Annotated in this window: 49 protein-coding genes and 1 pseudogene (2 of these 50 running past the window's edge); 24 read left to right on the top strand and 26 right to left on the bottom strand. The window is 59.2% G+C overall.

All coding sequences use genetic code 11. The features are described 5' to 3' along the window. On the bottom strand, positions 1-2,091 hold the 5' portion of the coding sequence (locus AC58NV_RS05780) for a GcvT family protein (RefSeq protein WP_497226264.1). The gene continues 345 nt to the left of window position 1, outside the view; 2,091 of the gene's 2,436 nt are visible here — the first part of the coding sequence; it begins with the start codon at positions 2,089-2,091; its stop codon lies beyond the left edge, outside the window. 191 nt (positions 2,092-2,282) lie between these two features. Between AC58NV_RS05780 and AC58NV_RS05775 the strand changes: the two genes are divergently transcribed. After that, on the top strand, positions 2,283-3,806 hold the full coding sequence (locus AC58NV_RS05775) for a trimethylamine methyltransferase family protein (protein ID WP_497226263.1): 1,524 nt from the start codon (positions 2,283-2,285) through the stop codon (positions 3,804-3,806). Positions 3,807-3,814: 8 nt separating this feature from the next. Here AC58NV_RS05775 and AC58NV_RS05770 read toward each other — a convergent pair whose 3' ends face one another. After that, positions 3,815-4,789: a LysR family transcriptional regulator gene (locus AC58NV_RS05770; RefSeq protein WP_497226262.1), complete on the bottom strand. Its 975-nt coding sequence runs from the start codon at positions 4,787-4,789 to the stop codon at positions 3,815-3,817. Positions 4,790-4,963: 174 nt separating this feature from the next. Between AC58NV_RS05770 and AC58NV_RS05765 the strand changes: the two genes are divergently transcribed. The 4 genes from AC58NV_RS05765 to AC58NV_RS05750 all read left to right on the top strand — a co-directional run bounded on the left by AC58NV_RS05765 (position 4,964) and on the right by AC58NV_RS05750 (position 10,291). Further along, complete coding sequence (locus AC58NV_RS05765; protein WP_497226261.1) at positions 4,964-5,926, top strand: ABC transporter substrate-binding protein; 963 nt, start codon at positions 4,964-4,966, stop codon at positions 5,924-5,926. Between the two features lie 78 nt (positions 5,927-6,004). Further along, positions 6,005-7,036 (top strand): ABC transporter permease, encoded by a 1,032-nt coding sequence (locus AC58NV_RS05760; protein WP_497226260.1) that lies wholly within the window; start codon positions 6,005-6,007, stop codon positions 7,034-7,036. 5 nt (positions 7,037-7,041) lie between these two features. Further along, entirely contained in the window at positions 7,042-8,121 is a 1,080-nt protein-coding gene (locus AC58NV_RS05755) for a quaternary amine ABC transporter ATP-binding protein (RefSeq protein ID WP_497226259.1), read from the top strand. A 532-nt stretch (positions 8,122-8,653) separates the two neighbouring features. Then, positions 8,654-10,291 (top strand): N,N-dimethylformamidase beta subunit family domain-containing protein, encoded by a 1,638-nt coding sequence (locus tag AC58NV_RS05750; protein WP_497226258.1) that lies wholly within the window; start codon positions 8,654-8,656, stop codon positions 10,289-10,291. Positions 10,292-10,557: 266 nt separating this feature from the next. Here the strand turns inward: AC58NV_RS05750 and AC58NV_RS05745 are convergent, their stop codons facing one another. After that, complete coding sequence (locus AC58NV_RS05745; RefSeq protein WP_497226257.1) at positions 10,558-12,162, bottom strand: ATP-binding protein; 1,605 nt, start codon at positions 12,160-12,162, stop codon at positions 10,558-10,560. Positions 12,163-13,108: 946 nt separating this feature from the next. Then, entirely contained in the window at positions 13,109-13,495 is a 387-nt protein-coding gene (locus tag AC58NV_RS05740) for a RidA family protein (protein WP_497226256.1), read from the bottom strand. A gap of 128 nt (positions 13,496-13,623) precedes the next feature. Between AC58NV_RS05740 and AC58NV_RS05735 the strand changes: the two genes are divergently transcribed. From AC58NV_RS05735 to AC58NV_RS05705, 7 genes are all read left to right on the top strand, one after another. Then, positions 13,624-14,319, top strand: a complete 696-nt coding sequence (locus AC58NV_RS05735; protein ID WP_497226255.1) for a glutamine amidotransferase-related protein — start codon at positions 13,624-13,626, stop codon at positions 14,317-14,319. Continuing rightward, complete coding sequence (locus AC58NV_RS05730) at positions 14,316-15,107, top strand: creatininase family protein (protein WP_497226254.1); 792 nt, start codon at positions 14,316-14,318, stop codon at positions 15,105-15,107. The genes AC58NV_RS05735 and AC58NV_RS05730 overlap by 4 nt, the downstream gene beginning before the upstream one ends. Continuing rightward, entirely contained in the window at positions 15,104-16,345 is a 1,242-nt protein-coding gene (locus AC58NV_RS05725; RefSeq protein WP_497226253.1) for an amidohydrolase family protein, read from the top strand. Before AC58NV_RS05730 ends, AC58NV_RS05725 begins: the two co-directional genes overlap by 4 nt. Next, entirely contained in the window at positions 16,342-17,751 is a 1,410-nt protein-coding gene (locus tag AC58NV_RS05720) for an FAD-binding oxidoreductase (RefSeq protein WP_497226252.1), read from the top strand. The genes AC58NV_RS05725 and AC58NV_RS05720 overlap by 4 nt, the downstream gene beginning before the upstream one ends. A gap of 11 nt (positions 17,752-17,762) precedes the next feature. Then, the gene (locus tag AC58NV_RS05715; RefSeq protein WP_497226251.1) at positions 17,763-18,647 is read left to right on the top strand and encodes a TauD/TfdA dioxygenase family protein; all 885 of its coding nucleotides are present in this window, start codon (positions 17,763-17,765) and stop codon (positions 18,645-18,647) included. Between the two features lie 92 nt (positions 18,648-18,739). Further along, a complete protein-coding gene (locus AC58NV_RS05710; protein WP_497226250.1) occupies positions 18,740-20,404 on the top strand; it encodes an ABC transporter substrate-binding protein in 1,665 nt (554 codons plus the stop codon). Between the two features lie 61 nt (positions 20,405-20,465). Continuing rightward, positions 20,466-20,972 (top strand): DUF2165 domain-containing protein, encoded by a 507-nt coding sequence (locus AC58NV_RS05705; RefSeq protein ID WP_497226249.1) that lies wholly within the window; start codon positions 20,466-20,468, stop codon positions 20,970-20,972. Here the strand turns inward: AC58NV_RS05705 and AC58NV_RS05700 are convergent. Then, a complete protein-coding gene (locus AC58NV_RS05700) occupies positions 20,965-21,876 on the bottom strand; it encodes a LysR substrate-binding domain-containing protein (RefSeq protein WP_497226248.1) in 912 nt (303 codons plus the stop codon). The two genes, AC58NV_RS05705 and AC58NV_RS05700, sit on opposite strands and share 8 nt — an antisense overlap. Positions 21,877-22,027: 151 nt before the next feature. Here AC58NV_RS05700 and proX point away from each other — a divergent pair, with 151 nt between their 5' ends. The 4 genes from proX to betC all read left to right on the top strand — a co-directional run bounded on the left by proX (position 22,028) and on the right by betC (position 26,495). Beyond that, complete coding sequence (proX, locus tag AC58NV_RS05695) at positions 22,028-22,984, top strand: glycine betaine/L-proline ABC transporter substrate-binding protein ProX (RefSeq protein ID WP_497226247.1); 957 nt, start codon at positions 22,028-22,030, stop codon at positions 22,982-22,984. Positions 22,985-23,048: 64 nt separating this feature from the next. Then, positions 23,049-24,068, top strand: coding sequence for a quaternary amine ABC transporter ATP-binding protein (locus AC58NV_RS05690; RefSeq protein ID WP_497226246.1), 1,020 nt, complete (start codon positions 23,049-23,051; stop codon positions 24,066-24,068). 12 nt (positions 24,069-24,080) lie between these two features. Further along, a complete protein-coding gene (locus AC58NV_RS05685) occupies positions 24,081-24,998 on the top strand; it encodes an ABC transporter permease (RefSeq protein ID WP_497226245.1) in 918 nt (305 codons plus the stop codon). Between the two features lie 3 nt (positions 24,999-25,001). Beyond that, the gene (gene betC / locus AC58NV_RS05680; protein WP_497226244.1) at positions 25,002-26,495 is read left to right on the top strand and encodes a choline-sulfatase; all 1,494 of its coding nucleotides are present in this window, start codon (positions 25,002-25,004) and stop codon (positions 26,493-26,495) included. Between the two features lie 605 nt (positions 26,496-27,100). Here betC and AC58NV_RS05675 read toward each other — a convergent pair. The 14 genes from AC58NV_RS05675 to AC58NV_RS05610 all read right to left on the bottom strand — a co-directional run bounded on the left by AC58NV_RS05675 (position 27,101) and on the right by AC58NV_RS05610 (position 41,132). Beyond that, positions 27,101-27,796 (bottom strand): RraA family protein, encoded by a 696-nt coding sequence (locus AC58NV_RS05675; RefSeq protein WP_497226243.1) that lies wholly within the window; start codon positions 27,794-27,796, stop codon positions 27,101-27,103. Beyond that, complete coding sequence (locus AC58NV_RS05670) at positions 27,796-28,488, bottom strand: alpha/beta fold hydrolase (protein WP_497226242.1); 693 nt, start codon at positions 28,486-28,488, stop codon at positions 27,796-27,798. Before AC58NV_RS05670 ends, AC58NV_RS05675 begins: the two co-directional genes overlap by 1 nt. Beyond that, on the bottom strand, positions 28,485-29,603 hold the full coding sequence (locus tag AC58NV_RS05665) for a cobalamin-independent methionine synthase II family protein (RefSeq protein ID WP_497226399.1): 1,119 nt from the start codon (positions 29,601-29,603) through the stop codon (positions 28,485-28,487). The genes AC58NV_RS05670 and AC58NV_RS05665 overlap by 4 nt, the downstream gene beginning before the upstream one ends. A 92-nt stretch (positions 29,604-29,695) precedes the next feature. Continuing rightward, positions 29,696-30,655: a cupin domain-containing protein gene (locus tag AC58NV_RS05660; RefSeq protein ID WP_497226241.1), complete on the bottom strand. Its 960-nt coding sequence runs from the start codon at positions 30,653-30,655 to the stop codon at positions 29,696-29,698. 163 nt (positions 30,656-30,818) lie between these two features. After that, complete coding sequence (locus AC58NV_RS05655; RefSeq protein ID WP_497226240.1) at positions 30,819-31,808, bottom strand: nuclear transport factor 2 family protein; 990 nt, start codon at positions 31,806-31,808, stop codon at positions 30,819-30,821. Further along, entirely contained in the window at positions 31,805-32,833 is a 1,029-nt protein-coding gene (locus AC58NV_RS05650; RefSeq protein ID WP_497226239.1) for a LacI family DNA-binding transcriptional regulator, read from the bottom strand. The genes AC58NV_RS05655 and AC58NV_RS05650 overlap by 4 nt, the downstream gene beginning before the upstream one ends. Further along, positions 32,833-33,597, bottom strand: a complete 765-nt coding sequence (locus AC58NV_RS05645; RefSeq protein ID WP_497226238.1) for an SDR family NAD(P)-dependent oxidoreductase — start codon at positions 33,595-33,597, stop codon at positions 32,833-32,835. Before AC58NV_RS05645 ends, AC58NV_RS05650 begins: the two co-directional genes overlap by 1 nt. Further along, positions 33,597-34,652 carry an ester cyclase gene (locus tag AC58NV_RS05640; RefSeq protein WP_497226237.1) on the bottom strand — a complete coding sequence of 352 codons (1,056 nt, stop codon included), beginning with the start codon at positions 34,650-34,652 and terminating at the stop codon, positions 33,597-33,599. Before AC58NV_RS05640 ends, AC58NV_RS05645 begins: the two co-directional genes overlap by 1 nt. Positions 34,653-34,739: 87 nt before the next feature. Beyond that, entirely contained in the window at positions 34,740-36,071 is a 1,332-nt protein-coding gene (gene hisD / locus AC58NV_RS05635) for a histidinol dehydrogenase (RefSeq protein WP_497226236.1), read from the bottom strand. A 55-nt stretch (positions 36,072-36,126) separates the two neighbouring features. Then, positions 36,127-36,654: an ester cyclase gene (locus tag AC58NV_RS05630; protein ID WP_497226235.1), complete on the bottom strand. Its 528-nt coding sequence runs from the start codon at positions 36,652-36,654 to the stop codon at positions 36,127-36,129. Between the two features lie 132 nt (positions 36,655-36,786). Next, positions 36,787-37,668: a carbohydrate ABC transporter permease gene (locus tag AC58NV_RS05625; RefSeq protein WP_497226234.1), complete on the bottom strand. Its 882-nt coding sequence runs from the start codon at positions 37,666-37,668 to the stop codon at positions 36,787-36,789. Continuing rightward, positions 37,668-38,696, bottom strand: a complete 1,029-nt coding sequence (locus tag AC58NV_RS05620) for a carbohydrate ABC transporter permease (protein WP_497226233.1) — start codon at positions 38,694-38,696, stop codon at positions 37,668-37,670. Before AC58NV_RS05620 ends, AC58NV_RS05625 begins: the two co-directional genes overlap by 1 nt. A gap of 69 nt (positions 38,697-38,765) precedes the next feature. Then, complete coding sequence (locus AC58NV_RS05615) at positions 38,766-40,001, bottom strand: ABC transporter substrate-binding protein (protein ID WP_497226232.1); 1,236 nt, start codon at positions 39,999-40,001, stop codon at positions 38,766-38,768. 78 nt (positions 40,002-40,079) lie between these two features. Beyond that, the gene (locus AC58NV_RS05610) at positions 40,080-41,132 is read right to left on the bottom strand and encodes an ABC transporter ATP-binding protein (protein ID WP_497226231.1); all 1,053 of its coding nucleotides are present in this window, start codon (positions 41,130-41,132) and stop codon (positions 40,080-40,082) included. Positions 41,133-41,306: 174 nt separating this feature from the next. Between AC58NV_RS05610 and AC58NV_RS05605 the strand changes: the two genes are divergently transcribed. The 6 genes from AC58NV_RS05605 (at position 41,307) to AC58NV_RS05580 (ending at position 47,210) form a co-directional block, all read left to right on the top strand. Beyond that, on the top strand, positions 41,307-42,308 hold the full coding sequence (locus AC58NV_RS05605) for an ester cyclase (RefSeq protein WP_497226230.1): 1,002 nt from the start codon (positions 41,307-41,309) through the stop codon (positions 42,306-42,308). Continuing rightward, positions 42,308-43,195: an amidohydrolase family protein gene (locus AC58NV_RS05600; protein ID WP_497226398.1), complete on the top strand. Its 888-nt coding sequence runs from the start codon at positions 42,308-42,310 to the stop codon at positions 43,193-43,195. Before AC58NV_RS05605 ends, AC58NV_RS05600 begins: the two co-directional genes overlap by 1 nt. Positions 43,196-43,197: 2 nt before the next feature. Beyond that, entirely contained in the window at positions 43,198-43,653 is a 456-nt protein-coding gene (locus AC58NV_RS05595) for a thioesterase family protein (protein WP_497226229.1), read from the top strand. A 402-nt stretch (positions 43,654-44,055) separates the two neighbouring features. After that, the gene (locus AC58NV_RS05590; RefSeq protein ID WP_497226228.1) at positions 44,056-44,364 is read left to right on the top strand and encodes a hypothetical protein; all 309 of its coding nucleotides are present in this window, start codon (positions 44,056-44,058) and stop codon (positions 44,362-44,364) included. Between the two features lie 242 nt (positions 44,365-44,606). Further along, positions 44,607-46,331, top strand: a complete 1,725-nt coding sequence (locus tag AC58NV_RS05585; protein ID WP_497226227.1) for a GmrSD restriction endonuclease domain-containing protein — start codon at positions 44,607-44,609, stop codon at positions 46,329-46,331. 492 nt (positions 46,332-46,823) lie between these two features. Further along, positions 46,824-47,210 (top strand): metallopeptidase family protein, encoded by a 387-nt coding sequence (locus AC58NV_RS05580; protein WP_497226226.1) that lies wholly within the window; start codon positions 46,824-46,826, stop codon positions 47,208-47,210. Between the two features lie 203 nt (positions 47,211-47,413). On the opposite strand, the pseudogene AC58NV_RS05575 reads toward AC58NV_RS05580, so the two are convergent. Together AC58NV_RS05575 and AC58NV_RS05570 are read right to left on the bottom strand one after the other, a co-directional pair. Next, a pseudogene (locus AC58NV_RS05575) lies at positions 47,414-47,712 on the bottom strand (transposase domain-containing protein); the annotation flags it as partial. A 67-nt stretch (positions 47,713-47,779) separates the two neighbouring features. Next, a complete protein-coding gene (locus AC58NV_RS05570) occupies positions 47,780-48,283 on the bottom strand; it encodes a DUF995 domain-containing protein (protein WP_497226225.1) in 504 nt (167 codons plus the stop codon). 597 nt (positions 48,284-48,880) lie between these two features. Here AC58NV_RS05570 and AC58NV_RS05565 point away from each other — a divergent pair. Continuing rightward, entirely contained in the window at positions 48,881-52,303 is a 3,423-nt protein-coding gene (locus tag AC58NV_RS05565; RefSeq protein ID WP_497226224.1) for a trifunctional glycoside hydrolase family 18/polysaccharide deacetylase/glycosyltransferase family 2 protein, read from the top strand. Between the two features lie 104 nt (positions 52,304-52,407). After that, a complete protein-coding gene (locus tag AC58NV_RS05560) occupies positions 52,408-54,849 on the top strand; it encodes a DUF3131 domain-containing protein (RefSeq protein ID WP_497226223.1) in 2,442 nt (813 codons plus the stop codon). 55 nt (positions 54,850-54,904) lie between these two features. Here AC58NV_RS05560 and AC58NV_RS05555 read toward each other — a convergent pair whose 3' ends face one another. The 5 genes from AC58NV_RS05555 to AC58NV_RS05535 form a co-directional block, all read right to left on the bottom strand. Then, on the bottom strand, positions 54,905-55,534 hold the full coding sequence (locus AC58NV_RS05555) for a hypothetical protein (RefSeq protein ID WP_497226222.1): 630 nt from the start codon (positions 55,532-55,534) through the stop codon (positions 54,905-54,907). A 239-nt stretch (positions 55,535-55,773) separates the two neighbouring features. Beyond that, entirely contained in the window at positions 55,774-56,214 is a 441-nt protein-coding gene (locus tag AC58NV_RS05550; protein WP_497226221.1) for a transposase, read from the bottom strand. Between the two features lie 718 nt (positions 56,215-56,932). Next, positions 56,933-57,154 (bottom strand): EF-hand domain-containing protein, encoded by a 222-nt coding sequence (locus tag AC58NV_RS05545; protein ID WP_497226220.1) that lies wholly within the window; start codon positions 57,152-57,154, stop codon positions 56,933-56,935. Further along, positions 57,148-57,465, bottom strand: a complete 318-nt coding sequence (locus AC58NV_RS05540; RefSeq protein WP_497226219.1) for a hypothetical protein — start codon at positions 57,463-57,465, stop codon at positions 57,148-57,150. Before AC58NV_RS05540 ends, AC58NV_RS05545 begins: the two co-directional genes overlap by 7 nt. Positions 57,466-57,487: 22 nt before the next feature. Beyond that, a protein-coding gene (locus tag AC58NV_RS05535; protein ID WP_497226218.1) for a cysteine hydrolase family protein crosses the window boundary here: on the bottom strand, positions 57,488-57,671 show its 3' end. It continues 446 nt past the right edge of the window; only the last 184 of its 630 coding nucleotides appear in the window; the start codon falls outside the window, past its right edge; it ends in the stop codon at positions 57,488-57,490.

Raw genomic sequence — 57,671 nt, 5'->3', positions numbered from 1 at the left:
CAGCGAGGTCTCATAGGGGTCGAATTCGGTGAGAATGTCGGCCTTCCAGTGCAGGAAACCTTTTTCCATGCGCATCGATTCCACCGCCCTTGCACCGAACAGTTTGAGGCCATGGGCTTCTCCTGCCTCGCGCAATGCGAGATAGGCAGCATAGAGCGAGGCATTGGGGATGTGGATTTCGTAGGCCAGTTCGCCCGAAAAGCTGACGCCCATCACCGTGGCGGGCGCAAACCCGATGAAACATTCGCGGACGGACAGCCAGGGAAAGGCCTCTTTGGACCAGTCTCCGCGGGCGCAGCCCGAAAGCACATCGCGTGCCTTGGGGCCTGCCAGAACCAGGATGGTCTGTTCATTGGTCAGCGAGCGGATCTGGACATCCTCGTCTTCACCGATGTGCTGGGTCAGCCAGTCCATGTCGTGGTATTCGCTGGCGGCAGCAGAGCCGTACCAAACCCGCGCAGGACCACGGTCCGAGGCAGGCAGGTTGGCCACCGTGGCCTCGCCTTTGACCATACTGTGGTGGTTCAACAAATAACCCAGGCCAACGCGGCCGTCGCGCTTGGTGACAGTGCCGCAGAACATGCGGTCAAGGAAGCTGTGGCGGTCTGCGCCGGTGATCTCGAACCGGTTGAAGCCGTTGACTTCGCTCAGGCCGACATTTTCCTGCACGTTCTTCACGTCATCTGCAACGATGCCAAAGGCTTCGTCGAAGTTGAAGCTAAGCGTGGGATGGAACTCAGGAGACGGCTTGATGTAGTCCATCCGCTCCCAGCCGTTCACAACGGTGAACTCGGCCCCCTCGGCGGCAAGGATCGGCGTCAGAGGGGTTGTCTTGGCCGGGCGCCCGGCGGGGCGGTGCTCATGCGGGAAGTGGAACCGGAATTCGTTCTGGTAGTCTTCAATCGCCTTGAGCGAGGTCAGTTCGACATTGGTGTGGCCGGTGAACCGGCGCGGGTCGATGCACCAGGTGTCATAGCAGGCTTCGCCATGCACGATCTGCTGCGCCAGCAGCCAGCCGTGACCGCCGCCTTCACCCAGACCTGCCCGCAACCCGATAATGCAGAAGGCGTTGCGCTTGCCCGGGATCGGCCCCACGAGCGGCGCGCCGTCGATGGTATAAGTGATCGGGCCGTTGACGATGGAGCGGATGCCGGTCTCTTCCAGTGCAGGCATTCTTTCGAAGGCGCCGGCCAGCACGTCCATCACGCGGTCCAGGTCGTCCGGGCACAAAGCATTCACAAAATTCGGGTCGATGCCGTCCATGCCCCAGGTTTTGCAGTCCTGTTCATAGAAACCGACCAGCAGCCCGCCTTTTTCCTGCCGGCTGTAGTAGTCGCTGATCGGGCAGCGCAGCAGCGGCATCCGGTGACCGGCTTCAGCAATGCCCGGGATATCCTCGGTAAGGAAGTACTGGTGCTCCATTGAAGCCACGGGGTGGTGAACACCCATCATCGCGCCCACTTCGTTCACGCGGTAGCCGCAGGCGTTGACAACGATGTCGCAATCGATGTCCCCATGTTCGGTGTGCACGGTCCAGGTGTCATCCTTGTGCTGGGTCAGTGCGGTGACAGGCGTGTTGCGGTATACCTCGGCACCCGCCTTGCGCGCGTGATAGGCCAGCGCTTGGCAGAGCTGCGCCGGATCGATGTCGCCATCCAGCGGGTCCCAAAGCCCGCCCAGCAGGTTTGTAGTCGAAATCAGCGGGTGGCGGCGGGCGCATTCTTCGGCATCGATCACTTCGAAATCGACCCCCATCCCCCGCGCCATCGAGGCGAAGTGGCGGTAGCCCTGCATCTGCGCTTCGGTATTCGCCAGGCGAATTCCTCCGTCGGCATGATGATAGTTGATCGGATATTCAGGGTTCTCGGAGAGTTCTTTATACAAATTGATCGAATGAGTCTTGAGACCCACCATGGTCTGGTTCATGCCGAAGTTCGTCACCTGTGCCGCCGAATGCCAGGTGGTGCCGCTGGTCAGTTCGTTGCGTTCGACCAGGACGACATCGCTCCAGCCTTCCTGAGTAAGGTGGTAGAGAGTGGAGCAGCCGGCGATGCCGCCGCCGATAACCACAACTTTGGTGCGGGATTTCATTGAAGAGCGCCTCCGAAACAGTTTGAGACAGATACGGCTCCAGATTGCCGTTCCGGGCAATCACACGGCCCTGTTTTCATAGGATATCGAATTCAAAGTACGATTTTTTAAAATAATAGCGGTGAGGATTGCACCAAACGCCATCAAAGCCCCTGGATCACAGCTGTGACACCTGCTTCAAAGGATTTGGTATGGCTGGACAGCGTGGAAAAAGAGGTGGACGCCGTGAGCGTCTGGCACAGCGAGCGGCAAAGCCTGCAGTGGACCCGTGCCCCCCTGGCCAGATTGGCGGAGCATACAAACCACTCAGCGATTCTGATTTGCAGCGCATATTCGATACTGCGCTCAACTTGCTCGAAAAACTCGGCATCGGCGAAGTGCCAGACAGACTGCACGCTGATTTGCTGGCCATCGGAGCCATTGACAATGGCAAAGGACGGGTCCAGTTCCCGCCAGCATTGGTCGAAGAGGCAATCGATCAGGCTGCCAAGACCTTTACCCTGCATGGCCGCGACCCGGAGCGCTCGATCGAGGTCGGTGGCAACAAAGTATACTTCGGCACCGGTGGCGCGGCTGTACAGACGCTGGATATGGACAGCGGGATCTACCGCCCGTCTACGCTGGAAGACCTTCATGATTTCACACGGCTCCAGGACACGCTGGCCAATGTCAGCTGGTTCACGCGTTGCTGTGTGGCGACTGACGTGCCCGACAACTACGACTTGGACGTCAACACTGTTTTCGCGCTGCTGAATAACACAACCAAGCCGACCGCAACATCCTTCACCCTGGCTGAATATGTTGCCCCGATCGTCGAAATGCTGGATATCGCGGCAGGCGGACCGGGAGAGTTTTCCAAGCGCCCCTTCATGAAGGCCCATATCAGCCCCATGATCTCGCCGATGCGCTATGGCGAGGATGCGGTCGACGTTGTCTATGAATGCATCAAGCACAACATTCCGATTTCCTGCATCACCGCCGCGCAGGCGGGGGCGACCGCACCTGCCACATTGGCCGGCTTTCTGGCGCAGTCGCTTGCCGAAACTCTTGGCAGCCTGCTAATGGTACACGCTATCCAGCCCGGCTATCCCATGGTGTTCTCCAACTGGCCGCTGGTGATTGACCTGCGCACCGGCGCGTTTTCCGGGGGCAGCGGCGAGACGGCAGTGCTGAACGCGGCTTCGGCGCAACTGTCGAACTGGCTGGGCTTGCCGTCAGGGGTGGCCTGTTCGATGACTGACGCCAAGGCCATTGATGCTCAGTACGGCATGGAGAAAGGCATTACATCGATGGCGGCGGCGCTGGCGGGCGGGAACCTGATCTATGAAAGCTCCGGCATGACCGCATCGCTGTTGGGGGCAAGTTTCGAGGGCTTCGTGCTGGATGACGAAATGCACTCGAACACTTACCGCGCGCTGCGCGGGATTGAGGTGACGGATGAGAATCTGGGGTTCGAGGCCATTTGCAACGCCGTTCTGGGAGAGGGCCATTTTCTAGGCGGTCAGCACACATATGCCGCGATGGAGCGCGACTACTTCTATCCAACGCTTGCAGACCGCAATGAACCGCGCACATGGGTGGAAAACGGAGCTCAGGATGCCTGGGGGCGTGCTAAAATCAAAGCCCGTGAGATATTGAGCAGCCACAACCCTGCCTATCTTACACCAGAGCAGGAGCAGGAGATCCGGTCCCGGTTCAATATCCTAGTGTCCTGACACCCGCATCAGTCTACCAGTTTGAAGCTGTCGGAAAGCCATGGCATTTGCTGAATCTGCGCTGAAATAACCTGCTCGCGAAGTAAGCTCCGCATTTTGCTGTCAATCAGTTCCAGAACTGATCTGGAGCAATCGGGTGTCGCGACAACGGCCAATGTGCGTGAAAAACTCTTGCCTGGGAAGCGGTGCATCGTCAGTTTTTGCTGGAACCGTTTTGCCCGTGAAAACAGCAGGGGGGTAGTGATGGTCCATCCGGCCCCTGCTGCGACCATGGCCATCAGTGTCTGGTTGTTGCTGCATTCGAAATTGGAAGGAGCCGTCAATCCCAGACGTCGCATCTGCGATTCAATCTGCCGTGCTATGATGAGGTTGCTTGAAAACCGCAAGAACGGCAGGTTGGTGCGGCCCTCGACAATTTCCGCCAGAGAATGCTCACTGAAGCGCGGAAGGACGACAACAAACGGATCTCGCAGTAAAGGACGGTCCTGCAAGTCACGCAGCTTTTCATCCGGCGTGGTTGTAATCCCCAAATCGAGATGCCGGTTACGCAGCATCTCGATAATCGCGTGACTGGAATCCGTTTGGTACATGAAGTCGCAGGACGACATGTTTCTCGACAGGAAGACTGCCAGTTCCGGTATGATATCGCTGTCGAAATCCTCAATCGTGCCGACCCTCAGATAACTTGCGTCTGCAATACTTCCAGCCGAGGCTTCGGCCTTGGCTTTGCGAATAGCGTACAACGCGTCATCAATGTTGCGTAGAAAAGCCTGTCCCTTGGGGGTTAACACCATCGGCCTGCGGGAGTGGTTAAACAACTCGACACCAAGGTGATCCTCCAGATTTCGCAGATGATGAGACACGGTACTGATGGTCAGGCCGGTTTCCTCGGATGCCGCCTGAAGCGAACCTTTCTGTGCGCATATCTGAAAGAGCTCCAGCCACTTGAGGCTGAGATCTTTAGGGGCTGATTGACGGGGCATGTAATCTCTCTTTCTTAAGATCTGCATTACGCAGATCTTATATTTTGATAGTAATGATCATAAATGATCGTATCAATCGAATAGTTGTCCTCCATGTCTGGAAGCTGTGGGAGCGTTGCAAATCACGGCAGATTGGGCTTCTGGCGGCGCCAGGCCAAAACTTGGGAGGAAAAAATGAAGAGAATGCTTTTGACATCCGCGTTTGCCATGGGCCTTGCTGCGCCTGCTTGGGCCGAAGGCTGTGGGGACGTGACAATCACGCAAATGGATTGGGCGTCTGCAAACGTGGTGACTTCGGTTGCGAAATTCCTGATGGAACAGGGGTACGGCTGCACTGTCACAACTGTTCCCTCGTCGACACCGACAGCTTTGACATCGGTTGCCGAAACCGGCACGCCCGATATCCTGACCGAGCTGTGGGTCAATACCGCCCCGGCTTATGCTGAACTGGTCGCAGACGGCAAGCTGGTTGAACTGGCTGACGTCCTGTCGGATGGCGGTGTCGAAGGCTGGTGGGTGCCGCAGTATGTGGTTGATGCGCACCCCGAAGCGGCAACCCTGGATGGCATTCTGGCCAACCCCGATCTCGTCGGCCGCCGGTTTGACAATTGCCCTGATGGCTGGGGCTGCCGAACCGTCAATGACAACATGAACCGTGTCATCGACATGGAAGGCAAGGGGATCGAAGTCTTCGACCACGGTTCCGGCGAAACTCTTGCTACGGCCATTGCCTCGGCCTATGCGGACGAGAAACCCTGGTTCGGCTTCTATTGGGCCCCAACAGCGGTTCTGGGCAAATATCCGATGGTCCTGGTTGATACCGGAGCCCATGACGCCGAAACGCATGTTTGCAACAGTTCCAAGGACTGTGCAGAACCGGGCATTTCTGCCTACCCAAGCGCGGCTGTGAAAACAGCAATTACAACCGGTTTCCAGCAGCGTGAACCCGAGATCGCTGAGTTGATGTCGAATATCTCCTTTACCAATGACCAGATGAACGGAGTTCTGGCCTGGATGGAAGACAACAATGCCTCTGCCGAAGAGGGCGCTGTCTACTTCCTGACCAACAACAAGGAACAGTGGGGAAGCTGGTTGAGCGATGCTGCCCGCGAGAAGCTGTCGGCAATTCTGAAGTAACGACATAAAAGTCAGCCTGGTCCGTTAACGCAGAGGGATCGGGCCGGGCTGGCAGAGAAGTAAGAGAAGGGCCAAAGCGTGGCAGGTTACGAAGAGTTGTTTGACAGTTTGGGTTTGCGCGAATGGTGCGACGCCGAGTCGGCAGATGCGCCCATGAGCATGGCCCAATTGCTGGCACAGGCCAACGGCGGCGATGCTGCAAGCAAAGAGGCCCTCCCATTCCCTTCGCTGGATGCTTTGCATGAGGCCTGCGATGCAATCCCGCAAACCCGCGATATGACAGCCGGGGTTGAGCAGGGATTTCTAGCCATCAAGGACAGTCTCAAGTTCGTATTGGATCCGCTCACGCAACCCCTGTCCTGGCTACTGGAAGGCGCCCTTTTTGTCTTCACCGCCACGCCTTGGTGGGTGCTGGTTCCGCTGCTGGTTTGGGCGACTTGGCAGGCCACCCGCAGGACGGCCATCACAGTCTTTGTTGCCTCCGTCTTCCTGTTTTTCGGATTGATTGACCACCTTGAAGTCGCACTGCAAACCCTATCCATCATTTTTGTCTGTACCGGCCTGAGCGTTTTGTTTGGCGTGCCGATAGGCATCATGATGTCCCGGTCTGACCGGATGCAGAAGTTTATGCTCCCAGTCCTCGACATGCTTCAGACATTGCCGAGCTTCGTCTACCTGATCCCGCTGATCTTCCTGTTTTCCGTGACCGAGCCAAAGCTCTACGGCATCGCCATCATCCTTTACGCGATTGTTCCCGTGATCCGGCTGACCGATCTGGGCATCCGGCTGGTCGACAGAGATGTGATTGAAGCCGCCGACGCGTTCGGGATGACGGATGGGCAAAAGCTCTACGGCGTGCAGCTCCCACTTGCCCTGCCCAATATCATGGCCGGGGTGAACCAGACGATCATGATGAGCCTTGCAATGGTGGTGATTGCTTCCCTTGTATCCGCTCCCGGTCTCGGTGTGCTCGTGCTGCGAGGCATTCGCAACCTGGAACTGGGCGTTGGACTGGTCGCTGGCTTCGGTATTGTCTTGCTGGCCGTGCTGCTGGACCGCTGTTCCAAAGCAGCACTGCAACGCATTGACCCAACGCACAAGACGGATTGACACAAATGACGACACCTAAAATTCAGATCCGGAACTTGTACAAGATATTCGGCGCAAACCCGAAAGCCGTTCTGCCCTTGGTCCGGGATCAGGGTCTAGGCAAACCGCAGCTCCTGGAGCGGCACCAGCATGTGCTGGGGCTGCGGGACATCAGCATCGACATGCAGGCCGGAGAAATCTCCGTCATCATGGGGCTGTCAGGGTCGGGGAAATCAACCCTCATTCGGCACTTGAACCGCTTGATCGAGCCAACTGCTGGAGAAATCCTGTTGGATGGGCAGGATGTCATGGCTCTGGACCCGGTTAGCCTCCGCGGAAAGCGGCGCACGTCCATGTCCATGGTGTTTCAAAAATTCGCCCTACTGCCACACAAGACTGTACTGGAAAATGCGGCTACTGCTTTGCGTATTCAGGGGGTCGAGCGGGAAAGACGGGAGGCAGAAGCGCGCAAATGGCTTGATCGAGTCGGCTTGTCCGGGTTCGAAAACCGCTATCCCAATCAGCTTTCAGGCGGGATGCAGCAGCGTGTGGGCATCGCTCGGGCGCTGACCGCAGATACCGATATCATGCTGTTGGACGAAGCATTCTCGGCACTTGATCCGTTGATCCGAACAGATATGCAGGATCTGCTTCTTGAACTTCAAACTGAACTGCACAAAACGATCATCTTCATTACACATGACCTGGATGAAGCGCTGAAGCTTGCCGACCATCTGGTGATCCTCAAGGACGGTGCTGTAGTACAGCAAGGCTCTCCGCAAGAGATTGTGATGAATCCGGGAGATCCTTATATCGAAGCATTTGTTGGTGACATCAACCGCGCGCGTGTTCTGCGGGCCGGAACAATTGCCGTTGCGGGGGCTCCGGTGGGAGTTGTTGTCGGAGAAGTCGACTGGCAGGACACTCTTGAAACTGTCATCAAAACAGCCGGCGGGCGCGCGGATGTCTCGGTAAGTGTCCGCCGAGAGGGGCAGGTCGCAGGTAAGATCGAAATGCGTGATTTGATGCTAGCTTTGGTTCCCTATGACCGCAGCAGAAACAGTCCGGAGGTCGAAGGTATGGCAAGCGCATCAAGCGTAGCGTAGCCGGAACGTTCAGTTTTGAGTTGGCCCAAACAGTTGCATGATACCCTTGCAACTACTGCTTCTTCCCGCGCCACGGCCAATCCAAGCCCGCCCAGGAGAACCGCCTCTGCTTTAGCAACCAGTCATTCACACCTAGCGCAGCGAAGGTTCCAGGAGGGCTCGTTGCTGCCCTTTCATCCATCGCAGGATCTACCGGGTCGAGAGCTCTTGAGAACGAAGAGAGCGGCTTGATTTTCCCGATGTTCAACAAATTCCTGGAAGGCGTTCGTGATGAAGTGCAGGGATGGGAGGCCGAAGGCCAGTGGGAGGTCCTGAGCGGCCTCGCACCCCACAAATGCTGGCTTGCCTGATATCCGGCACGCCTGAATAAACATCTTAGGTTCCGGCTGATCTTGCCGGGGCCTTTTCCCAAACCGCATAATGTGCTCGCACGCAGAGTGCAAAAAAAACAGCGCGCCAGGCGCAAACGGCCTCCGGGCTTTGTCAGCGCTGGTGCGGCTGAGCAAGGACCAGAACAACAAGGACGGCAATTGTGATCCAACCGGAACAGGAAGGGGCAGGCCCCGCTATCACTCCGCGCACCCGAGCGCGGGCACGTCACATTCTGGATCACTATTACATCGGTCCTGCCCGCGATGAACGGGTGCTGGAGATCTGGGGTTACACCGGCCGCTACAGCTTCCGGCCCGGCGAAACCGTGGGTTTGCGCGTGTCGACTACTGCCGAAACCTGGTCTTTGGAGGTGGGACGGGACGGGGCAGATTATGTCCCCGTGCTGCGGGCGGAAAACCTGCCGGGTCGGCATCAGGACACGCCCCAGGACTGCTCGGTCAATGGCTGCGGCTGGGACATCAGCCATTCCTTTGTTATTCCGGATGACTGGGCGGCTGGCGCCTATCTGCTCACCCTGCGAGCGGACCGCGCGGATGACGCAGTCGAAGAACACCACGTGATCTTTGTCCGGCGGGATGCAAATGCTGAACCGGCCCCAATGGTGCTGATCTGCGCGACCGGAACCTGGCTTGCCTATAACTGCTGGGGTGGATCCAGCGCCTATGAAGGGATTACAGGGCCGGAACGCAATGCCTTTTCCCCTGTACTGTCGAATCAGAGGCCCTGGACCCGCGGGTTCTGCAAACTGCCCCAAGGTGCTCCTCGCGCCTTGACAGAGACGCCGACCGATCCTGGCGGCATGGTGCGGTACCCTTATATGGAATGGGCTTATGCCTATGGGTATTCGAAAAAATACGCCTCGGCCGGCTGGGCTAGCTATGAACGCCACTTCGCCCGCTGGGCAGAGGCTGAAGGTTACGGCTTCGAAATCGTCACGCAGCATGATCTGGAACTGGAGCCGGACCTTCTGGCAGGCCACCGGTGTGCGGTTGTTGTTGGCCATGACGAATATTGGACAGCGGTTATGCGCGAACGGGTCGAGCGTTTTACCGAAAATGGGGGCCGGATTGCGCGCTTCGCCGGTAACTTCTTGTGGCAGACGCGGCTTGAAGACAACGCGCAAACGCAAGTCTGCTACAAATACACGGCCAAGGAGGCCGACCCCCTTATGGGAAGCGATCAGGAACACCTGCTGACTGGCGCCTGGGATGCCCCGCCAGTCAACCGCCCTGGCGCGCAGACATTTGGCGTGAATGGGCTGAAAGGTGTTTATGCGAGTCTCGGAAATTGCGTCGGCCAGGGCAGCGGCGGGTTCACGGTCTACCGCCCGGAGCATTGGTCGCTGAACGGCGCGCGGCTTGGCTACGGCGACCAGCTGGGCGCGGCATCGCGGATCTTCGGCTACGAAGTGGATGGGGTGGACTTCACTTTTGACGACGGGCTGCCTTACCCGACTGGCCGGGACGGCACCGCCGGATCGGTCGAGATCATTGCTTTGGGCATGGCGACGAATGTTGAGGCGGATTTCACCCGCTGGGGCGAGACTCTCTACATCGGAACCGCCGATGCCGAATTCAAAGCGCTGGCGGTGCATGGCGCACTGACGGCGGAAACGCTGGACAAGTCCAGCCGCGGCAACGGGGCAATCATCTCCTGGAAAAAGGGCAAAGGCGAAGTGTTCTGCGCCGGAACCTGCGAATGGGTCGCCGGGCTGGCACGGCGTGACAATCAGGTTGAGGTCATAACCCGCAATGTCCTGGACCGGTTCTGCCGATAAAGGGACGGTGAACCGAAGAAGTCTTTCGAAGCCTTGACCCGCGGCCGACTCCGTTGCCACTCTTCGCCGGTGCGCCTCCGGCGGCAACACTGCAGACCCGTATTCTCATTTCGTAGTTTCTAGGGTTAGCTCTCGCGGACGCGGTGAATTCAAAATTGCCGCCCTTCCCAGCGGAGCAAAGAAGGTCGAATGGAAGCAACGGTCGTGTCCGCGTCGGGCTCAAAGCACCGCTGATAATACAGGCCTGGCGCTTACCGTTGCACTGCTCATGTTGAGAGCGAGGCCTGAGGCACGGTTTGCCCGCTCAGAAGTGCATTGTTGGACCGCTCCGAATGAAAGGCTGGCCGCGCCTCCAGGAGCGGAAGCTGCATCGCGAAAACCGATCCCTTCCCGGGCTGCGAGGTCAGCGAGATAGTTCCACCCATCAACGTTACGAGGCGCTGCGTGATCGATAGTCCGAGCCCGGTGCCATCAAAGGTTCGGGTATAGCTGTTTTCCACCTGTTCAAAGGCCGCAAATACTGCCTCCTTCTTATCCTCGGGGATCCCAACGCCTGTGTCCTGCACTTCAATTACGAGCTGCGAACCAAGAGCTGGACGGACAAGAATACGGACGTGGCCTTCCTCTGTGAATTTCAAAGCGTTGCCGGCCAGGTTGATCAAGCACTGACGAAGACGGCCAGCATCTCCGATTGCCCGCACCGGTGCGGGCAACTCGAAATCGGTATAGATCTCCAGCCCTTTCTCTTGAGCCAGCGGCGACAATAGCGCTGCAACATCTTCAACGACCCCGCTCAATTCAAACGGTGCAGCCTCGATCCGGAGCTGGCCGGCTTCGATCTTTGAAAAATCTAGAATGTCGTTGATGACCAAGAGGAGAGCGTTGGACGAGCTGAAAATAGTGCCGGTGAGTTCGCGCTGCTCTTCGTCGAGATCGGTCTCGTTCAGCACTTCGGTCATGCCCAGAATGCCGTTCATTGGGGTCCGAAGCTCGTGGCTCATGTTTGCAAGGAATTCGCCCTTGGCGTTGGACGCTGCTTCGGCTTCTGATCTGGCCTCGGCCAAAGCATCGGTATGATCCCGCAGTTTCTCAGCCATAGAGTTCAGCGCAGAAGCCAATCTTCCGAGTTCATTCCGGCTGCTGGCATCGATCCGCGTATCCAGCTGTCCGTCACCGATTTTCTGAGCTGCATGTATCAAACCCGATATCTGGTCAGAAATTCCCCTGACGATTTGATGTGCGATGAACATGGCGATGACAGTGAGGAGAGCGGAAACAGCTATTACTAGGTTCCTGGCAAGAGCTGCGTCACGGCTTGCGCTGGCTGCTACCTGGTTCGCTTCTGAGTGCCAGCTTTCTGTCAGCTCTTTATTCAGCGGTAAGTACCGCTCATCAAACAATTCCTCTAGGACATCTTCCTGGTGTTCGATTGCTTCTTCTATACGGCCTTCTTCAGCGAGCGCGAGCGTTGCCCTCACCTCTTGGCTGATTTCAGAATACAACGCCTGCAATTCAGAGAGGCGAGCTCTATTGCGTTCGGCCGCTTCTTTGCCGAGGACATGATTTAGCCGGACCTCATCTTCGGCCAACTGCTCCAAGTTCGCGAATAGCACTACAGCTTGTTCTTCAAAGGAATGGTGCTCTAGTACATCTTCCCCGTCTTCAGACAGGAGAAAGTCGACAACCTCCTTCATCTGCCGGACCGTAATTCCTGAAAGCTCAAGCAGGGAATCCAGGCTCTCATGTGCCAGCCTGGTTTTCTGAATTGAGTTTTCGTCAGTTTTGTTCTGAAAAAACGCCCCTCCTGCAATCACCGCCATCTGAAGAAGGAAGAGGCACAGAATCAGGCAGAGTTTGTTTCGGATGCTCATTGAAGTCCTCACCATTGCTTCAGAACATCTTCCGAAGACGAAGGAACCTTCGGGATCGGAGAAAGCTCTCAGCCGTACCGCCAATCAAGCGGCCCAGCCTGTACTCAACGCCAAAACAGTTAAGCTTTGTGAAACGCTTGAGCAGATTAGATTTTTTTTACGATAGCTTTCCGCTTTAGCGAGCATTCGAAGCTTGCCACCATGATGCTTGGCCAAGGTCAGCTATGAGACAATTCGATCCATGCAGCATGATCAACGTGGATGGGCCAATGGAGCGTCCACAAAGGGCTTCGAACGACATGCTGCGCTAGCGAGGTGGGCTGACCTGGCTAGCGGCGGCAATGGGCTCATGCCGCAGGTTCACCGCGCCCAGCGTGAATGGCGGATCTCCGTGACAGAGGCCGTTCGCTTGGTCGGGCTTGGACTAGCAGTGAGGGCGGACAGAGCCGCCTTTTGCAGACGCAGCCAATGCTCACGCTGAAAATCTTTGCTCATGCGGCACGCTTTCCGTTGCGGTGCAGCAAGTGTCACCGAAGCAGTCGTTCGACTGAGGCCGCCTATGCGTGCCAGCATCCATTTCCGTTTTCATGGCGGCCATCAGGTCTTCGATGTATTCACGTGGCCTCCCGCTTCACCTCCGACGCGTTTAGCGACCGGGTGAGGTCCTGGATAAGCTCAAGGTGCCGGTAAACGCGGTGTTGGACAGGGAACGGGCCTTTGAGGCTGAAACGCCGCACGACTAGGTAGCCCGCGCGGGCAGTATTTAAAAGGCCGCCGATGCGACCGGAATCAGCGTTTCCTCGATCAAGCGGAAGCTTGCCTGGAGCAAGGCCTCGGAGGCCGTCGGGACTAACTCGTAAAAATGACCCTGCCTGGCACCGGGCATGTCCCTTCAGCACAGCGGGCTTCGATCCACAGCAAACTCCAGAGCTGCGGGCAAACCTGCCTACTTCGCGGCCATGACCTCCACTTCGACCTTGAACTCTTCGCGTGTGAATCCGGAAACGATCAGCAGGGTCGAGCTTGGAACCCGCCCGGTGCCGGTGAGGAATTCGTCCCGCGCGCGCATGTAGCCTGCCATGTGATCGCGGCTGGTGACATAGGCAGAGATATGGGCGATGTCGGAGGGCGCCATGTCCCCTTCACGCAGGATTTCCCGGATGTTTTCGAAGCAGATCAAGGCCTGATCATAGCTGCTTTCGGGGATCGAATCATCCGGCCGGATGCCAAGCTGACCGGAGGTCACAACGACCCGTTTCCCAGCCGGAATTTCAGTGCCATGCGCGTAGGCAGCGAAAGGAGGCCGAATAGTGGCTGGGTTTAAGGCTTTCATTTTATGTCCTTTTTTCTGAACTCTCAAAAGGCTTGCAAGAGGGCAAAGAGTTTGCAAGCCTAAAGACACTCTCTGGCACAGATCAACATCAGGGCCACGCAAAACCAATTCTCTGAAGGAGGGGGAATATGGCACCGCGTGTCCTTTTAGTGCGCCATGGCGATGAGCCTGCCGATGACCGTGTGGTCACCTGGCTGGCGGCGAACGGCTATGAGGCCGTGACCCGGAAACCTTTTGCGGGCGACCGCCTCGATGATGTGGGCGAGGTCACGGCATCGGTGATCTACGGCGGTCTGTTCGACGTCTTTGAGACGGCCAAATACCCGTTCCTGCTGGAGGAAGACCGCTGGATCGCGCAGTGCCTGGAGAAAGGCATCCCGCTGCTCGGTATCTGCCAGGGGTGCCAGCAGATCGCCTATCATCTTGGCGCTTGGGCGGGGGCGCCGGAGCGGGAATTCTTCGAGTTCGGCTATTACCCGGTTGAACCCGCTGAGGAGGCCGGACAGTTCCTGGAGGCACCGCTGGTTGTTACCCAGGCGCACTACCACACATTCGACCTGCCCGCGGGGGCGGTCCGGCTTGCCGGAAATTCTGAATACCCGAACCAGGCCTTCCGCTATGGAGAAAACGTCTTTGGCTTTCAGTTCCACGCAGAAGTGACACCGGCCGGCTTCCGCCGCTGGCAGGACAGCAAGGCGCATGTTTACGGGCGGCCCGGGGTTCAGGACGTGCAATCCCAGAACCGGCTTATGGCGGCTCATGATGCGGAGCAGGCGCGCTGGTTCAACGGGTTTCTTGACAGTTTTCTGGGGCAGGCGGCATGAGCGTTCAGGGACATTGGGCTGAGCTGAAGGCGCCTGATTTCCAGGCTTTGCCGGCGGATTGCGTGGCGGTGTTGCCGCTGGGGGCGACCGAGCAGCATGGACCGCATCTGCCGCTGTCGGTCGATACGGACCTGACGCAGGCGGCAGTTAGGCTGATGCTGGCGGATCTCAGCCCTGAGCAATCGGTTCTGGTGCTGCCCGCGCTGACTATCACCAAGAGCAATGAGCACGACCTCTTTGCCGGGTCTCTGAGCCTGTCGCCGGAGACGCTGCTGGCGGTGCTGCGTGACATCGGTTCCTCGGTGGCTCGTGCAGGGGTTGCCAGGCTGGTGCTGTTCAACGGGCATGGCGGCAATACCGCGCTGCTGCAGGTGGCAGCGCGTGAATTGCGCATCAGCCACGATCTGATCGTGGCCGTTTGCTCATGGTCGGGCTTTGCTGAAACGGAGGGGCTGTTCGAGCCCGGCGCCTATGCAGTGGACCTGCACGCAGGCGACAGTGAGACCTCAGCCATGCTGGCTGCCCGGCCTGATCTGGTGGACATGGGCAAGGCAAAGAATTTCCGCACCGCAATGGAGGACTGGGCCGGGAATTTCCGCTTTATCGGGCTGACTGGTGAACCCGCTGCACCGGGCTGGATTGCCGGCGATCTGAACCCCGAGGGGGTGTGCGGCGATGCCTCCGCGGCCACCGCGGCAAAGGGGGAGGCGATGCTGGCCTCAGCCGGACGCAACTTCGCGCTGTTTCTTGCGGAAATTGCCCGCTTTGATCACAGGAACGGCTCATGAGGGATACCCTTCCTGCAGATGCGCGCCTGCCCGGTGTGCTTGTCCCGGCTGCACTGATCGCTGCGGCAAACCGGTTCGGCGGGCAGTTGTACAGCGATTGCCTGGCGGGCGACCTTGTGCTGCGGGAGGGGCGGGCAGTGGCGCTTGAGCCGGCCACTGCACAGCCCTCTCGGCTGGTGCTGCCCAAATTCACCGAGCCGCATGTGCATCTCGACAAATGCCACACCATTGACCGGATGCAGGGGATCGGCGGCGGGCTGGGTGATGCAATCCCCGCACAGGCGCAGGACCGCAGGATATGGACAGCCGAAGACATCCGCCGACGGGCGGGTCGCGGGCTGCAGGAGCTGCTGTCGGCAGGCTGTGCCACAGTGCGCACGCACGTCGATTGGGCTACCAGCCCGGACCCGGCGGCAGCACCATTAGCCTGGGACATCCTGCGGGAGCTGGCAGAAGAGGCACCCGCAGGGCTGATCCTTCAGCGCGCTGCGCTGACCGGTGCCGACATGATGGCCGACATAAGCTATGCCCGTGCCTGTGCCCGCCGGGTGGCACAGGGCGGTGGCGTGCTTGGAACTTTCGTGCTGGGCCAGCCTGAGCGGCAGGCTGGAATTCTCAACACCTTCCGTGCCGCGGAGGAAGCCGGCCTTGCGCTGGATTTTCACGTCGACGAGGGTCTTGCGCCCGGTCTCGACGGATTGGAAATGATCGCCGATGCGGCGCTGGAAACCGGTTTCCTGGGCCCGGTTCTGTGCGGTCATGCCTGCAGCCTGATGAATCACACCGATGAAGACGTGCAGCGTATCGCGGAGAAGCTGGCCCGTGCGGGGATTTCGGTGGCAGCACTGCCCGCCACCAACCTGTACCTGCAAGGGCGCAGCGCAGGCACCCCGGACCGCCGCGGGTTGACCCGCATCCATGAATTGCAGGCCGCCGGGGTCAATGTGGTGCTGGGCACCGACAACGTGCGTGACGCATTTTGCCCGTTGGGCAGCCACAATCCGCTGGCGACCCTTTCGCTGGCGGCACTGGCCGCGCATCTGGACCCGCCTTTTGGCAGCCATCTTCCGATGATCACCACCGGCGCCCGCAAGGCGCTTGGCCTTGCGCCCGTAACCGTCGACGGGGCTGCAATCGGGGATCTGCAGCTGTTCGACGCTCTCTCGGTCACGGACATTCTGGGCAGCCGTGCTGCCCCGCAACCTCTGGCCGAGGCCTTGCAAGGAGAACAACAATGACAGAGATGCCGTTGGAACACCCCCGCACCGATTGGGCCGCATTTGCCGACAGCCTGTCGCCGGTGGAGGTGATTGACGAGCCGGTGCTTGTGAAGAAACGCTCGCGCGACTTTTTCTGGTACAGCCCGGTTCTGAATGCACAGCTGAAGAAGTGCTTTGGCGATCTGGTTGCGGTGCCCAAGACCCCGGATGAAATGCGCCACTGCCTGCAGCGCGCCTTTGAGGCGGATGTTCCGGTCACCCTGCGCGGCGGCGGCACCGGCAATTATGGTCAGGCGGTGCCGCTGAAGGGCGGGCTGATCATCGAGACCACGAAGATGAACCGCATCCTCGAGATCGGCGAGGGCTATGTGCGGGCCGAAGCCGGGGCGCTGATGGCCGATGTGAACGCTGCTCTGATTGAGCAGGGCTGGGAAATGGCGATGTTCCCTTCGACCCAGGACATTGCCACTATCGGCGGCTTTGTGGCCGGCGGATCGGCCGGGATCGGGTCGATCGCCAACGGCGCCCTGCGGGAAAAGGGCAATATCATCCAGCTCAAGGCGCTGTCGCTGGAAGCAGAGCCGCAGGAGCATGCTTTTGACGCCGAAGCGGCGCTGCAGATCCACCACGCCTGGGGGCTGAACGGCGTAATCACCGAAGTCACCCTGCGCACGGTGCCCCACCGCAACTGGGTCGGCTGCATGGCCACCTTCGACAGCTACCGAGACTGCTATGCCGCGGGCTATGCGCTGGCGGCTGCGCCGGACATCGGCTGCAAGCTGGCCAGCACAGTCGAGGCGCGGATCGTTGACTACTTCCCGCGCCTCAAAGGGCACCTGCGGGAGGGCAGGCACCTGCTGGTCTCGCTGGTTCCGGCGGAGGACATGGAGGCTTGCCGCGCGCTGATCACGGCGCAGGGCGGCCATCTGGATCTGGCGATGAGTGATGCCGAGCGGCAGGCTGCAAAGCTGCCGCATGTTTTTGAGTTCGCGTATAACCATACGACCCTGCAGGTGCTGAAGGCGGACCGCTCGGCCACGTATCAGCAGATCGGGGTGCCGGATCCGTCGGACGCGGATGCGGTTGCCGCCGCGGGCGCGGCTTTGGGTGATGACGTCTGGCAGCACCATGAGTTTGCCCGGCTGGACGGCAGGATCGCCGCCTTTGATCTGCCAATCATCTGGTTCTCGGACGAGGTGCGGTTGCGCGAGATCAACAGCATCTACGAGCAGCACGGACACAGCGTGGCGGACGCGCATACCTATTTCGTCGAGGGCGGCGGGCTGAAGAACGCCGACTACCGGCACCTCGCGTGGAAAAAACGCATGGACCCCAAGGGACTGCTGAACCCTGGCAAGTCACGGGCCTGGGAGGATGTAAAACACCTCTCCGCTGAGGAAATCGAAGCAAAGGCAAAGGGCTAAGGAGACCCCAAATGACTACCATTCAGACAAAACCGCTGACGCCGAACTTTGGTGTCGAAGTAAGCGGTATGAACCTCTCCGACGTCAGCGCCGGGCAGAATTTCGCTGAACTGCGCGCGCTGTTCGAAGAACATTCAGCGCTGCTGTTCCGGTCACAGCACATAAACAACGCAGAGCATATGGCGCTGGCGCAGCTCTTTGGCCCGATCGAGGACCGCAAGGCGGATGAACGGAAACCAGGCGAGAAATTCGAGGTGCCCGAGGTCTCCAACGTGCAGAAAGACGGTTCCACGTCGGGCGAAATGGATCTGCACACGCTGAACCTCAAGTCCAACTTTTTGTGGCATTCGGACAGCACTTTCCTGCCCACGCCCGCGCTGACCAACATCCTGATCGGCCGGGTTGTCACCAGCGAAGGCGGCGCCACGGAACTGGCCAGCACCCGCGCCGCCTGGGCGGCGATGCCGGAGGCGCTGAAGGCAAAGATCCGCGGCCGCGGTATCTGGCACCGCTACAGCCATTCCCGGCGAAAGATCTCTCCTGAGCTGGCTGAATTGCCGATGTTCAACAAATGGCCCGACCAGCATTGGAACGCAGTCTGGCCGAACCCGGTCAATGGGCGAGAGGCGCTTTATATCGCCAGCCATGCCTTCAAGGTCGACGGCTATAACGAGGAAGAAAGCCAAGCGCTTCTGGATGAACTGATGGCGTTCTGCACGCAGCCGGAATTTACCTATTCTCATCAGTGGGCTGTAGGCGATGTGCTGATTTGGGATCAGCGCGCGGTGCTGCACCGCGGCACGCCCTGGCCCTACGAACAGCCACGCACCCTGTCCAGCATCTGCGCGTCGGTGACAGAGAACGACGGCATCGGCAGCATCCGCATGCCTGCCTAAGCCTCGCGCTGGACGGGCGAGTTCCCGGCCAGCGCAAAACTGCGCCACAGAGCACTATCGGCCAGCCTCACGGCACTACAGAGAGGGAACCAATGACCTATTTTACCAGCACAGGAAAACCGCTGCCGGATCCACTTACACAGCAGGCCCGCCGCCTCGGAGCTGATCCTGTCAGCCGCCGGGAATTCCTGGCAACGGCGTGCTCCTTTGGTGCAACCGCCGCAACCGCCTATGCGATGATGGGCATGACTGCGCCCGCACAGGCCGCAGCCAACGCGAAGATAGGGGGCACCGTCCGCATCCAGCAGCAACTCGTGGCGATGCGCGACCCGCGCAAGTTCGACTTCAACTCCCTTGCAACCTTCACCCGCGGCTGGCTGGAATACCTCGTCCAGTACAATTCGGACGGCACTTTTACCCCGGTCCTGCTGGAAAGCTGGGAGATCAGCGATGATGCCACCGAATACGTGCTCCATGTGCGCGAGGGTGTGACCTGGAACAACGGCGATCCCTTTACTGCCGAGGATGTCGCTGCCAACATCGCACGCTTTTGTGACGGCACCGTCGAGGGAAATGCCATGGCGGGCAAGCTGCAGGTGATCATCGACCCGGAAACAAAACAACTGATGCTTGGCACAGTTGAAGTGACAGGCAGCCACACGGTGCGGCTGAAACTGCCAAAGCCGGATATCTCGCTGATCGCGAGCTTTGCGGACTACCCTGCCGCCATTGTGCATCCTTCATTTGACGAGGCCACGATGCTGGACAGCCCGATCGGAACCGGCCCTTATCTGCCGGAATTCTACAGTGTCGGAGACAGCGCCGCGCTGGTGCGCAACCCGGACCACACATGGTGGAACGCCGGCAACGGCGCCTACATGGACCGGGTCGAGTTCATCGACTTTGGCGCTGACCCGGCGGCGTTCTTCGCCGGTGCTGACGCCGATGAATACGACGTTAACTACGACACCGAAGGCGACTATATGGCGTCCTACGACTCGCTGGACGGCTGGACCAAGCATGAAGTCACCACTGCGGCCACGGTTCTGGCCCGCTGCAACCAGACCACCGAGGTGGATGGCACGGCCATTTATGCCGATGCGCGGGTGCGCCGGGCGCTGGCAATGGCGGTGGACAACGCGGTGGTGCTGGAAATCGCCTATGGCGGCCAAGGCCGTGCGGCGGAGAACCACCATGTGTCGCCGGTGCATCCCGACTATGCAGATATCGGCGCGCCGGTGCGTGACCCCGAAGGTGCCATGAAACTGCTGGAAGAGGCTGGCATGGCGGACTTCGAGCATGAACTGGTCTCGCTCGATTCCGCGTTCTGGAAAGCTACTGGTGATGCAATTGCCGCGCAGCTGCGCGATGCGGGCATCAAGGTCAAGCGTACGGTGTATCCGACGTCCACCTTCTGGAACAATTGGGCGAAATACCCGTTTTCGGTCACCAACTGGAACCACCGCCCGCTGGGCATCCAGACCCTGGCGCTGGCCTACCGGAGCGGACAGGGCTGGAACGAGACCGGTTTTGCCAATGCCGAGTTCGACGCGCTGGTCGAACAGGCGCTGGCGACACCAGACCCGGCGGCCCGCAGCGCGATCATGGCCAAGCTCGAACAGATCATGGTGGATGAAGGTGTCATCATTCAGCCCTACTGGCGGTCGCTTTACAACCACTCCAAGAACAACTTGAAGGGGGCTGCTATCCACATCTCCAACGAGCTGTACCCCCAGTACATGTACTGGGAAACCTGACCTTTGAACACTCTGCCCGCCGGCCGGATCCGGCGGGCAATCAGCAGCGGAGAGCAGAGCATTGCTGGAAACCACTGTACTGGCCGCGCAGGCCGTCAGCGTCGCCTTCATGGCTGCCTGGCTGACAATCGGCGCGCTGGAAAACCTCCTGCACCCCTTTCTGAATGAAACCTACACCGCCGAGGTCATGGACATGACCCGCATGCGGGAGGAATACCCGGAAGCCTACCGCTTTGTCGCTTATCGCCGGGTCACCAGCAGCAGGCTGCGCCGGGGCCTGTTCCGGTGCATTGTCGTTTGGGAAATCGCGGCCACTGCAGCGCTTTGGGCCGGATCAGCCGCGCTTGCCATGTCCGCCGCCGGACGGCTGGCACAGGACACGGCCATTTCCCTGGGGCTGGCTGGAACCTTGATGTTTACCGCGACCTGGTGCGGGTTTCTGATCGTCGGGAACTGGTTTTGCTACTGGTTCGGGCACGAAGGTGGGCAGAACACGCATTTCCAGATGACGCTGTGGGGCATGCTCAATGCCGTGCTGCTGGTCGGCGGCGCCGTAGTCGTTATGTAATTTCAGAACTTGGCTGCTCTGCTGGCGCTGATCCGGAAACGTGAAGCGCTTGCTCCCGTATCCAATCGCAGAACAACTGTGCGTTCTCTTGTTCTACGGTGGTGTCGATCAGGTAGAAATGGTCGCGCTCGATTTCCAGGAACCCGTCCAGCTTGTGCAGCGAACCGTCCTGCAGGTAGGGATCGACCAGCGGGTTGCCCGCCAGCGCGACGCCGTGCCCGGCGATGGCAGCCTGCAGCATGTTGATATAGGTGTTCATCACCACGCCGCTGGATTCCGGCGGCGGCGTGACGTTGTTATGCCTGAACCAGTTCGGCCAGCGCGCGCCGGGGCGGTAGATCCCCGAAAGGTGCAGCAGGTTTTCTTTCAGCAGGTCTTCGGGCCGGGCAAGCGCTGTCCGCGCCTGGTATTGCGGGCTGACAACGGGAAAAACACGCTCCTGCAGCAGGGCGGTGACCTTTTCCCAGGGCGGCGGCGTTTTCGAGTAGCGGATGGCAACATCCACGTCTTCCGCCTCAAGATCAAGCTTGCGGTCGGTGACAACCAGGTTCAGCTCGATTTCCGGGTGCAGGTTGCTGAACCCGACCAGCCGCGGCATCAGCCAGTAGGTGGCAAAGGCGGATGTGGTGGTGACCGTCAGCCGGGATTCGCTCGTCCGTGCCGAGACGTTCTGCAGCGCGGATGCGATCTGATGCAGCGCCGGGGACACTTCGGCCTCCAGCGCCCGCCCGGCCTGGGTCAGCGTCACCTTGCGGTGATGCCGGTAGAACAGAGTCACCCCAAGCCTTTCTTCCAGTTCGGCAATCTGACGGCTGACCGAGACCCGGGTGACACCCAGTTCTTCGGCTGCTCTCGTAAAGTTAGCATTTCGGCAGGCGGCCTCGAAGGTGATCAGATGAGGCATTTTGCTAAGGGTTTTGCGAAGGTTTGCCATAACGCTGTGGTTAACATTTTGCACAGAACTTTGGAACTTCACAGAATGCGGTTTCTGCCAAAACATAGAGCAGGATCAGATTACGCAGCCCTGGAAACAGCTGTGTGCAAGGGAGGAAACAATGAAGCATCTGGCTCAACTCGCACTGACGACGGCTTTGGCCGCAACACTTGCACTGCCCGCCATGGCGGAAGACCAGCCCGGCAAAGGGGTGCCGGTGTCTCCGATCAAGGGCTCACCGGCAAATGCCTGGTTCCAGCATATGGTGGTTCAGCTTGGGCTGGAGGCCTTGGGGTACGAGGTCGGGGAAACGCTGGAGGCGGACTTTCCCGCCGTTCACCTGGCGGTCGCTTCCGGCGATGCGGACTACACCTTCAATCACTGGAAACCGCTGCATAACGATTTCTTTGACAAATCCGGCGGCGAGGCTGTTATGACCCGGGTCAATGCGGCCATCACCGGGGCCGGGCAGGGGTATTTCATCGACAAGAAAACTGCCGAGGCCCACGGCATTACTGATATCGGCCAGCTGGCCGCCCCGGAACTGGCCGCCCTGTTCGACAGCGACGGTGACGGGCGGGCCAACATGTCCGGCTGCAACCCGGGCTGGGGCTGCGAGCTGACGATCGAAGACCACCTGGACGAATACAAGCTGCGCGATGCGGTGCAGCATGACCAGGGCAGCTATTTCGCGATCATGGCTGACACCATCACCCGCTACAACGAAGGCGGCGCAATCCTGTATTACACTTGGACGCCCAACTGGATCAGCGATGTGCTGGTGCCGGGCGAGGATGTGGTGCAGATCGGCGTGCCGTCAGCGGGAGAGTTCGACGCGGGATTTGCGGTGAACGATGTCTATATCGTCGCCAACAACGCGTTCCTCGAAGAAAACCCGGCAGCGGCCAGGTTCTTCGAACTTGTCGATATCCCGATCTCGGCGGTCAATGCCGCCCAAGTGAAGCTGCGCGACGGGGAAAACACGCTGGAAGATTTCCGGCGCCATGCCCAGGACTGGGTGTCTGCCAATCAGGCCGAGTTCGATGGATGGATCGCCGAGGCCGTCAAAGCCAACTGACCTCTTCCCTGAAGTTGGCGGGCGCAGCCCCGGCTGCGCCCATTTTTCCTGAAAGGACTGCGCCATGAGCGAAGCGCAAATCGAATGCCGCGACCTGTGGAAGATCTACGGGCGCAGATCGGACGAGGCCATGAAGGCTGTTCTGTCCGAGGGATTGAGCAAAGAGGAAGTGCGCGACAGGTTCGACTGCGTTCTTGGCGTGCGCAACGCCAGTTTCTCCGTCAAGAAGGGGGAGATCTTCTGCATCATGGGCCTGTCCGGCTCTGGCAAATCCACACTGGTGCGCCACGTGAACCGGCTGATCGAGCCGACCGCAGGCGAGATCCATGTGGCTGGGCAGCGCGTTGACACCATGGGCGAAACAGAGCTGCGGCAGCTGCGAGCCGAAACAATCGGCATGGTGTTTCAGCATATGGCGCTGTGGCCGCACCGCACCCTGGGCGAGAATGTGGGCTTTGGCCTGGAAGTGCGGGACATCAGCGCCGCGGAGCGGCGCGCGGCGGCCGAAAAAGCCCTAGCGGCGATGGATCTGACCGGGTGGATCGACCATTACCCCGACCAGCTGTCGGGCGGCATGCAGCAGCGTGTCGGCTTGGCGCGCGCGCTGGCGGCCGATCCGCAAATCCTGCTGATGGATGAGCCCTTCTCTGCGCTGGACCCGCTGATCCGGCGCCAGTTGCAGGACCAGTTCCTGAACCTGTCCGCGCATATGAAAAAGACCACCCTGTTCATTACCCATGACCTCGATGAGGCGATCCGGATGGGGGACCATATCGCCATCATGAATGACGGAGAGATCGTCCAGATCGGCACCCCGGAAGAGATCGTGACCAATCCAAAGGACGACTATGTGGCGGAATTCGTCAAGGGCATCAGCCGCATCAGCCTGGTGCGGGCGGAAACCATCATGGAGCCGCTGAACGGCAGCCAGGCGACGCCGAAGCAGGTGCGCCCGGAGGCCGAACTGGGGGAGATCATGGACCATTTCATGGACGATCAGTCGCCGGTCACCGTGGTCAGCCCGGACCATGCGGCGGTTGGCCGGATCACCATCAAGGCTGCTTTGACAGCGATGCGCGGCTGAGGGGAGGCGAGCATGGATCTCTGGAATATTTTCGATACCGAATGGGTGCCCATCGGCGGCTGGGTGGAAGCTGCCCTGCAGTGGGTCGTGGACAACTTCCGCTTTGTTTTCCAAGCGGTAAAGGTGCCGTTCGACATCGTGCTGACCGGCCTTGAGGATGCGCTGACCGGGGCGCCGGACCTGCTGATGCTGGCCATCATCGCGCTGGTCGCCTGGCAGGCCGGCGGACGCAGGCTGGGCCTGATTGCCCTGGCCTGCATGGCGGCCATCGGCCTTATGGGCGCCTGGGAGGAAAGCATGACGACGCTGTCGATTGTGCTGACCTGCGTGGTGTTCTGTTCGCTGATCGGGATTCCGCTGGGCGTGGTCGCGGCCAAGAACAACCGCTTTTGGATGGTGCTGCAGCCAATTCTGGACCTGATGCAGACGATCCCCTCCTTCGTCTATCTGGTGCCGATCGTGATGCTGTTTTCGATCGGCAACGTCTCGGGCGTGATCGTGACCTTTATCTATGCGCTGCCGCCGGTGGTGCGCCTGACCAACCTGGGCATCCGCCAGGTCCGGCCTGACATGGTTGAGGCGGCGCGGGCCTTTGGTGCGTCCAACCGCCAGACGCTCTACAAGATCGAACTGCCGCTGGCGATGCCGACCATTATGGCCGGCGTCAACCAGACCATCATGATGGCGCTGTCGATGGTGGTTGTCTCCTCAATGATCTCGGTCACCGGGCTGGGCCAGATGGTGCTGCGCGGCATTGGCCGCCTGGACATGGGGCTGGCGACCGTCGGAGGTTTAGGCATCGTGTTCCTAGCCATCGTCATCGACCGGACCTCGCAGAGCTTCGGCATCTCCGCCCGCGAGCGCAATCACAAGAAATGGTATGAAACCGGCCCCGTCGGGGCGGTGCGTACACTGCTTCAAAAGGGCTAAGTCATGAGCAAGCAACCCAATATCCTGTTCATTCAGGTCGACCAGCTGACCGCCTCGGCACTGCGGGCCTACGGTGACCAAATCTGCCATTCCCCGACGCTGGACGCGTTGGCCGACGGCGGTGTGGTGTTTGAAACCGCCTATTGCAACTTCCCGCTCTGTGCGCCGTCGCGGTTTTCCATGGCGACCGGGCAGCTGTGCTCGGCGGTTGGGGCCTATGACAACGCGGCAGAATTTTCGGCCGAGATCCCGACCTATGCCCACTACCTGCGCGCGGCCGGCTATCAGACGGCGCTGTCGGGCAAAATGCACTTTATCGGTCCGGACCAGTTCCATGGCTTCGAAAAACGCCTGACCGCCGATCTCTACCCGGCGGATTTCGCCTGGGTGCCGAACTGGGGCAACGAGGGCAAGCGCGACACCAATGACCCGCGTGCGGTGCGGATCGCCGGCATCTGCGAACGGTCGGTGCAGATCGACTATGACGAAGAGGTCACCTTCAAGGCGGTCCAGCATATTTTCGACATGGCGCGCTCAGATGATGAGCGCCCGTTCTTCCTGCAGATTTCCTACACCCACCCGCATGAACCCTATCTGTGCCGCAAGGAGTTCTGGGATCTTTACGAAGGCAAGGAGATTCCGATGCCGCGCGTGGGTGCCTTGCCCGAACAGCAGCATGACCCGCATTCCGTGCGGCTGCTCAAGGATTTCGGGATGCTGGGGATCGAATTCAGCGACGAAGACGTGCAGCGCGCCATCCGCGCCTATTATGGGTCGATCAGCTATATCGACAGCATGGTTGCGCGGGTGCTGGATGCCTTGCGGGCTACCGGTGCCGACAAGAATTCGGCGATCATCTTCACCTCGGACCACGGTGAAATGCTGGGCGAGCGCGGCATGTGGTTCAAGAAGCACTTCTTTGAGAAGGCCCTGCGCGTTCCACTGATCCTGTCCGCCCCGTGGATTACGCCCCAGCGGGTTAGCGAGCTGACGTCCTTGGTGGATCTTGTGCCGACGTTCAATGCGATTTCCGGTGTCGAAAATGAAGTGGAGCCGCTGGAAGGCGTGGCGCTGACGTCCTTGCTTGATCGGGGCAACCCGGCGCCTGAACGCACCGTTTATGCGGAATACCTGGCCGAGGCGACACCGGTGCCAATCTTCATGATCCGGCGTGGCAATTTCAAATTCCTCTCGTCCTCTCACGACGGCGAAATGCTGTTCGACTTGGAGGCTGATCCCGACGAGCGCATCAACCTTGCCCTTGCCCCACAGCATCAGGAAACCGTCGCGGCTTTCCGGGCCGAGGTGGCGGCGAAATGGGATGAGACTGCCCTGACCCGAGACATCGTTCAAAGCCAGCGGCGCAGGGCCTTGGTTCGCGAGGCCATGGGGCAAGGGCAGAAGCAGCGCTGGAACCATCACGAAAGCGAGACGGATCAGGTTCTGTGGTACCGCGGCGAGCAAGGCTACAACGAGTGGGCGTTCAAATACATCTGAACAGGAACTGGCGGAGCGGCAGCATGAACCGCTTCGCCAGCTAACAGCCACCGTCCAGGTTGACCATTCGCTGCCCCTCGCAAGCTGCGCGTTCGGCACCGGTCAGTTAAACCCCGGACTGCTGCCCGCTTATTTCGGCAAATGCCGCAGGCTGCCGGAATGGCCGCATTTCCTTCTGCCATGCAGCGGGAGAATTCGGCGGTACCGCGCACCGGCGCGCTGCGTGCGCTCGCAGCAAAATTCGGACACTTCTGCTGTGGGCTCATGCCGCAAGTTCGCCGCGCCCGGCCTGAATGGCTGATCTCCGAGACAGAGGCTGTTCGCCTGGTCGGGCTTTGACTAGCAGTGAGGCGGGACCTTGCTGCCGTTCGCTGCACCTGCTTGGTTTCCGCTGCGGCTGCGCGGGTTCCTGGGGGACGGGCGGTTTCCGGAAGTTCGCCGCGGGTGCGAACGCGCCCCAGACTCACTGTAGAAGCGGACGCTCAGAGAGCGCCTTCCTCAACATTCCGCTAGAAGACAAGCTGCCTTGCACAAGAGCACTACTGCTTGACCAAAATAGACAGCTCATTCGTCAGCCGCGCCACGGCGCACTTGCTGCCCCAATCTTAAGTTCGCGCCTTTTCGAAAGCGGCCCAAGCTTCTTCGAAACTGGCAAAGCCGAAACCTTCGCGGCGCGCCGGTTCCAGGATCAGTTTCTCCGTCTCCAGGAGCTTCCGGATAGCACCTCCCAATAGCGGCACGACGTCCGCCGGAATGACGAGCGCGCCATGGCGGTCGGCGTGGATCAGATTCCCGTCCTGCACTTCCATCCCGAAGACAGTGACTGGAGTGCCTATTTCACGCACATGAACGAAACCGTGGCTGGGGCCGATCGAACCGGCAACGACGGGGAACCCATCCGGCAGGTCTCCCAGATCGCGCATGACGCCGTTGGTCAGCGCACCGGAAAGACCGAACCCTTTGTGGACCGTGGTGTTGATCTCTCCCCAGTAGGCGCCGATGCAGTCCGGGTAGTCGAGGTCTTCCACCACCGCCACGCCCGGGCGCGGCCCCTCAGACATGTGCTTGTAGTAGGCCATGCGCCGTTCCCGGATTATCTCTGGCGGTTCAGCGGGCGGATTGACGGCTGCAATTTTGGCGGTGCGGGCGTAGCCCACGATTGCGCCTTCTTCCGGCGCAGAGCATAGCATGGTGCCGCGGGTGAAATTGGCAAACCCGCGCTTGCCCTGGGCAACTTCGATCGCGTTGCAGACGGTGGGGGTGTCGACCGATTTCAGCAGGTCCAGAAGAGAGTTGTCCATTAGGCCTCCAGCCAGCGGGCCAGCGCCGCTGTGGTTTCTTCAGGTTGTTCCAAAGTGGGCAGATGCCCTGCGTTTTCAATCACTTCGAGCCGAGCGTCTGGAATGAGACCGGCCATCATCTCATGCCGTTCCAGCGGGCACAGCACATCCTGGCGGCCGCAGAGCACCAGCGCAGGCAGGCGGGCTTGGGCCAAGGTTCCGGTCTGCTCCGGCCTGTCCATCAGGGCGCGGGACTGGGACAGAAACACATGCGGCCCCAGCCCCAGTGCCATCGCCATGCAGAGATCCAACACGTCCTGCCGCTGGGGGCCAGGGGCTAGGTAGTTCGGTTTCATTTCGTCACGCATGACCTCTGCCAGGCGGCCATTGCGCACTGCCTGCATTTGCGGCAGGCGGCGCTGCTTGACCTCTTCCCGCTCGGCCAGCGGATTGGTGTCCAGTAACGCGATCCGCTCGACCCTCTGGGGTGCCTGACGCAGGATTTCCATTGCCACGATGCCGCCCATTGACAGACCGGCCAGGGCAAAGCGCGGCGGCGCGGTCTCCAGCATGGCCTGCGCCATGGCTTCAATGCTGCTGTGGCGGGCCAGCGAGACCAGATGCAGGTTGCGCTGGCCGGACAAGGCGGCGATTTGCGGGGTGAACAACCGCGCGTCGCACATCATGCCGGGGATCAGGACAAGCGGTGTCATTTGGCCATCCGTGCCCCTTCGGAAAGGGCCGCGAGCTTGGCATAGGCGATATCCGGATCCACCGCGCCAAAGCCTGCAAAGGTGCCAAAGCCGCAGTCCGAGCTCGCGATCACCCTTTCAGAGCCGACGATTTCTGTAAATCTTTCAATGCGCTGCGCGACCAGTTCCGGGTGCTCGACGAAGTTGGTGGTGGTATCCACCACGCCGGGAACCAGCACCTTGTCCTCCGGGATTTCCGCCTTGCGGTCGCGGAACACTGTCCATTCATGGGCATGGCGCGGGTTGGAGGTTTCAAACAGCACATAGCGCGACTTGGTGTTCATCAAGGTGGTGAAGACCTTATCCATCGGGATGTCGCAGCAATGGGGCCCCTCATAGTTGCCCCAGCAGATATGCACCCGGACCCGCTCCTGCGGCACGTTTTGCAGCGCGTGGTTCAACGCCTCCACATGCATGTCTGCGATCTTGATGAACTCCGCGTCGGACAAGTCATTGAACAGCATGTGCCGCGACAGCGCCAGGTCGGGGCAGTCGAGCTGCAAATCCAGCCCCGCTGCAACGATGGTTTCATATTCTGCCTTCATTGCATCGGCCAGCGCGGCCAGGTACGCCTCGCGCGTGGGGTAGTAATCATTCTGCAAAAACAGAGAGATAACACCAGGCGACGCGGCATTCATGAAGCCGCGTTCAGCGCCGTGTTCCGCCATTGCAGCCTTGAGGCTGGCAATGTCCTTTTCCAGCTCGTCCTGGCCTTTGGCGCGGACTTCTCCAGTACACTTGGGGCGGGCATATTGCGGCGTGCCGCCGTCGTCTGCCAGCCGTTGCAGGAAGCCTGGAAACATCTTTAGATCGGCAGGCGCATTGCGCGGGCTGTCGCCGGAATAGCCGGTGTAGCGGTCCTTGACGTAGGTGGCATAGGAGATCTTGGAGGTCTCGCCGTCGCTGACGATATCCACCCCCGTGGCAACCTGTTTGCGGACAGTTTCAGAAACGGCAGCCGACATGCAGGCGTCGAATTCCGCCTGGTCAAAAGGCTCCTTCCGCTCGCGGGCGAAGATGAAACCCACCACCTCCCGGGTCCGGGGCAGCGAGCCTACATGGGTTGTCTTGACCATCATCCAATCTCCCTGATTTCAGGGGGTGCCATGCGTACACCCCCTGTACACCCCCTGTGCAGCGGACGGCGCCGCACAGGAGGAAACTGCGGTCAGCCTTGCCACGTGGCGCCGGCGGGATCGTCGGTTGCGGTAATGCGGTAGAGGCCCGCGTTTCCGGTCATCGACGGTTCGGCGCTGTAGCTTTCGCCGGGCAGGACCAGCGCGGTGTCGCCGTTGGAGAGGGTGGTCTCAACCTCATCGATGGTGATCCGCCAATGGCCGCTGGCGGGCATCAGAACCACCGGCTTTTCCGCCTTGACCTGATCCGCCACGGCAGAGCCGCGGGCCAGGAAATCGACCTCGAAACCGGGCTTGTCCTTGATCAGCGCATCTTCGCCGATAACCACAGCCGGTTTGCCCGCCGCCAGCGCCATCAGATCCCAGTAACGGGCGACATACCTGCCAATTACATCTTCGACCGGCACCTCGGGGTAGGCCTTCAGCTGCTCTTCGGTCAGCACCGGCATCGGTTGCACATTGTGCGGCAGTTCCTGGCCCTTCTTGCTGTCATACAGCACGCCGTTGTTGCCCAGCATCAGGCCGTGGGCCTGCGCGTCCTGGATCACTTGCGGTGCCCAGGTGACGCCGCCGCCGGCATCGTCGCCGCCAAGGATCGACATGATCATGCCGTAGTCCTGGCCGACGTTTTCAAAGCCGCGGAAGATGCCGGTGGGGATGTTGAAGATATCGCCTTCCTCGGCGATGAATTCACCCGCAGTGCCGTAGCGGCCCCAGAAAAAGCGCCAGCGGCCCTTGGCCACAAAAAACACCTCGGCGGTGGTGTGGCTGTGCAGCGAGTTGCGGCATTTCGGCGGCTGGCCCGCGGCGCCGATGTTGAAGCCGATCTTGTCGGTGATGTGGACGTGCTGGTCGGGGCTTTCGCTCACGCCGCCGCCGATGATGGTGAAGTTCTCCTTCTGGTCGGAGCCCGGGGTGTGGGCGTCGATGAAGGCGGTCTTGCAGGGTTTCAGCTCGCCGTAGCGGACGATGCGGGATTGAATGGTGCTCATGGCTGGTATCCTTTTGTGCCGGGATGAAGAGGGAGGGAGGAGAATGCTCCCATCATCCCGGCGGCCGCAGGTTCAGCCGGCGTGCGCGCAGCGAGGCGCGGTGCCGGTGAAAGCGGCGTGTCGCTTGCCGGTTGTCCAGCTGGTATGTGCCGAAGGCGATCACTTAGACTGCGCCCGTATGCAGCAGAATCTGCTTTTGAACGGCGGTTTCATCAAACAGCGTCCATTCGCGGCGCAGCTTGATATCGCCGCCGATCAGTTCGCCCCATTCGGCGTGGCTGATGCCCAGCACATAAAGCCCGGCGCCTGAAGGCGCACCCAGGCTGCCCCAGCCGTCATGCTTGCCGCTGAGGCTCCAGCGGATGGCAGAACGCGGCGGCATGTTGGGATCGTCGCGGCCGATCTGGTGATGGATGGTGAAGGTCGCGGAGGGCAGCGAGGCCCGCAGACCCATCCAAAAGCGTTCCACCGGATCATAGCTGTGGCCGGTGGCACCGCCGGGGTATTCCGACTGCACGGCCCGGTCGTAATCGGATTTGATGGCGGTCATGTCCGCATTCATTATCCGGGTCAGCAGATCGGCGTGGCGCTGGCCCCATTCATTGCCGTTGCCGCGCCCCTTGTAGGGGCCTTCCAGGTCATTGGCCGGCGTCAGCGGTTTGACACAGGCCTCCGCGCCGCCCTCGCGGGCGATCTGATCGCGGGAGAATTCCACCGGATCCCAGCCCATCTGCCGCACCACCGCGCCGTTGTCGCGGATCAGCCATTCGTCGTCGATGGCATTGTTGCGGGCGTGGCAGTCGGCCAGGATGCGGTAGACCAGCGGCTTGCCGGTCGCCTTGCCAAAGGCGCCGTCGCCCAGATGGGTTGCGGTCGACAGGATACGGTGGCTGGACAGCATGCCCTCTTCCGGCGTGCCGGACCAGATCACATCCTCGCCTAGCAGCGTACGGTCCGGGAACTCCGCCAGGGTGGCCATGGTCGCGGCAATCACACCCTGGTTGCCGGTGGACACCAAACCGGGCATGCGCACCACGATATCCGGTGCGTAATAGTTATGCAGGGTGGCAAAGCCGCGGCTTTCCCAGATTTCATGGGTGATCCCGATGATGTAGTCGGGGAAGTCGCGGAATTTCGGGTCAAAACCCTTCATGGGGTCCATCCTTCGGGTATCCGTGCCGAGCCGCGCACGATCAGCGGTCCGTCGATGGCGACCCGTCTGGCGTTGGCGGTTTCAGGCGTGTTGATATGCTCCATCAGCGCGGCGACGGTTTCATCGACCATCAGATTGGCGCGCTGGCGCACTGTGGTGAGGTTGTAAGCAGGCCAGCCGGCGGGCGGCACATCATCATAGCCGATGACAGAGACATCGCCGGGGATGGAGAGCCCCAGCTCAAAACGGATCACGTCCATCACCGCCAGCGCCATGTGGTCATTGGCAACGAACACGGCGTCGGGACGGTCCGGGGCCGAACGGGAGAACATTTTGCGGGCTGCCTCGCGCGCGGTCTCGGTATGGAAATCGCCGGTTTCACGGGTAAACAAAGCTGCGCCCTCGTCCTGCAGGGCGGCCAGAAATCCAGCCTCGCGGTCGCGCTGGGTCGAGGCACCCTCCCAGCCGGCGATATAGCCGATCCGCTTGTGGCCGCCGGCCAGCAGAAATTCCGCTGCTTTGCGCCCGCCGGCATAGTTGTCGGAGGTGACAGAGGTGATGCCTTCGATGTCCTGGGAGCGATTGAATAGAACCATTGGCACGCCCGCGTCCTGGCAGCGCCGTGCGATGTCGGAGGACATGGCGACCGAAGCGGTGACGATGCCGTCGACCTGGTAATCCAGGATCTCTTCCATCACGTCCTCGACATTGCCGGAAGTTTGCGAGGCGAGGAAGACCAGCACGTGGTAGCCGTGCGCCTGCAGCGCGTTCGACAATTTCTCGATCGCTTCCGGGTAGAACTGGTTCTCCAGATACGCGACCACCAGCCCGATGATGCGCGAGCGCCCGGACACCATCGCGCGGGCCAGGACATTGGGGCGGTAGCCCAGTTCGGCGGCGGCTTGTTTCACCTTGTCGGCGGTCTTCTTGCTGACCGAGGCGCCGGGGGTGAATACCCGGGAGACCGCAGACTGGCTGACACCGGCACGCTGTGCGACTTGGAGAGAGGTGACTTTTTCAACCATCAGTCTGCCGTCCATCCGCCGTCGATCAGCATCGAGGTGCCGGTGACCATGCCCGAGGCAGGCGAGGCCAGATAGAGCACGGCACCCATGATGTCTTCGACCTCGCCGATGCGGTCCAGTTTGATCTTGTCCATGATCCAGGCAGCGCGCTCGTGGTTGGAGAAGGTCTGTTCGGTCAGCGGTGTCCTGATGAAGGTCGGGCAGATGGTGTTGATGCGCACGCCCGATTTGCCCCACTCAACGGCCATGGATTTTACCATGCCCTCGATTGCGTGCTTGGAGGCGCAATAGACCGCCCGGTCGATGCCGCCGACATGGCCCATCTGGCTGGAGATATGAATGATCGAGCCGCGTTTGCCTGCAGCCATCATGCCCTGCGCCGCCCAGGCGGACAGGAAATAGGCCGAGCGCAGATTGATACCCATCACATCGTCGAAGTCTTCAGGTGTTGTTTCAACCGCCGGGCCGTGGCGGGCCAGGCCAGCGGAATTCACCACTACGTCAAATGCGCGGCCGTGCAACGCCTCCTGCAGGGCGGAGAGGTCCGCCTGATCCAGCACCAGCCCCTCCGCCGAGCCGCCGTCCCCCTGCAACGCTGCCACAGTCTCCTGCAGCCGGTCCGCGCCGCGGGCGGCGCAGAGCACATGGGCCCCCGCCTGTGCCAGCGCCGCAGCGCAGGCCTGGCCGATGCCGGAGGAGGCACCGGTAACCAGCGCTGTCTTGCCGGTTAGATCAAAGGAAGGGGTGCGGGGCAGATCGGGCATCAGGTCATTCCATCCGGGATTGCAATTGCGCCCATGCTGCGGGCCTTGTTGAACTCGCGCAGCCGGGCAAGGACGTCAACGCCCAGCTGGCGGTAGACGTCCAGCAAATCAACCAAAACCCAGTTTTCGCGGATCAGCCCGTCTTCCAGCCGCCAGAAGTCCAGCGAGCGCAGTTCGATCTGTTTGCCGGAAGGCGCAATGCCGAGCCAGCCATCGTGGCTGACGGTCTGGCGCATGTTGGGCCAGCCGGTGACTGCAGCATACTCCCCGTCGCCGAAGAAATGGAATGTCAGATCGCCAGAGTGCCGGCCGCGGTCCGGCATGGCGTTCAGGAACGGGATCTGGTGCCAATTGCGGAACCCGGCGATGCCGCGGGCGGTGCCGATGCCGGCCGGGCCGTACCAGTTCATGCGCGGGTGCCAGAACCGCTCCATCTGCATCACGCCCGGGCCGCCCTGGCTGGGGTAGCGCTGCAGATGCTCCAGCATTTCCAGGATATGGCGGCAGCTGGCTTCGCTCCGGTCCGCATCATGCGGGCCGGGCACCAGCCCGTCCTGCGAAGACGGCCCGGGCACCTGCCATTCGCGCCCCAGCGAGGGCGCCATCGGCCAGGCGCGTGCCTGCAGCATCACCTCGGGGATATCCCAAAGCGCCTGCACCTCAACCACTTTGCCGCCTTCAAACCGGTAGAACTCGTGAAACCGCATCGCCGCCTGGTGGCCGGTCGGCGGGATATCCAGCCAGGGGGCTGCAAAGGTGCCGGTGTAATAGCCGCCGCAGCCGGCCCAGTCGAAGCCATGTTCGTCGCGGCCCGCCATCACGATGTAGTCGCGCCGCTCCAGATCCGGCCAGGCGGCAAAGAGCGGCGCATAGGCGCGCTCGTACAGCGCCTTTGGGCCGGTCAGATCACCCAGCGGGTGGTAGAGATGAACAGCGGCATCCGGCGCCAGAGCGGCCTCCAGCACCGCACGCACCGGCGCTTCCTCAAAGTCGCGCATGGCGGCCCTCAGCGGGGCTAGGCGCGCCTTGTTGGAGGTATGAATGTCCGTATCCATCGCTTTCAGCGCATTCCGCTTCTTTCTGGTCCTAAATACCCCAGGGGGGAGGCCGCAGGCCTGGGGGCAGAGCCCCCCTGCACCGCGTTACCCGTCCGCCTCGCGGTAAGGTGCGGCCTCGCCGTAGGGCACGTTGATGCCGCCATAGCGGCGCACCCGGACGTTGCATTGCTCGGCATGGCCGACAAACCCCTCCAGCATGCACAGCCGCGAGCCGTATTCACCGATCAGAGTTGCTGCCTCATCGGTCAAAACCTTCTGATAGCTGTGGGTTTTCAGATATTTGCCGACCCAGAGCCCGCCGGTATAGCGGCCCGCCTTCTTGGTCGGCAGCGTGTGGTTGGTGCCGATCACCTTGTCGCCGTTGGAGACATTGGTGCGGGCACCCAGGAACAGCGCGCCGTAGCAGGTCATGTTCTCCAGGAACCAGTCGTCGCGGTCCGTCATCACCTGCACGTGCTCAGAGGCGATATCGTCAGCCACCTGCAGCATCTCGTCATAAGTGCCGCAAACGATAACTTCGCCGTATTCCTCCCAGGAGACCTTGGCGGTGCCGGCTGTCGGAAGCACGCCCAGCAGGCGGTCGATTTCGGAGAGGGTTTCCTCTGCCAGCTTGCGGGAATTGGTCAGCAGCACACAGGGGCTGTTGTAGCCATGCTCGGCCTGGCCCAGGAGGTCGGTTGCACACAACTCCGCGTCTGCCGCGGTTTCGTCGGCGATCACCATCGTTTCGGTGGGGCCTGCAAAGAGGTCAATGCCGACGCGGCCGAACAGCTGGCGCTTGGCCTCGGCCACAAAGGCGTTGCCGGGGCCGACCAGCATATGGACCGGGTCGATGGTCTCGGTGCCGATCGCCATCGCACCGATCGCCTGGATCCCGCCCATCACATAGATTTCATGGGCGCCGCCCAGGTGCATGGCGGCAATCACTGCCGGGTTGGGCTTGCCGTTGAACGGCGGGGTGCAGGCGATGATGCGGGGCACGCCGGCCACCGAGGCCGTGGCCACCGACATATGGGCCGAAGCCACCATCGGGAACTTGCCGCCGGGCACGTAGCAGCCGACCGATTGCACCGGGATATTCTTGTGGCCCAGGATCACACCGGGCAGGGTCTCGACCTCGATGTCCAGCATCGAGTCGCGCTGGGCCTGGGCGAAATTGCGGACCTGCTCCTGGGCGAATTTGATGTCAGCCAGCTCGCGGTCGCTCAGCTGGGCGATCAGAGCATCGATCTCTTGCTGGCTGAGGCGGAAGGAGGCAGGCGAGTAGTTGTCAAATTTCTCCGACAGGTCCCGAACCGCGGCGTCGCCGCGGGTCTCGATGTCTTTCAGGGTGGCTTCCACCACGGCGCGGGTCTTGGCGTCGTCTTCGGCCCGGTCGGATTCCGGTTTGCCGCGTTTCAGGTATTCGATGGTCATGGAGTATCCTCAGGCTGGAGGGGCGGGCAGCCAGGGGCTGCCCGCAAGCAGGTCATTATTCCGGGCGGGGAGCGGTTTTTTCTCCGCGGTCAAAGGCTTCCCAGCCTTCACCGTTGAACAGATCGACGCCCAGCTGGGCCGCAACATGCGCGAAGTCCACGTTCACCCAGTTGTCGACGATTTTGCCGTCCACCACCTTCCAGAAGTCCATGTAGCGGATCTCGACCCGCTTGCCGGTGGGCGCGATGCCCAGGAAGGTGCCGGAGTGGGTCGCCTCCTGGCGGCCAAAGGCGGCGGCCCATTCCCCCATATAGAGGCGGGCCTCGTCGATGCAGACTTTGTCTGAGAACGCCGCCTGGAACGGGCGTTGCCAGTTGTCCTGGAATTCCTTCAGCCCGGTCTTGGTGCCGCAGCCCTGATTGCCCATCCAGCGGAAGCCTTTGGAGAAGAATTCGCCGATGTCGCTGATCCGGTGGTCGTTCAGCCCGTCCACCATGTTTTCAATCACGCGGCGGGTGTCTTCGGTCTTGCTCATGTCCGTGTCTTTGGTCAGCACGGCCTGCTCGGGGCGGGAGCCTTTCATGTGTCTTGTCCTTTTTAGGTGCCAGTCAGTTTGTTGCGGAGTGCGAAAACTGTCGGGCAGGCAGAAAATCCCTGGGCATCCGGTTGAGCGCCGGATGGCGCGCAACCGCGTTGTGGCGGGCGGAGGCGCTCATCAGCCTTTCACCGCGCCAGCTGTCAGGCCGCTGACGATCTGGCGCTGGAAGAACATCACCAGCACGAACAGCGGGGCGGTGGCGGAGACCACGGCTGCAACCGCGAACATCACGTTGCCTTCTTCCAAGGTGGAGCCGAGGAAGCCGGCAATAGCGGGGACCATGGTGCGGTTTTCCTCGCTCAGCAGCATCGCGGTGACGGCAAAGTCGTTATACGCCAGCAGGAAGGAGAACAGGCCGGTGGTAATCACGCCGGGCCACATCACCGGGATGATCACGTGGCGGAAGGCCTGGAACTGGGTGCAGCCGTCGACCTTGGCGCTTTCGTCCAGGTCCTTAGGGATGTTGAGGAAGAAAGAATGCAGCATCCAAAGGGTGAAGGGCTGGTTGATCGCCACCAGGACGATGATGGCCGTCGGCAGGTGGCCCCAGAGGTTCCATTCGAAGAACGGCAGCAGGTAGCCGGAGACCAGCGTGATATGCGGCATGGCGCGGAACACCAGGGCAATCATCAGCAGCCAAAAGGCATAGTTGTGGCCGGAGCGCGCCAGCGCATAGCCGCCGAGGGTCCCGAACGTCAGCGAGATGATGACGGTGAAGAACACAACAATCATTGTGTTGAGTGCGGCGCGCCAGAACTCTTCCTGAATCCAGGCCCCGTCATAGCCTGCACCGGTGAAAGTGCCGCCAGTTTCGATCAGGGTGCGGGTGCCCCATAGGGCATTGCGCCAGTCCGCCTTGGAGAAGAAATCTGCCTGGACCTTGAACGATCCCCAGAGCGTCCAAAGGAACGGAAAAGAGGCAACAATGACCCACAAGAGGACGAAGGCCGCTGAGAAGATGATGACGGACCGGGAGGAGCGGTTTGCAACGCTGGACATCAGGCGGCCTTTCCTTTGAAGTCGCGCCAGGTGCGGACAAGAACGGGGGCGAGAAGGATCGCAACGCCGATCACGGTCAGCACAGAGGTCGCTGCAGCGGAGTTGAAGCGGGTGAGGTCGCTGCGCATGTCCGCAAAGATGATGTAGGACAGCGAGGTTGCGTTGGCTTGGGCAGAGAAGCCGACGATTGGCTCGAACACCCGGAAGTTATCCATCAGCTGGATCAGCGAGATGAACACAACCAGCGGTGTCAGATGCGGGATCACCACATAGCGGATCCGCTGCCAGCGGGTGGCGCCGTCGATCATTGCAGCCTCAAGCGAGTCCGTGTTCACGGTCTGCAGGCCGGCATAGAAGACGACAAAGGCAAAGGGGGCGGAGCTCCAGACACCGTAGACCAGCAGGGTGATCCAGGTCAGCACCGGCGACGCCTTGAGCGACAGGTCCGGGTCGGCGAAGATCCACTGCAGGGTCTTGCCGATCACCCCCTGGGCATCAATCATCCAGAACAGGATCAAGGAGCCGATCAGCGGCGTGATGATCATCGGCAGCAGGGAGACAAAGATTGTCGGCCCCTTCAGCACCGGGGTCAGCCGGTTTACCCCCAGAGCGATCATCAGCCCCAGCACGATAACCAGCGGCGTCACCAGGAAGGTATATGTCAGCGTGAAGGCCAGCGCCTTGTAGAACGGCAGGTTGTAAAGCTCGGAGAAGAAGCCGCCCCATGTGACCTGGCTTCGCCAGGCCTGGGCAATCTCCGCAGTCGCGAGGTGGCCGCGGTCGAAATAGGTGCTGAGACCTGCAAACCGGCCAAGCGGCTGTTCGGCCCGGAGCTGTGCGGTTGCTTCGGTGTCGACGGAGCTGGCTTCAGTGCAGCCGAACGGGCCGCAATTCTCGGTGGTCACGATCACCTGTTCATGCTCGATGTGCAGGGATTGGATCACAACCGATACCAGCGGCAATGCAATGAAAAGGAACATCGCTGCCAGACTGGGCAGAATGAACCAAAGGAAGGTTTTATGGCGCATCGCAGTTCGTCCCGTTCGCTTGCGTGAGGGGCAGAGCCGGAGCGGCCGGCTCTGCCAAAGGGGGCGGGTTTAGTTCAGGAAGCCTTTTTCCCGCGCAGCCGTGACGTAGGATGCCTCGGCATCTGCCAGCGCTTGCTCTGCGGTTTCGGAACCTTGCAAAAATTCGGTCAGCTCCGCACCAAGTGCTGAGTGCATCAGCCCCATGAACGGCAGCATCGGGTAGGGTTTGGCCTTGCCTTCTGCGGTTGCGAACACGCCAGCAGAGGCCGGTGTCGGCTCATACCCTTCAACCAGCCAAACTGCGGCGTCATTGTTGGCCTGCACGACTTCGGTGCTGATGCCGTTGAGCATGGCTATGAAGCTCGTCTCGGCGTCCTCGTCGCTGATGTTGCTGGCAATCGCGAAGCCGTCCCACCACAGGGTTGACGCAGGAACATCGCCGCCCGCAACGGTCGGTGAAGAGATCAGTGCGGTGTTGCTGACGATTTCTTCGGTGGAGCCTTCATTGTCCAGCATACCGGTGCCGCGGGAGCCCCAGAGATGGGCAATTGCGACGTCGCCTGCTTCCCAGGATGCCTGCACCGCGTTTGAATCAAAGGTCAGGTAATCCGGGTTGGACAGCTCGGTCAGCGCCTTCAGCGTGTTCAGGGCGGCAACGCCGGCCTCGTTGTTGATGCTTGGCTCGGCGGTGCCCGGCTTGAAGAATTCGCCGCCGTGGCCGAGGTACATGTTCACGAATTCCTCGCCCAGATCCCAGCCCGTCTTGCTGGTGGTGGCAAAGGGGTAATCCAGCAGCCCTGCATCCTTGATCGCCTTGCCGGCCGCAATGACCTCCTCATAGGTCTTGGGGGCTTCAACGCCGGCTTCCTTGAGAATGTCCTCGCGGATGAACAGGTGCTGGGCGTTGGCCATGAAAGCAACCGCCATGACCTTGCCGTCGATGGTGATCAACTGGTTCTTGCCAAGGTGCTGGCCGTGTTTGGCGATCAGGTCGTCCAGCGGCCGGATCAGATTGTCGCTGAGCAAGGGCACGATGGCCGCGTTGGTCGTGGTGACAGCAGTATATTGCGCCGGGTTCGCGGTCAGCGCCGCGACCTGCAGTTCGCGGTAGTCCTTGTTCAGGTTGCTCTCGACCGTCACGCCGTTGCCAGCGCATTGCTTGGCACCAGCGGCAACCGCCTGGATTGCCGCAAACTCATTGCCGAGAATGCTGACGTTGCCGCTGCTGAGGCCGCAGCCAGCATAGGCTGCGGATCCCAAGAACACAGTTGCGGCGCTGAACACGGTTAGCTTCTTAACTGACATTATTTCCTCCCATTTGCGGGCCGCAGGCATGAAAGCGGCCCCTTGAACCCTGTGCTCGTACAAGGGCAGAATGCTGGCTTACCTTTCCAGCCGCGCACCGCTTCCTGCTTCGAAGAGGTGGCAGATTTCAGAGGGCACCGAGAGCGACACCCTGTCGCCGATTTCCGCCCGGAAACTCTTGTCTGTTTTCACCGAGACCAGAGCGCCTCCGACGCGCACGGAGATCATGGTGGCATCGCCCAGCAGTTCGAGCGTGTAGATCGGCGCATTGATCTGGCCGTTGCCATCCACTGCCAGCCCAGCATCTTCTGCGCGGAACCCCAGCGTCAGCGGGCCGTTTGGCGCGGCCACGCCGGCGATTTCCACATTCTCGGCGCGGAACACCCCGCCAGTGACTTCGCCCTCCATCAGGTTCATTGCCGGGGAGCCGATGAAGCTTGCCACAAAAGTATTGGCAGGGCGGTCGTAGATCTCAGTCGGGGCGCCGACCTGCTGCACCACACCTTTCTTCATCACCACCACCCGGTCAGCGAGGGTCATCGCCTCGATCTGGTCGTGGGTCACATAGATGGTGGTAGCCTGCAGGTCGTGGCTCAGGTTCTTGATCTGGGCGCGGGTGGAGACCCGCAGCTTGGCGTCGAGGTTGCTGAGCGGCTCATCCATCAGGAAGACCTTGGGTTTGCGCACGATGGCGCGCGCCAGGGCGACGCGCTGGCGCTGGCCGCCGGACAGTTCGGCCGGCTTGCGGTGCAGGAAATCCCGCAGTTCCACCCGGTTGGCCGCCTGTATGACCCGCTCGTCGTGACTGGCCGGATCAATGCCGCGCACCTTCAGCGGGAAGCGGATGTTTTCGTAGACGTTCATATTGGGATAGAGCGCGTAGGACTGGAACACCATCGCCACGTCCCGGTCCTTGGGTTCACGGTCGTTGACCACTTCGCCGCCAATCAGGATTTCACCGTCGGTCACATCCTCCAGCCCCGCAATCATCCGCATGGTAGTGGTCTTGCCGCAGCCCGACGGCCCCAGGAGCACCAGAAACTCCTTGTCGGCAATGGTCAGGTCGAAGTTTTCAACACCAACGAAGCTGCCCCAGCGCTTGCCGACATTGCGAAGCTGTATCTCTGCCATTCCGCGGCTCCCTCCCCAGGAGAATCAACACTTGCATACGTTTGCAAAACTGTATTCCTGCCGCATCAAATCTGGCAAGACTTTTTTGCATACGTATGCAATATTGCCGGAAGGGCGGTGATTCACATGGCCGGGATGCGCCGCGAAGCCGTTGAACAACAAGGGAAACCAAGAATGAGTTTTCAGGGTGAAAAGCAAGTGGTCCGGGCTTTTTATGCCGCGCTGGATCAGGCGGAGGTGCCGGATATCCCCGGAATCATGGCGCAGCATTGCAGCCCGGACCTGTTATGGAGAGGGTTTCATCCCTTTGGTGAGATCCGCGGGCCGGAGGAAGCCGGACGGCGGTTCTGGATGCCGCTGCGACAGGCACTGACCCGGTTGCAGCGCCGCGTCGATGTCTTCTTCGCCGGTACAAACCGCTTTGACGATCCCGGCGGCGTCTGGGTTTGCTCGATGGGGCATCTAATGGGGCTGCATGACGGTGCCTGGCTGGGCATCCGCCCGACCCGCAAGATGGCGTTCCTGCGCTACTGCGCATTTCACCGGGTCGCGGGCGGCAGGATCGTTGAAACCGCGATGTACTTCGACATCCCGCATCTGATGCTGCAGGCCGGGCTGCAGCCGTTTCCGGTACAGACCGGCGCGCAGCTGGTGCAGCCGGGGCCGGTAACGCATGGCGGGCTGCTGTTCGACCCGCAGCCGCCGGAGGAAGGGACAAAGACCCTTGCCGCGATTGAGGCGATGATCACCGATCTGGGCCAGTGGGACAGCAACATGACGCTGGAAGAGGAACTGGCCCGCACCTGGCACGACGACATGATCTGGTGGGGGCCTTCGGGCATCGGTGCCACCTACACGATCGAGCGCTATGCCAGACAGCATTCCGGCCCGTTCCGTGCCGCCTTTACTGAGCGCTCCAAGACCGGCCACATCTGCCGGATGGCCGAGGGGCACTACGGCGGTTTCTTCGGCTGGCCGAATTTCACCGCCCGGCATACCGGCGGCTTCATGGGGATGCCCGCCACCGGCAAAACCGGCGAGTTCCGGGTGATCGACATCTACCGGCGCGACGGGGACAAGCTGGCGGAGAACTGGATTTTCATCGACCTGCTGCACTTCTGGAACCAGCAGGGCGTGGATATTCTGGCGCGGACAACCGGAATTGAGCAGCCATGATCGTCGACGCGCATCATCACCTCTGGGATTTGCAGGCGGTGCATTACCCCTGGCTGATGGAAACCGGCGCCCGCCGGTTCTTTGGCGATCCCGCGCCAATCCAGCGCGACTATCTGATCGGCGAGTTCCGCCGGGATGCGGCAGCGCAGGGCGTCTGCGCGTCTGTGCATATCCAGGTTGGCGCTGCCGACGGCTGGCAGGAGGCACAATGGGTCGACAGCGTCTCCCGTGCCAATCCAGACTGGCCGATGGCGCAGGTGGTGTTCTGCGATCTGACCGCACCGGACCGGAACGCGCAACTGGACCGGTTCCAAAGCCTGCCCACGGTGCGCGGCGTGCGTCAGATCGTCGGCCGGGCGCCCGGCGAGGACGCCGTGACCGGCACCAACACATTGCTGGACGATCCCAGGTTTCTGGACGGGCTGCAGGAATTGGGCCGCCGCGGGCTGTCCTTTGACTTGCAGCTGCTGCCGGAGCTGATGGAGAAAACCGCCGCGGTTCTGGCGCAGGTGCCGGACACGCAGGTGGCGCTGTGCCATGCAGGCTCGCCGCATGACCGCAGCCCGGCGGGCATCGCCGCCTGGGCGCGCGCCCTGCGGCACCTGTCAGCGCTGCCCAATGTGGCCTGTAAACTGTCCGGTTTGGGCATGTTCGAACATAACTGGACCCGGGACAGCATCCGTCCGCTGGTCGACACCTGCCTGGAACAGTTTGGTCCCGATTGCTGCATGTTCGGCTCCAACTTTCCGGTCGACAGGTTGTCCTCGAATTACGCCACCCTTGCCGGGGCCTACCAGGAACTCGTGCCGGCTGAGCAGCACACCCTGGTATTCGGCGAAACAGCAGCGCGGTTTTACGGCCTGCCGTGGCCTGCGCAGGAGGGGTGAAAATGGTCTACAGCTTTGAAACAGACATCCTGCCCGGGTGGATCGACTACAACGGCCACATGCGGGACAGCTACTATGGGCTGGTCTTTAGCCTGGCGGTGGATGCCTTTCAGGACGAAGTCGGCTTTGATGAGGCCTACCGTAAACGCACCGACTGCACCATCTACCTGCTGGAAGATCACAAGTTCTTCCTCCGCGAGGTCAAGGAAGGCGCCCGGGTCCGGGTGGAAACGCGGGTCATTGGATGCGACAGCAAGCGGTTTCATCTGCATATGCAGATGCTCAGCGGCACTGATTTGGTCAGTGTAGGCGAGTTCATGGAGCTGCACGTTTGCCAGCACCCCCAACCGCATGCGATGCCCATGCCTGAAGAGATCTTGCAGAAGCTTGAGGCCGCCCGGTTGTCCGAAGGAGAGACCGCAGAACTGCCCAGACGATCGCGCCTCCTGTCTCTTTAGGCAGTGGTTTAATGATCCAGGGCTGAAACCTCAGTTGGTCCCCAGGTTGGGCTTTGCCATTTCAATCAGGTGGGAGTTGCCGCTCAATCAGGTGGGAATGGCCGCTCTGGAGAAGCTGCGCCGCGGCGTCGGCCCCATTGATCGACGGCAGCTATGGGCCGTCCTCGCCTTGATCAAGGATATCAGTTGGCCGAATGCTGCGTTGGCTCCGGTGTCGGGAGAGAGCCCAAAGCAGCCATTGCTCTGGTCGGTTGACTTCGCTGGTGCAGCGTGCCGTTCAAAACCTCAAAGCTGCCGTTATTCCTGGGCGCGACCCACCATCGTTTTTCGTATCTTCAGCTTAGTTCACCGATTGCTTGTGGCAGCGGACTCTGACTACACTCCAACGGTGGGAGGTGCTACATGACTTTTGATCAAGCGATGTTCGATATTTACCGGCGTGCGAAGGACGAAGCGGGGTACACCGCTACAATCTTCCTTGCGATGATCTCTGATCGCGGCGGATTGCCGACCGCCAAAGCGCTTATCAACTCGCCTAAGCCTAGCGATGGCTACACTGCACTTTACGAACTCGGGCGTCTCGATTTGACTGTTGAGGCAATGGTGCTCGAAACGCCCGAGTGGTACGAACTCTTCACAGACGATGAGCTGAAGCGCGCGGGCCTCCGATTGCACCAATACGGCTACCAAGTGCGCCCACTTAAGTCTTGAGCCGTGCTACACGCCTGGGTTCAGCCCAAATCGGACTTGAAAGTTTGACACTTCGGACGGCGTGTTGGATTTCGCGGCAGTTAGAAAGAGGCGCTACCGAATTTTCGAAAGCAGACGTCCAGACTAAAATGAACCTGAGTTCCCTTCCTCCTCCAAACCGACATAAACGTCAGGAACAACTGGCACTTACGGGGTCACTGCCTTATCGCTTTCCGAAGTTCCATAGCTAATGAGATTGCAAAATGATCGAGAAAATCACTGACAATAGCGATGAAAACACTTTTCACCAGCTTACCAGTCAGAGCGCCACTTTGGTCATGCCGCTGTTTCAACGCCGGTATGTCTGGTCAAAAAGAGAACTTAATCGGATGTTCGATGAAATTCGTTCTGTAGTCGAACAAGAAACAGCCAGTCGGTTTCTTGGCGCCGTGATTGCAGTTCGAAGACTCACCAACCCCTCTCAACCTGACCCTTATGAAATTGTCGACGGCCAGCAGCGGCTTACGACGCTGTATCTCATACTGCTTGCAGCTGCTCAGTTAGCAGCCAAAGAAGGCCGAATCGAATACGCAAAAGGACTGATCGGAACAAACCTGTACGTGGATTGGGCACAGGAGGGGCACTACAACACAAAGCTAGCTCCCTCAATTGAGGATCGCCCTCAATTCAGAGCCATTTTTGAAGAAGTAATAAAAACCGGTGATCTTGAGACAGCGTTGTCTCACCGGATCAAGCTGCCCCTTGGTGGTCAGGAAGCTGCCGGCCCGCTGACACGGCAATTCAAGAATATTAAGTCTCTACTCTCAAAAACACTTAGAGACAGCGGCTTTGAGTATGTCGAAAAGCTGGTTGATGCAGCTAGAAACGGATTGACTTTCGTTTTCATTCTGTTGAAAGACCCTGGCTCTGCAACCACGGTATTTGAGGGTCTAAATGACCCGGGTAAACCCATCTCTGTCGGCGACCTCGTGAAGAACGAAGTCTTTGCAAGAAAGGGCTACGACGCAGAAGATGCGCAGCATTTACACGATACCAAATGGAAGCCATTCTTCGGAAAGTTTGGGGAAAAATTCAACGACTATTTCTTTCCGTACGCTGTTGTTTTGAAATCCAACTCTAGTAAAACGGACATGTTCAAAAATCTGCGCGAAGCTTGGAAGGGCCTCGATTCCGCGCAAGTAATTGAGCAATTAGATGTATACTCCGGACCTTTCTTGGCTCTAAACGGAAACGAGACTGAACTTTCAAATTATCCAAAAAAGCTTAGGCAAGCGATAGAGAACCTATACCGAGCCAAGAACCCTTCTTCGGCATTGCCTTTTCAAATGCGACTGTTGAATCATTTCTCTGAGAGTTCAATTTCATTAGATGAAACAGTTAGAATCTTTGAATTGTTGGAAGCCTTCTTCGTTAGAAGAGCTCTTTGCGGTGTTGAGCCTACGGGACTACTTGGGATGTTCCGAACGATGTGGTCGAACATGGGTGGCCACCCAACTGCGGCGAAGGTTGCAGAAGTCATTTTGAACCGTCAGACAATCGAATGGCCGAGTGACACAAGGCTGGAAGAGCAAATCCGCCAACGCCCAATGTACTCGTCGTCAATCGCCAGGTTTGCGATTTTCGAATACGATCGCTCGTTTGGGGCCGACCAAGGAAGCTTTGATGACTTCACAATAGAGCACGTCCTTCCACAAGGCCTGACACCGGATTGGGAAACTAAGTTCCCGAAAAGCGTACATGGAAAGGTCAAAGATCTTTGGGCCAACCTGATCCCGCTGACGGTGCAAATGAATGGCAGCGTTCTGCAAGAGGTTTACGAAAAGAAGCGGCCCATATTTCAGCAAGACTCAATGTTCGCTAGCTCCAGAGACTTTGCGGCAAGATATGAAGATTGGACCGCAGAAGCTTTGGAAGAAAGAAGCAAAAAGCTTTTTCTTTGGGCTTCTAAAAGATGGCCGAAGCCCTGATGTGTACCGGAGTGGTGGCTAGTACTCGTACAGCACTAGCACCACCCACCAAAAAAATTACGGGATTGAACCAACTTTGTTCGACAACCAATGTCGGCAAAACAGGCTACGAGTGCAGCATCTGGAGAGGATTGTGAATGTGCCCTTCGGTGATGGGTTTGCGATGCGGCTTGGGTGCGAGGTTGCGGCTTGGCGACTAGGGCCGTTCGTCAATCTTTGCAAATTCCGCTTTATTAACAAAGCCCCCATGCCCGGGAGTGGAGGCTGCGGGTGCAGCGAAAGTCCGGTTGGTCCGCCAGACTGTGAGTTCGATCATCTCCAGATTTTGCTCGCGCGGCGAATGACTGGAAAGCGGGCTGCCACCGCAGCATTCGAAAACCGTGCTCAAGGTCGGCTCTGGGCCGAGGCTGCTGTTCGCACCAAGCATATGGACTCCCCCCCCCCTCGATTTTAGCGGTTCACTACACCGTTTCAAGAAACCATATACAGTGCATGGACAAGGACCTTGAGCATTTCGAGAAGATCGCGCGCGCCACTATTGCTTCCCTACCGGGGACATTCCGGCCTGCTGCAGAAAACGTCATTCTGCGCATTGCCGAGTGGCCTGCGTCGACCATGCTGGACGATCTTGGTTTTGCGGATCCGCACGAGCTGACGGGGCTCTACGAGGGAATTCCCATGACCGAGAAGTCCATTCTCGACATGGGGCCGCCTCCGGATGTTGTCTGGCTCTTCCGTCAGCCGATCCTGGCGGAATGGCGTGATCGCGGCAATGTCGAGCTGAACGAGTTGATCGCGCATGTTGTCATTCACGAATTCGCCCATCACTTCGGATGGACTGATGAAGAAATCGCAGCCATCGACCAATGGTGGGTCTGATAAGTTGTTCACTGCCCAGGGGAAGTTGGGGGTGAGCCCATAGCTGCCGTCGCCGCCTGGCTTGGACGCTGCAGGCGCATTTAACTGCTCGCAGCCATGCAAAGGAAGAAGTGCTTTATGATCGCTATGTAAATCGCTATGTAATATATGCAGACCGGGCCTACCTGATAACGGTGTAAGCGCTGCCCCCGCCTCACGCGGAATCATCTTGACGGTGAGAAGTTCCAGGGGAGGAACTCGTCGAGTTGGCTGGCAGGGTGACCTGCAGCGATGGCTTCGAGGGTGGCCTTGAGGTAGACGAAGGGCTCGACGCCATTGATCTTCGCCGTAGCAATGGGCGAAGCGATGCAACCCGGGCGCGGCCGCCTTCATCATGGCCGGCTAATAGCGCGTTCTTTCTTGTCAGGACGATAGGGCGGATCAGGTTCTCGACAGCATTGGAGTCGATCTCGACGCGGCCGTCGCGGAGGAAAGTCTGCGGTCCGTCCCACTGCCGGGACAGCGCTTACATAACGGTGGCGCTACCTATTAACTCGATGCAAACTCCAAGCTAACCATAGAAGCGGTTGCTACAGCCCCAGTTTTGATCGGGTTTCCATAACATTGGAATGGAACTTGTAACCTTTTTTCATCCCGGAATATTCTTTAATTCCAGAGTGTTTGCCAGCCAGCGGCCACCATTCCGTGTCATTCGGCCAGCTACGCCAAACTGTTCCCCAGCGGTCGACAACATGAGAAATACACGTTTGGTCGCCAAGGCTTTTTCCTGCCCGACTGCCGTTGGGCCAGTACCAGGACAGCTGATGGCACATACGGCCTTGGGCGTCGACTTCCCATTGCCCGGCGCCGAGGCTGTCACTGTTGTCGCCGCACCAAGCGCGGGCTTGCTGGTTGGGCGAGTAGTAGATACCGCCATTGCACCCTTCGGCCCAGATATCAGTTTTCCCGGCATAGATACTCGCTACAAGTTGTGGGGGCGCAGGCTTTGCGCTGCGGGGCTTTGGGTCCGCAAGAACAAGAGATGGAACGGTGCCCAAAAGTACGGCGGCCATCAGTTTTACAGCAGTCTTCATGTGAACCCCACTAAGCGCACGAGCCCAATCTTGGCTATTCATTCGGGCGAAACTTCCTTGGGATTAAGGTGATAGAGCGCTTCCAGAGAGAAACAACAACCTTTTTGTAGAATCTGAAGAAAACCTCGCGCGACCAGCTGGATTTCTCATGTTATTCTTGCAATTGGCCGCCATTGTTTCCGTATTGTCAGCAAATCTTGACGGTGCGACGCCGGCCTCCTGTAAGAACTGATGTTACCGGTCTCCAAGTTTTTACGACCGATTTCCGCGCAAACGTCTGTTATGCTTCTGGTGTCAACAGTGCCTCACAAATCTATGGAATTGTCGCTTGAATTTAGTGTTCAAAGCGGAATTTCGGCTAAAATTTGAGGAAATTTTGACAAGCCCTGCCTCAATAGGGACATTGTAGGCCATGTAGCCTGATCTGCTTGTCATGCGTGGAACTCTGTGGGGACGGGCACCGCGCAATCTAGACAGCAGTGTTGGCCTGCAAAGGGGTCGGGGGACCGTGGCTGACAGTAGTGTTGATTTTTGCTTTGCGGGTTTGTGCCTGGCAGCTTTCGAAGAGCAGTACGGCTGCGTTCGGAGGGTGGTCGTTTGACGCGGTTTTCCTTTCACCAGGACAGGCTTGAAACCGTTTCATCATCCGGCAGGGTATTTGCCGATCCCAAAAGGATCCGCGCTCGCCGGGTAAGGGCTGTTCTTGTTGCCTTGGTCACGGCTGTCATTTGCTGGGCTGTGCTGTTTCTTGACGGCTCTTTCTCTTTGCAGTCTGCACTGCGGGAGCTGAATCCATTCTACGATGAAAAGCATGGTCATGCTTCTTTTAATGTGGACGGTTCCAGTTATCATAACCAAGTTCATTTGGCTTCGGCTTTATCGGTGCCGAAATCAGAAATCCTCTGTGAAGATGGGCGCAGGCAGCCCCTGTTTTCGGCTATGGCGAACACTGCAGTCCCCAAGGTTTTTGGCCATGTGCCTGTGTCATCTGAAGAAGCATTCTTGTCGCTGGATGATAGTTGCGGCCAGATTGGCGTGATCGTGCCTGAATGGATCAGCATCGTCGAGAAAGGAGGCCGCCCTGCAGTCTCCGTTATCAGCAAGGATACCCGGATTGCTGTTGAAGAGTACATTGCCAGGACGGCTTTGCGTCCGCAGCTTCTGCCGGTCATTTTGCTCGGTGAGGCAAGGCAGAAAGAGGTCTTTCTCGATAGCCTCGCAGATACAGAGCGAGTGGCGGCGCTGACCGAAGATATGGCCGCCGCAGTGACGGCATTGAATGCCCAAGGTGCATGCCTGGACTTCACCGGATTGAAGCCAGACACATTCCGTAGCCTCAAGCCGCTGATGTCGAGCTTTTCAAAAGCGTTCCGTTCCCGAGGGCTGAAAGCCTGTACTATCCTTGCGGGCCAGCAGCCCCACTGGAAGGAAGAGGATCTGAGTGATCTGTTTGACCAGATTATCCTGAAGCTCTTTCAGCAGCCTTGGGTGGAGTCCGTGCCAGGCCCGCTTGCACCTTTCAACTGGACAGCAGACTTGTCCGCTGAGGCAGTCCAGGCTGTCGGAGCAGACAAGCTGGTTGTCGCGCTTGGCAATTTCTCCGTTGAGTGGACCTCCGGTGTATCAAAGCCTGAGGTCCTTTCTTACTCGGAAGCCATGCAGAGAATAGGCTCCTCCGGAGGAAAATTGAGTTTCAGCGCCAAAGCTCACAATAGCTTTAGCCGCTACCGTGACGCCCAAGGGCGTCAGCGCAAGATTTGGATGCTGGATGCCGCGTCAGCTCACAACCAACTTGTCCGCCTAAAGGAACTTGGCATTGTCAACGTTGCCGTGTGGTCTCTTGGGCAAGAGGATCCCGGGATCTGGAATGTCCTGCAGCATCAAGATGCTTCCAAAGAAGTTCTAGGGGCAGAACTTCGTGTCGTAGAGCTCAACAACTTTGTAGATTACAAGGGGCAGGGCGCGTTTATCCGCATAGACCAGCGCGCATCTGCAGGAGCCCGTCAACTTTTTTTCGAGGCGGGGACGGGCTTGGTCAGCAACCAGACCTATAGCCTTTTGCCCAAACCATACTCGATAGAGCTGTACGGCAAATCGGAAAGGCGCAAGGTTGTTCTGACCTTTGATGACGGTCCGCATGAGAAATACACCAAGGAAATCCTGGATATTCTGCAGGAAGAGAATGTTCCGGGGTCTTTCTTTGTTGTCGGCACCAGTGTCATGAACTCTCCAGACCTGGTTGGCCGGATGGTTGACGAAGGGCACGAGGTTGGTGCGCACAGCTTCTCTCACCCCAGAATGGACCAGATATCCAATACACGTGTTGATCTGGAATTTTCACTTTTAGACAAAATCCTGGCTGGGTCCGCCGGCCGGAAGACTATGCTTTACCGCGAACCCTTCCAGCGCAGCGGCGGCCCGATCAGTGCAGAGCGGGTGGCCTCGCTGGAGGCGGCAGAAGCCCGGGGGTTCGCCATTGCCGGTATGGAAATTGTTCCCAAGGACTGGGAAGGTTGGGACAGTGGGAAAATCGCAAGTTATGTAATTGATCAGGTGGAAGAGGGGAACGGCAATGTCATTCTCTTGCATGACGGCGGCCAGAACCGAGCAGCCACGGTAGACGCAGTCCGACCGATTATCCGTTCGCTGCGGGCAAAAGGTTATGAGTTCACGACACTCGCGGACCTTCTTGGCACAAGCCGGGCTGCGTTGATGCCGGTTGCCGAGGGTGGATCTCCGGTCTTTGACAGGGTTTCCTTTTCCATTGTCTGGATAGCGCAACAAGCTGTCGTCGTTGTTTTTTGGACCGTGCTCGCAATTGGTTTAGTCCGGTCAGTCGGCATTCTGATCCTGGCGCTTCTGAACCGCCGTGAAAGATTTACCCCCCTGCAAAGGCAGCCGAAGGTTGCGGTGATTATCCCTGCCCACAACGAGGCGAAAGTGATCTCCCAGAGCATCGAAAGCGTGCGCGCCAGCGGCTACAAGAACATAGAAGTCGTCGTGGTGGACGACGGCTCCACTGATGACACATTGATTGAGGTTCTCAAGTTTGGCCACAAGAGCGAAGTCCGACTCATCTCACAGCCAAACCAAGGGAAGTGGAGTGCGCTTAACAGGGCCATCTTGAGCACCGATGCCGAGTTTGTCGTTTGCATTGATGCGGATACGCAAATTTGTAGAAACGCAATTACACACCTTGTCAGGCACTTTGCGGACCCGAAGACCGGAGCGGTGGCAGGTAAAATCATCGCAGGCAACCGCGTAAACCTGCTGACCCGGCTTCAGGCCTTTGAGTATGCAACGTCCCAGAACGCCGAAAGGAAAGCTTTTGATTTGATCAACGGCATTTTGGTGGTTCCGGGAGCCATCGGGGCGTGGCGGGTTGAGGCATTGAAGAAAGCGGGGTTGTTCAGCGAGGAAACTCTGACCGAGGATACTGACCTGACGATCCAGGTGAACCGGGCAGGGTATAATATAGTCTTTGAGCCAAAGGCTAAGGCGTACACCGAAGTGCCGGAAAAGGTGGGACAGCTTTTGAAACAGAGGCTCCGCTGGTCCTTTGGAATGTTCCAAAGCGCCTGGAAGCATAAACGGGCGATCATTGAGAGGCGTTCGGTTGGCCTGGTATCAATTTCCGACATGTTTGTGTTTGGCTATGTTTTCCCGCTGTTGGCCCCTATCGCAGATCTGTTTGTGATATTGATGCTGTACAAGCTGATAGCCGGCGGCTGGGCCGGCGAAGTTGGAAGTTCCCAGCACTCGCAGTCGGCCCAGTACCTGTGGGCCTACCTGGCACTCCCAGCATTGGAGCTATTGATAGCTGCTGTTGCAATTACGTCCGATGAAGATGAAAGCAAATGGTCCTTGCTGCTGTTCCCGCTTCAGCGCCTCGTCTACCGCCCGCTCATGTATTTTTCGGTGATGCGCTCGGTCTTGCGTGCCGTAACTGGACGTTTAGCCAGCTGGGGAAGCGTAAAGCGTCAGGGTCGAGACTACGGTTTGGTGGTCGGCAACACATGAGACGCAGAGTATTTCTGAAATCGGCCGCGGCTGGGTTGGCTCTGTTCCCACGGATTGGATCAGCTTCCGGGTTGCGGAAGCTGCCTGTGCAAACTTTTCCCGTAGTGACAGATATCAATGAAGACGTTTCAATCCCGCATCTCATCGCGGTGATTGATGCCTTTGTTGACCGGAATATTCCGCTGTCCTGCGTTGTGAACCCCTTTGATAAACACGGCCGCGCGCATACTGCAAAAAGCAAGCTGGCGCAGGTTCTGAACGGATATCTGATTGGCAACAGCGGTTTGGATGTTGTGCCTTACGTTCCGGATTTGCAGTCGCTGTCCGAGTATTTTCAAGCCCGGGCCGCTCATGATGCAGTCTCTGCCATGCAAGGAATGCTGCGCTCGGGTAAGGCCGCTCGAAAATCTACCAGTGTTTTGCAGGCAATCGCGTGTGCGGATCTGGAAAAACCGGCTGCTCCGCGCGGGGTGCGTTCCGCAGGCATTCTCAATCTCCTGTCGGTTCCAGCACAGTCAGCACCGGTCCGGTCCGAAACCTGGGACAATGGTGTGGTGAGGCTGTATGGCGGCACCCTGCTATCCTTGAATGACCTTGAAGGGAAAGTGCAAGCCGCCGGACCTTCTGCCAGCCAGAACATTGTCTACTTCTCGGCCAAAGATTTCTCTGCAATAGGCTTGAAACAGCTGAAGGCAGCCGCGGTTCGGTTTGCCAGCGGGCTGTCGCAACAGGAGCTGGATGGAGATTTGTCCCTGTTGCCGGTAACGGACATTCAACTGCGCGACACCTACGGGTTCAAGCGGATGGCGTGCCTGCATATACTGCACCCGCAGGAGTATGATCGAAATCAATTATCCGGGTATTCAGCATTTACAAAGTTTCTCCAGACAGCCGGAATCCCCCATTCTAGCGGAGGCCAGTTTTCAAGTAAGGTCGGCAGCGGCTTTTGGGTTCCAACCGAAATTCCGCGAGGGAACGCTGGTGCCAGTTCCGGACCATCCAGCATGTACCCTGTAGAAATTGAAAACCTGAGTGAGGCCAAAGTCCGCACGGTCAGGCCGTTGGGGCCTGGTATCGGAGTTACCTTTTTAACAGAAACGGGCGGAACCCAAGGGTTAGAGGGCGCGGGTTTCCTGCAGTTCCCGCTACGGGTCGTCAGCAACAGCGGCGCAGCGGAAGCATTTCGGTCTGCAACGGCGGGAACCGCGGATGTAGTGGTCTTAATACAGCCAGAGGCGATTGCATTTCCGCCGGAACGCAAGGCATTGGAAAGCCTTTTGAAGGACATGCTCAGGGACCAGGGGACGAAGTTTCTCCTTCTTGAGGAGTTCGTCCGAGCCGTTGCCCCGGCTGGACCATTGCCGGCCCGCCTGAGGAAGACGACTGCCGCCATGCCGGAGTTGATAAAGACACGCCAGAACCTCTCGAACGCTGGGCGGCAAGAGCTTTTGGAAGATGCCCGTGTGGCTTGGCAGTATTTCGAAAAATTCACTGACCCAAGGACCGGGTTGTGCCCAGCGACAGTGGACTTTACGCCGGGAGGGAGGCACCACGAGGCCGTCACTATGTGGGACGTAGGGAGCCACATCAATGGCTTAGTGGCCGCTTTGCAGATTGGCTTGATCAGCCAAGCGAACTTTGACACCGCTATCCGAAAGATTCTGCCCAATATCACGGGCAGGACGTCCAAGGGCCGTCACTTGCCGCAGGGATGGATACGGACCGACCGCCGCAAATGGGGCAACAGGGACTTCGACGGATCCGACGCAGGCCGACTACTTGCTGCCTTGGACAACCTGCGCCGATACAGCAAATTTGGTGAACAACTGGCTGAGCTTGTCTCCTCCTGGGACCTTGAGAAAGTGATCATTGAGGGCGAAATTCACTCGGTCACGAATGGAGAATTAGAGACTTCATATGTGTCACATAGCGCCCACTACTCGGCATTGGCGTTCCGACGGTGGGGGGTGCCTGCAAAGTCCCCATATGAGGTCTTTGCAAACCGGTCGGCAGCCGATGGGCAAATGGCACTGCTCGAAGCTGCGGCGAGAATCGGGCCGTTCGGCGCAGAACCCCTATTGCTTGAGGCTATGGAAATGGGGATGTCGAAGGAAAGCGCCTATCTGGCTGATGTTCTCTTTGCCGCTCAACTGGAGGACTTCCGCGAAACCGGCCGGCTCATCTGCGTCTCGGAAGGGCCAATCGACAAGTCTCCCTGGTTCCTCTATCAGGGACTGCAACTAGACGCACAGGAGCGCACGTGGGCCTTCGATACGGTTGGGCAGGAGCCTGAGTACAGAACGCCGGAGTTTCGCGAGGAAAACCTGGTTCTCAGCAGTAAGGCTGCCTTTCTATGGTCGGCCTACCAACCGCATGAATACTCTGAGAAACTTTTTGGGTTTACCAGAAGCGTAGCAAAAACAAGAAACGGGTTTGCTTCGAGCATCTACCTGAAGACCGGTCGGCCAACCGAGGCCTACACAGACTTGAATACCAATGGCGTTATTCTTCAGGCTATTGCCCATCGTCTTGCCAGCTCAGACTGACAGGTTAGAGTCGGCAAGACATGGATTTACAGAAAAACTTAACTGCAGCTTCGTGTTAAAAGGTTGCACACCCGCTGGCTGCAATTTCCCCTGGTGAAACCGGGTAGCCAGGGCCAGGGTTCAGAATAACAGGCTGAATTCCGGTGATACGGTTCATACAGCGGTTGACCCAGCTTTCGTCAATCCCTTGGCCGCCAACGTAGATATCCAGCCAGTTATGCCCCTGGTAGCCGCTGTGGCATGGGCCCGCTTGCGGTTTCGGTCCATCGCCGCACAGATCCTCGACTATTGCGTACCTTTGCAGATTTTTGACGTAGAACTTTGTTCCTGCAGGGTAGTCCATGTAGCTGCGGCCGTTTCGTTTCACATGCCCGACTGCAAGAGTGACCGGGTCCTCGTAGGTTCCTGTTCCACCAGCCTGCCGGTGGATTACTGGCCGGGCAATCTGTGCCGAGCCGCGGGGAGTGTTGTCCCAGTAGCTGTAGCCAGTTAAGAATATGTTCATGATTTGTTCTTTGTGAGGTGCAGAACTTCCGCCAATCTTCCCAGGCACACCTTCGTCAACTAGGAGACGGGTGCTGTGCATACCTTTGAGCCGGTCACTTGCCTTTTCACTCACACTGCAAGCAGCTGTTGAAAGCAACGTTCCGGTTAAGAACACAAATTTGGAAATTTTGTAAGTCATACCGCCATCCTGTTTAACTGAGAACTCAGGAAGCCGCAGAGCACTTTGATATCGCGGCTGCCAGCAGTCGCAATATGCATGACGGAGGATAATAACGTGTTAAAATAAAGGGGAGAATTTTAGCTCTCTCAAGCCTTGAAGGTCAGGTTAGTTGCCGAGAGACATGTTTCATTTCTTGAAGAAGGCGCTGGAGGGTATCCGCCACGCCAGCCAAACCCGTGTGTTCGATGGCACTGGGATCACGGCATCAACCCCTCTACCAAGGCCAAGACAGCCGACGGTGCGGTGCTGCCCTCCACCAATATCTGCCGCTCATCTGACAGCGTTATATCCACGCGTTGCGCCGAGACTGGCTCAGTCAACGTTGGGGCGGAAACGCGCATATCGGAATGGGACAGTACCGGCACAGCGCCCGCAATCTCGACAGGCACAAACCCCACCTCAGCGGCATCCAGAACCTCGCCGGTCTCTTCTTCAGGCGCAAACCGAGGATCACGAAGCCATTTGTGGATCGGATTGGCATTCATAGAATACCGGCGTGCAACCTGCGCAACCGAAACACAGGGGGGCCGCGTCTGAACACAGATCGAACGCTTCTCGTCATCCGACCAAAACCGCTTCTTCTGACCCTTCTTGCCCGCCAAAGAGTGCCCCATGATGTCCACTATCGAGGTGGGCACTGTCAGCTCACTCCGTTCCGCGTCAGAGCAGGGAAACCGGACGGATACGCTGCAGGGTCTTTAAACAATTCGTGAAAGGCATCTGTTTCAAGTGACAACAGAATACTAACTCTATCAGCCCGTTGCCTTAGTCGAATGTAGCAGAAAAGGGAGTGCGGATGATCGAAAAGTAGCTATGACACTAGCAACTCGAACAGAGCCGCGGACCCTTGGGGGGGTCGTTGAAGTCAGATACTCTGGTAAACATCTCACTGGCCTCACGAAACTTCTGATTGCCAATAAAGTCAACAAATTTTGCAGATATTCGTTACGGCAACGGAGGTTACATTAGAAGCTAAGCCGCATTGGCAAAAGGGTTTCTAATCGGGTGCCGGGCATGTCTCAAGCTGGCATCTGCGATGGAGATCAACTTGGCACGAGATCTGATCCCGAAGCGCCCAGCGTCGGATCACACTCAAAAATGCCATGTCGATCACTCCAATAACCCCTGCCGAAAAAAGCAAGGGGCACGGTCACACATGGGTCAAATCTCAATTAGAACTTTCGCCTGTACCGGGTCAGATCTCAGCGGAAATCAACAGTTAAGGTTCCTGATCGAAATTCAGTAGGGCCCCGTTGGGCCAGGCAGGCGCGGCCTGCCTGGCCTCCGCGGAGGCGCGCATCGCGCGGCGTAAGGGCTCCTCCAAACCCAGCCGCGGGCGCCGCCCGGTGTTGCAGGTCAGCCGCTCTTCTGGCTGCGCAGGGCACGGAAGTCGCTGCGGGTCAGCTCGCCATTGCCGTCCGCGTCTACGCGGGTGAAGAACTGCTCGGCGACAAACCGGAATTCCGCCTTGGAGATGCTGCCGTTGCCGTCGGCGTCAGTCATGGTGAAGGGATCGGCATCGCCAGCGCGCTTGGCGCCGCTGCCGCGTTTGCGCTGGCTTTTCAGTGCCTTCAGCATCGCTGTGTGCTCACCCTTGTCCAGGCTGCCGTTGCCGTCGGTGTGCCAAGAGCGGCAAAGTAGATCAGCAGGCCAATGGATACTGCCGCGCTGCGCAAGGACAGCCGCGGCAGGTTCACCGCCCTCAGGGGCTGGCACAGCAGATGCGCGCCGAGCAGCAGCATGGGCACCGCAAAGAGCGTGCGGAACAGCTGAAACTGCCAGAGCCCTGCCTCCTGAGAAACCGCAAATACGAAGTTGTCGATGAAGCTGAGGATAGCGGAGGCCGCCATCGCCAGCCCTGCGGCTGCAAGGTTGCTGTTGGTCTGCATTGTCGTCGTCCTTGGCCGGGGGTCAGCCGCCCGTTTGATCCATGGCGCCCAGAACCTCATCAATCGACCGGATCGCACCGTGCTGGAGGTATTCCATCGCTTTCAGAGAAGCATTGTGAGCTTCGATGCTGGACCCGGCAACGCAGTCTTCGACCACACGGCAGAAGTAGTCGCCCTGGTGGCCGTCAACGAAAGTGTAGTGCACG

The organism is Leisingera sp. ANG49 (assembly GCF_059694505.1).
Note: the sequence above shows the minus strand (reverse complement) of the source record. Positions and strands in the feature narration are given on the sequence as shown.

What these genes read in the sequence shown, in the direction of transcription:
- AC58NV_RS05660 (WP_497226241.1), bottom strand. Translation starts at nt 30,655, where the DNA reads ATGAGCACCATTCAATCCCGCATCGTCCGCTACGGCGAGCTGAAACCC.
- AC58NV_RS05755 (WP_497226259.1), top strand. Translation starts at nt 7,042, where the DNA reads ATGACGACACCTAAAATTCAGATCCGGAACTTGTACAAGATATTCGGC.
- AC58NV_RS05740 (WP_497226256.1), bottom strand. Translation starts at nt 13,495, where the DNA reads ATGAAAGCCTTAAACCCAGCCACTATTCGGCCTCCTTTCGCTGCCTAC.
- hisD (WP_497226236.1), bottom strand. Translation starts at nt 36,071, where the DNA reads ATGACCATCGAATACCTGAAACGCGGCAAACCGGAATCCGACCGGGCC.
- AC58NV_RS05585 (WP_497226227.1), top strand. Translation starts at nt 44,607, where the DNA reads ATGATCGAGAAAATCACTGACAATAGCGATGAAAACACTTTTCACCAG.
- AC58NV_RS05595 (WP_497226229.1), top strand. Translation starts at nt 43,198, where the DNA reads ATGGTCTACAGCTTTGAAACAGACATCCTGCCCGGGTGGATCGACTAC.
- AC58NV_RS05630 (WP_497226235.1), bottom strand. Translation starts at nt 36,654, where the DNA reads ATGAAAGGCTCCCGCCCCGAGCAGGCCGTGCTGACCAAAGACACGGAC.
- AC58NV_RS05605 (WP_497226230.1), top strand. Translation starts at nt 41,307, where the DNA reads ATGAGTTTTCAGGGTGAAAAGCAAGTGGTCCGGGCTTTTTATGCCGCG.
- AC58NV_RS05775 (WP_497226263.1), top strand. Translation starts at nt 2,283, where the DNA reads ATGGCTGGACAGCGTGGAAAAAGAGGTGGACGCCGTGAGCGTCTGGCA.
- AC58NV_RS05620 (WP_497226233.1), bottom strand. Translation starts at nt 38,696, where the DNA reads ATGCGCCATAAAACCTTCCTTTGGTTCATTCTGCCCAGTCTGGCAGCG.
- AC58NV_RS05725 (WP_497226253.1), top strand. Translation starts at nt 15,104, where the DNA reads ATGAGGGATACCCTTCCTGCAGATGCGCGCCTGCCCGGTGTGCTTGTC.
- AC58NV_RS05745 (WP_497226257.1), bottom strand. Translation starts at nt 12,162, where the DNA reads ATGAGCATCCGAAACAAACTCTGCCTGATTCTGTGCCTCTTCCTTCTT.
- betC (WP_497226244.1), top strand. Translation starts at nt 25,002, where the DNA reads ATGAGCAAGCAACCCAATATCCTGTTCATTCAGGTCGACCAGCTGACC.
- AC58NV_RS05655 (WP_497226240.1), bottom strand. Translation starts at nt 31,808, where the DNA reads ATGAAGGGTTTTGACCCGAAATTCCGCGACTTCCCCGACTACATCATC.
- AC58NV_RS05675 (WP_497226243.1), bottom strand. Translation starts at nt 27,796, where the DNA reads ATGGACAACTCTCTTCTGGACCTGCTGAAATCGGTCGACACCCCCACC.
- AC58NV_RS05615 (WP_497226232.1), bottom strand. Translation starts at nt 40,001, where the DNA reads ATGTCAGTTAAGAAGCTAACCGTGTTCAGCGCCGCAACTGTGTTCTTG.
- AC58NV_RS05770 (WP_497226262.1), bottom strand. Translation starts at nt 4,789, where the DNA reads ATGCCCCGTCAATCAGCCCCTAAAGATCTCAGCCTCAAGTGGCTGGAG.
- AC58NV_RS05625 (WP_497226234.1), bottom strand. Translation starts at nt 37,668, where the DNA reads ATGTCCAGCGTTGCAAACCGCTCCTCCCGGTCCGTCATCATCTTCTCA.
- AC58NV_RS05590 (WP_497226228.1), top strand. Translation starts at nt 44,056, where the DNA reads ATGACTTTTGATCAAGCGATGTTCGATATTTACCGGCGTGCGAAGGAC.
- AC58NV_RS05555 (WP_497226222.1), bottom strand. Translation starts at nt 55,534, where the DNA reads ATGACTTACAAAATTTCCAAATTTGTGTTCTTAACCGGAACGTTGCTT.
- proX (WP_497226247.1), top strand. Translation starts at nt 22,028, where the DNA reads ATGAAGCATCTGGCTCAACTCGCACTGACGACGGCTTTGGCCGCAACA.
- AC58NV_RS05690 (WP_497226246.1), top strand. Translation starts at nt 23,049, where the DNA reads ATGAGCGAAGCGCAAATCGAATGCCGCGACCTGTGGAAGATCTACGGG.
- AC58NV_RS05765 (WP_497226261.1), top strand. Translation starts at nt 4,964, where the DNA reads ATGAAGAGAATGCTTTTGACATCCGCGTTTGCCATGGGCCTTGCTGCG.
- AC58NV_RS05730 (WP_497226254.1), top strand. Translation starts at nt 14,316, where the DNA reads ATGAGCGTTCAGGGACATTGGGCTGAGCTGAAGGCGCCTGATTTCCAG.
- AC58NV_RS05610 (WP_497226231.1), bottom strand. Translation starts at nt 41,132, where the DNA reads ATGGCAGAGATACAGCTTCGCAATGTCGGCAAGCGCTGGGGCAGCTTC.
- AC58NV_RS05645 (WP_497226238.1), bottom strand. Translation starts at nt 33,597, where the DNA reads ATGCCCGATCTGCCCCGCACCCCTTCCTTTGATCTAACCGGCAAGACA.
- AC58NV_RS05650 (WP_497226239.1), bottom strand. Translation starts at nt 32,833, where the DNA reads ATGGTTGAAAAAGTCACCTCTCTCCAAGTCGCACAGCGTGCCGGTGTC.
- AC58NV_RS05735 (WP_497226255.1), top strand. Translation starts at nt 13,624, where the DNA reads ATGGCACCGCGTGTCCTTTTAGTGCGCCATGGCGATGAGCCTGCCGAT.
- AC58NV_RS05670 (WP_497226242.1), bottom strand. Translation starts at nt 28,488, where the DNA reads ATGACACCGCTTGTCCTGATCCCCGGCATGATGTGCGACGCGCGGTTG.
- AC58NV_RS05545 (WP_497226220.1), bottom strand. Translation starts at nt 57,154, where the DNA reads ATGCTGAAGGCACTGAAAAGCCAGCGCAAACGCGGCAGCGGCGCCAAG.
- AC58NV_RS05580 (WP_497226226.1), top strand. Translation starts at nt 46,824, where the DNA reads ATGGACAAGGACCTTGAGCATTTCGAGAAGATCGCGCGCGCCACTATT.
- AC58NV_RS05685 (WP_497226245.1), top strand. Translation starts at nt 24,081, where the DNA reads ATGGATCTCTGGAATATTTTCGATACCGAATGGGTGCCCATCGGCGGC.
- AC58NV_RS05540 (WP_497226219.1), bottom strand. Translation starts at nt 57,465, where the DNA reads ATGCAGACCAACAGCAACCTTGCAGCCGCAGGGCTGGCGATGGCGGCC.
- AC58NV_RS05570 (WP_497226225.1), bottom strand. Translation starts at nt 48,283, where the DNA reads ATGAAGACTGCTGTAAAACTGATGGCCGCCGTACTTTTGGGCACCGTT.
- AC58NV_RS05715 (WP_497226251.1), top strand. Translation starts at nt 17,763, where the DNA reads ATGACTACCATTCAGACAAAACCGCTGACGCCGAACTTTGGTGTCGAA.
- AC58NV_RS05720 (WP_497226252.1), top strand. Translation starts at nt 16,342, where the DNA reads ATGACAGAGATGCCGTTGGAACACCCCCGCACCGATTGGGCCGCATTT.
- AC58NV_RS05665 (WP_497226399.1), bottom strand. Translation starts at nt 29,603, where the DNA reads ATGGTCAAGACAACCCATGTAGGCTCGCTGCCCCGGACCCGGGAGGTG.
- AC58NV_RS05640 (WP_497226237.1), bottom strand. Translation starts at nt 34,652, where the DNA reads ATGGATACGGACATTCATACCTCCAACAAGGCGCGCCTAGCCCCGCTG.
- AC58NV_RS05700 (WP_497226248.1), bottom strand. Translation starts at nt 21,876, where the DNA reads ATGCCTCATCTGATCACCTTCGAGGCCGCCTGCCGAAATGCTAACTTT.
- AC58NV_RS05710 (WP_497226250.1), top strand. Translation starts at nt 18,740, where the DNA reads ATGACCTATTTTACCAGCACAGGAAAACCGCTGCCGGATCCACTTACA.